This is a genomic window from Kribbella speibonae (assembly GCF_004331375.1).
In the GTDB taxonomy this organism is placed as follows: Bacteria; Actinomycetota; Actinomycetes; order Propionibacteriales; family Kribbellaceae; genus Kribbella; species Kribbella sindirgiensis.
In genome coordinates this window covers 55,728-108,999 of sequence record NZ_SJKC01000001.1, presented here as the reverse complement: position 1 = coordinate 108,999, position 53,272 = coordinate 55,728, and the positions used below count along the sequence as shown (strand labels likewise).

At 68.8% G+C, this 53,272-nt stretch carries 60 protein-coding genes and 2 tRNA genes (1 of these 62 running past the window's edge); 33 read left to right on the top strand and 29 right to left on the bottom strand.

From position 1 onward, the window contains the following. Nucleotides 1–71 precede the first annotated feature (71 nt). Entirely contained in the window at nucleotides 72–575 is a 504-nt protein-coding gene (locus E0H92_RS00580; RefSeq protein WP_131495025.1) for a hypothetical protein, read from the top strand. 7 nt (nucleotides 576–582) lie between these two features. Here the strand turns inward: E0H92_RS00580 and E0H92_RS00575 are convergent, their stop codons facing one another. From E0H92_RS00575 to E0H92_RS00560, 4 genes are all read right to left on the bottom strand, one after another. Then, the gene (locus E0H92_RS00575; RefSeq protein WP_131495024.1) at nucleotides 583–1,542 is read right to left on the bottom strand and encodes an acetylxylan esterase; all 960 of its coding nucleotides are present in this window, start codon (nucleotides 1,540–1,542) and stop codon (nucleotides 583–585) included. A gap of 4 nt (nucleotides 1,543–1,546) precedes the next feature. Further along, entirely contained in the window at nucleotides 1,547–2,005 is a 459-nt protein-coding gene (locus tag E0H92_RS00570; RefSeq protein WP_131468658.1) for a hypothetical protein, read from the bottom strand. Nucleotides 2,006–2,039: 34 nt separating this feature from the next. Further along, nucleotides 2,040–2,990, bottom strand: a complete 951-nt coding sequence (locus E0H92_RS00565; RefSeq protein ID WP_131495023.1) for a hypothetical protein — start codon at nucleotides 2,988–2,990, stop codon at nucleotides 2,040–2,042. 91 nt (nucleotides 2,991–3,081) lie between these two features. Beyond that, nucleotides 3,082–4,674 carry an LCP family protein gene (locus E0H92_RS00560; RefSeq protein ID WP_131495022.1) on the bottom strand — a complete coding sequence of 531 codons (1,593 nt, stop codon included), beginning with the start codon at nucleotides 4,672–4,674 and terminating at the stop codon, nucleotides 3,082–3,084. A gap of 278 nt (nucleotides 4,675–4,952) precedes the next feature. On the opposite strand from E0H92_RS00560, the gene E0H92_RS00555 reads away from it, so the two are divergent. After that, nucleotides 4,953–5,042 (top strand) — tRNA-Ser (locus tag E0H92_RS00555). 145 nt (nucleotides 5,043–5,187) lie between these two features. On the opposite strand, the gene E0H92_RS00550 is transcribed toward E0H92_RS00555, so the two are convergent. Next, the gene (locus E0H92_RS00550; RefSeq protein WP_131495021.1) at nucleotides 5,188–6,087 is read right to left on the bottom strand and encodes an LLM class flavin-dependent oxidoreductase; all 900 of its coding nucleotides are present in this window, start codon (nucleotides 6,085–6,087) and stop codon (nucleotides 5,188–5,190) included. A gap of 29 nt (nucleotides 6,088–6,116) precedes the next feature. Here E0H92_RS00550 and E0H92_RS00545 point away from each other — a divergent pair, with 29 nt between their 5' ends. Next, a complete protein-coding gene (locus E0H92_RS00545) occupies nucleotides 6,117–6,773 on the top strand; it encodes a phosphoribosyltransferase (RefSeq protein WP_238173252.1) in 657 nt (218 codons plus the stop codon). A 58-nt stretch (nucleotides 6,774–6,831) separates the two neighbouring features. Here the strand turns inward: E0H92_RS00545 and E0H92_RS00540 are convergent, their stop codons facing one another. The 4 genes from E0H92_RS00540 to E0H92_RS00525 form a co-directional block, all read right to left on the bottom strand. Next, the gene (locus E0H92_RS00540) at nucleotides 6,832–8,712 is read right to left on the bottom strand and encodes a phosphoenolpyruvate carboxykinase (GTP) (protein WP_131495019.1); all 1,881 of its coding nucleotides are present in this window, start codon (nucleotides 8,710–8,712) and stop codon (nucleotides 6,832–6,834) included. A gap of 322 nt (nucleotides 8,713–9,034) precedes the next feature. Continuing rightward, nucleotides 9,035–10,255, bottom strand: a complete 1,221-nt coding sequence (locus E0H92_RS00535) for a hypothetical protein (protein WP_131495018.1) — start codon at nucleotides 10,253–10,255, stop codon at nucleotides 9,035–9,037. Next, entirely contained in the window at nucleotides 10,255–10,848 is a 594-nt protein-coding gene (locus E0H92_RS00530) for a hypothetical protein (RefSeq protein ID WP_238173251.1), read from the bottom strand. Before E0H92_RS00530 ends, E0H92_RS00535 begins: the two co-directional genes overlap by 1 nt. 217 nt (nucleotides 10,849–11,065) lie before the next feature. Next, nucleotides 11,066–11,620 carry a hypothetical protein gene (locus E0H92_RS00525; RefSeq protein ID WP_131495016.1) on the bottom strand — a complete coding sequence of 185 codons (555 nt, stop codon included), beginning with the start codon at nucleotides 11,618–11,620 and terminating at the stop codon, nucleotides 11,066–11,068. An 80-nt stretch (nucleotides 11,621–11,700) separates the two neighbouring features. On the opposite strand from E0H92_RS00525, the gene E0H92_RS00520 reads away from it, so the two are divergent. After that, nucleotides 11,701–11,776 (top strand) — tRNA-Arg (locus tag E0H92_RS00520). A gap of 71 nt (nucleotides 11,777–11,847) precedes the next feature. Continuing rightward, nucleotides 11,848–12,165 (top strand): hypothetical protein, encoded by a 318-nt coding sequence (locus tag E0H92_RS00515; RefSeq protein ID WP_131495015.1) that lies wholly within the window; start codon nucleotides 11,848–11,850, stop codon nucleotides 12,163–12,165. On the opposite strand, the gene E0H92_RS00510 is transcribed toward E0H92_RS00515, so the two are convergent. From E0H92_RS00510 to E0H92_RS00500, 3 genes are read right to left on the bottom strand one after another with little or no spacing between them, the layout of a single operon-like run. Further along, the gene (locus tag E0H92_RS00510; protein WP_131495014.1) at nucleotides 12,162–12,752 is read right to left on the bottom strand and encodes a DinB family protein; all 591 of its coding nucleotides are present in this window, start codon (nucleotides 12,750–12,752) and stop codon (nucleotides 12,162–12,164) included. The two genes, E0H92_RS00515 and E0H92_RS00510, sit on opposite strands and share 4 nt — an antisense overlap. Before the next feature lie 15 nt (nucleotides 12,753–12,767). Next, entirely contained in the window at nucleotides 12,768–13,655 is an 888-nt protein-coding gene (locus E0H92_RS00505) for an aminoglycoside phosphotransferase family protein (protein ID WP_131495013.1), read from the bottom strand. 29 nt (nucleotides 13,656–13,684) lie between these two features. After that, on the bottom strand, nucleotides 13,685–14,719 hold the full coding sequence (locus E0H92_RS00500; RefSeq protein ID WP_131495012.1) for a hypothetical protein: 1,035 nt from the start codon (nucleotides 14,717–14,719) through the stop codon (nucleotides 13,685–13,687). 134 nt (nucleotides 14,720–14,853) lie between these two features. Here E0H92_RS00500 and E0H92_RS00495 point away from each other — a divergent pair, with 134 nt between their 5' ends. After that, nucleotides 14,854–15,519 (top strand): Type 1 glutamine amidotransferase-like domain-containing protein, encoded by a 666-nt coding sequence (locus E0H92_RS00495; RefSeq protein WP_131495011.1) that lies wholly within the window; start codon nucleotides 14,854–14,856, stop codon nucleotides 15,517–15,519. Between the two features lie 20 nt (nucleotides 15,520–15,539). Next, complete coding sequence (locus tag E0H92_RS00490) at nucleotides 15,540–15,989, top strand: nucleotidyltransferase domain-containing protein (RefSeq protein WP_131495010.1); 450 nt, start codon at nucleotides 15,540–15,542, stop codon at nucleotides 15,987–15,989. A 5-nt stretch (nucleotides 15,990–15,994) separates the two neighbouring features. Here the strand turns inward: E0H92_RS00490 and E0H92_RS00485 are convergent, their stop codons facing one another. Beyond that, nucleotides 15,995–16,429: a VOC family protein gene (locus tag E0H92_RS00485; RefSeq protein ID WP_131495009.1), complete on the bottom strand. Its 435-nt coding sequence runs from the start codon at nucleotides 16,427–16,429 to the stop codon at nucleotides 15,995–15,997. 71 nt (nucleotides 16,430–16,500) lie between these two features. On the opposite strand from E0H92_RS00485, the gene E0H92_RS00480 reads away from it, so the two are divergent. Continuing rightward, nucleotides 16,501–17,250: a phosphotransferase enzyme family protein gene (locus tag E0H92_RS00480; protein WP_202873481.1), complete on the top strand. Its 750-nt coding sequence runs from the start codon at nucleotides 16,501–16,503 to the stop codon at nucleotides 17,248–17,250. Between the two features lie 143 nt (nucleotides 17,251–17,393). Continuing rightward, nucleotides 17,394–17,558 carry a hypothetical protein gene (locus tag E0H92_RS43975; protein WP_165549656.1) on the top strand — a complete coding sequence of 55 codons (165 nt, stop codon included), beginning with the start codon at nucleotides 17,394–17,396 and terminating at the stop codon, nucleotides 17,556–17,558. 37 nt (nucleotides 17,559–17,595) lie between these two features. Here E0H92_RS43975 and E0H92_RS00475 read toward each other — a convergent pair whose 3' ends face one another. Beyond that, entirely contained in the window at nucleotides 17,596–17,994 is a 399-nt protein-coding gene (locus tag E0H92_RS00475; RefSeq protein WP_131495007.1) for a cytidine deaminase family protein, read from the bottom strand. Nucleotides 17,995–18,056: 62 nt separating this feature from the next. On the opposite strand from E0H92_RS00475, the gene E0H92_RS00470 reads away from it, so the two are divergent. Beyond that, nucleotides 18,057–18,899, top strand: a complete 843-nt coding sequence (locus tag E0H92_RS00470; RefSeq protein ID WP_131495006.1) for an alpha/beta fold hydrolase — start codon at nucleotides 18,057–18,059, stop codon at nucleotides 18,897–18,899. Here the strand turns inward: E0H92_RS00470 and E0H92_RS00465 are convergent. Together E0H92_RS00465 and E0H92_RS00460 are read right to left on the bottom strand one after the other, a co-directional pair. After that, nucleotides 18,887–19,462: a histidine phosphatase family protein gene (locus tag E0H92_RS00465; RefSeq protein WP_238173399.1), complete on the bottom strand. Its 576-nt coding sequence runs from the start codon at nucleotides 19,460–19,462 to the stop codon at nucleotides 18,887–18,889. The two genes, E0H92_RS00470 and E0H92_RS00465, sit on opposite strands and share 13 nt — an antisense overlap. A 13-nt stretch (nucleotides 19,463–19,475) precedes the next feature. Further along, nucleotides 19,476–19,820: a ClpX C4-type zinc finger protein gene (locus E0H92_RS00460; protein WP_131468702.1), complete on the bottom strand. Its 345-nt coding sequence runs from the start codon at nucleotides 19,818–19,820 to the stop codon at nucleotides 19,476–19,478. A gap of 85 nt (nucleotides 19,821–19,905) precedes the next feature. Here E0H92_RS00460 and E0H92_RS00455 point away from each other — a divergent pair, with 85 nt between their 5' ends. The 3 genes from E0H92_RS00455 to E0H92_RS00445 are packed head-to-tail and all read left to right on the top strand — an operon-like array spanning nucleotide 19,906 to nucleotide 21,258. After that, complete coding sequence (locus E0H92_RS00455) at nucleotides 19,906–20,325, top strand: hypothetical protein (protein ID WP_202873480.1); 420 nt, start codon at nucleotides 19,906–19,908, stop codon at nucleotides 20,323–20,325. Nucleotides 20,326–20,347: 22 nt separating this feature from the next. Further along, nucleotides 20,348–20,845, top strand: a complete 498-nt coding sequence (locus E0H92_RS00450) for a hypothetical protein (RefSeq protein ID WP_131495004.1) — start codon at nucleotides 20,348–20,350, stop codon at nucleotides 20,843–20,845. 38 nt (nucleotides 20,846–20,883) lie between these two features. Then, nucleotides 20,884–21,258 (top strand): hypothetical protein, encoded by a 375-nt coding sequence (locus tag E0H92_RS00445; protein WP_131295121.1) that lies wholly within the window; start codon nucleotides 20,884–20,886, stop codon nucleotides 21,256–21,258. Between the two features lie 4 nt (nucleotides 21,259–21,262). On the opposite strand, the gene E0H92_RS00440 is transcribed toward E0H92_RS00445, so the two are convergent. Next, nucleotides 21,263–22,201 (bottom strand): phosphotransferase, encoded by a 939-nt coding sequence (locus E0H92_RS00440; RefSeq protein WP_131495003.1) that lies wholly within the window; start codon nucleotides 22,199–22,201, stop codon nucleotides 21,263–21,265. Nucleotides 22,202–22,221: 20 nt separating this feature from the next. Between E0H92_RS00440 and E0H92_RS00435 the strand changes: the two genes are divergently transcribed. Both E0H92_RS00435 and E0H92_RS00430 read left to right on the top strand, forming a co-directional pair. Beyond that, complete coding sequence (locus E0H92_RS00435) at nucleotides 22,222–23,064, top strand: DUF72 domain-containing protein (RefSeq protein WP_131468710.1); 843 nt, start codon at nucleotides 22,222–22,224, stop codon at nucleotides 23,062–23,064. 19 nt (nucleotides 23,065–23,083) lie between these two features. Beyond that, on the top strand, nucleotides 23,084–23,539 hold the full coding sequence (locus tag E0H92_RS00430; protein WP_131468712.1) for a hypothetical protein: 456 nt from the start codon (nucleotides 23,084–23,086) through the stop codon (nucleotides 23,537–23,539). An 11-nt stretch (nucleotides 23,540–23,550) separates the two neighbouring features. On the opposite strand, the gene E0H92_RS45430 is transcribed toward E0H92_RS00430, so the two are convergent. The 3 genes from E0H92_RS45430 to E0H92_RS00415 form a co-directional block, all read right to left on the bottom strand. Continuing rightward, on the bottom strand, nucleotides 23,551–24,054 hold the full coding sequence (locus E0H92_RS45430) for a methylated-DNA--[protein]-cysteine S-methyltransferase (RefSeq protein WP_131468714.1): 504 nt from the start codon (nucleotides 24,052–24,054) through the stop codon (nucleotides 23,551–23,553). Between the two features lie 36 nt (nucleotides 24,055–24,090). Continuing rightward, on the bottom strand, nucleotides 24,091–24,927 hold the full coding sequence (locus E0H92_RS00420) for a carbon-nitrogen hydrolase family protein (protein ID WP_131468716.1): 837 nt from the start codon (nucleotides 24,925–24,927) through the stop codon (nucleotides 24,091–24,093). A gap of 314 nt (nucleotides 24,928–25,241) precedes the next feature. Next, the gene (locus E0H92_RS00415; RefSeq protein WP_202873479.1) at nucleotides 25,242–25,565 is read right to left on the bottom strand and encodes a hypothetical protein; all 324 of its coding nucleotides are present in this window, start codon (nucleotides 25,563–25,565) and stop codon (nucleotides 25,242–25,244) included. 92 nt (nucleotides 25,566–25,657) lie between these two features. Between E0H92_RS00415 and fgd the strand changes: the two genes are divergently transcribed. The 3 genes from fgd to E0H92_RS00400 all read left to right on the top strand — a co-directional run bounded on the left by fgd (nucleotide 25,658) and on the right by E0H92_RS00400 (nucleotide 27,979). Further along, nucleotides 25,658–26,662 carry a glucose-6-phosphate dehydrogenase (coenzyme-F420) gene (gene fgd, locus E0H92_RS00410; RefSeq protein WP_131468720.1) on the top strand — a complete coding sequence of 335 codons (1,005 nt, stop codon included), beginning with the start codon at nucleotides 25,658–25,660 and terminating at the stop codon, nucleotides 26,660–26,662. A gap of 10 nt (nucleotides 26,663–26,672) precedes the next feature. Then, on the top strand, nucleotides 26,673–27,248 hold the full coding sequence (locus tag E0H92_RS00405; protein WP_131495001.1) for a GNAT family N-acetyltransferase: 576 nt from the start codon (nucleotides 26,673–26,675) through the stop codon (nucleotides 27,246–27,248). A 350-nt stretch (nucleotides 27,249–27,598) separates the two neighbouring features. Then, complete coding sequence (locus E0H92_RS00400) at nucleotides 27,599–27,979, top strand: VOC family protein (RefSeq protein WP_131468724.1); 381 nt, start codon at nucleotides 27,599–27,601, stop codon at nucleotides 27,977–27,979. A 96-nt stretch (nucleotides 27,980–28,075) separates the two neighbouring features. Here the strand turns inward: E0H92_RS00400 and E0H92_RS00395 are convergent, their stop codons facing one another. Next, nucleotides 28,076–28,837 carry an IclR family transcriptional regulator gene (locus E0H92_RS00395; protein ID WP_131468726.1) on the bottom strand — a complete coding sequence of 254 codons (762 nt, stop codon included), beginning with the start codon at nucleotides 28,835–28,837 and terminating at the stop codon, nucleotides 28,076–28,078. Nucleotides 28,838–28,950: 113 nt separating this feature from the next. Between E0H92_RS00395 and E0H92_RS00390 the strand changes: the two genes are divergently transcribed. The 8 genes from E0H92_RS00390 to E0H92_RS00355 all read left to right on the top strand — a co-directional run bounded on the left by E0H92_RS00390 (nucleotide 28,951) and on the right by E0H92_RS00355 (nucleotide 34,984). Then, nucleotides 28,951–30,150 (top strand): DUF6986 family protein, encoded by a 1,200-nt coding sequence (locus E0H92_RS00390; protein WP_202873478.1) that lies wholly within the window; start codon nucleotides 28,951–28,953, stop codon nucleotides 30,148–30,150. Nucleotides 30,151–30,159: 9 nt separating this feature from the next. After that, complete coding sequence (locus E0H92_RS00385) at nucleotides 30,160–30,399, top strand: thiamine-binding protein (RefSeq protein WP_131468729.1); 240 nt, start codon at nucleotides 30,160–30,162, stop codon at nucleotides 30,397–30,399. Then, nucleotides 30,392–30,769, top strand: a complete 378-nt coding sequence (locus E0H92_RS00380; protein WP_202873477.1) for a helix-turn-helix domain-containing protein — start codon at nucleotides 30,392–30,394, stop codon at nucleotides 30,767–30,769. Before E0H92_RS00385 ends, E0H92_RS00380 begins: the two co-directional genes overlap by 8 nt. Before the next feature lie 86 nt (nucleotides 30,770–30,855). Continuing rightward, entirely contained in the window at nucleotides 30,856–31,347 is a 492-nt protein-coding gene (uraD, locus tag E0H92_RS00375) for a 2-oxo-4-hydroxy-4-carboxy-5-ureidoimidazoline decarboxylase (protein WP_131494999.1), read from the top strand. After that, nucleotides 31,344–31,661 (top strand): hydroxyisourate hydrolase, encoded by a 318-nt coding sequence (uraH, locus tag E0H92_RS00370; RefSeq protein ID WP_131468733.1) that lies wholly within the window; start codon nucleotides 31,344–31,346, stop codon nucleotides 31,659–31,661. The genes uraD (E0H92_RS00375) and uraH overlap by 4 nt, the downstream gene beginning before the upstream one ends. A gap of 6 nt (nucleotides 31,662–31,667) precedes the next feature. Then, nucleotides 31,668–32,573 (top strand): factor-independent urate hydroxylase, encoded by a 906-nt coding sequence (pucL, locus tag E0H92_RS00365; RefSeq protein ID WP_131494998.1) that lies wholly within the window; start codon nucleotides 31,668–31,670, stop codon nucleotides 32,571–32,573. Nucleotide 32,574: 1 nt separating this feature from the next. Continuing rightward, complete coding sequence (locus E0H92_RS00360; protein WP_131494997.1) at nucleotides 32,575–33,918, top strand: 8-oxoguanine deaminase; 1,344 nt, start codon at nucleotides 32,575–32,577, stop codon at nucleotides 33,916–33,918. A gap of 115 nt (nucleotides 33,919–34,033) precedes the next feature. Beyond that, entirely contained in the window at nucleotides 34,034–34,984 is a 951-nt protein-coding gene (locus E0H92_RS00355; RefSeq protein ID WP_131494996.1) for a type IV toxin-antitoxin system AbiEi family antitoxin domain-containing protein, read from the top strand. A gap of 30 nt (nucleotides 34,985–35,014) precedes the next feature. Here the strand turns inward: E0H92_RS00355 and guaD are convergent, their stop codons facing one another. The 6 genes from guaD to E0H92_RS00325 form a co-directional block, all read right to left on the bottom strand. Beyond that, nucleotides 35,015–36,292 (bottom strand): guanine deaminase, encoded by a 1,278-nt coding sequence (guaD, locus tag E0H92_RS00350; protein ID WP_131494995.1) that lies wholly within the window; start codon nucleotides 36,290–36,292, stop codon nucleotides 35,015–35,017. Then, on the bottom strand, nucleotides 36,289–37,182 hold the full coding sequence (gene xdhC, locus E0H92_RS00345; RefSeq protein ID WP_131496397.1) for a xanthine dehydrogenase accessory protein XdhC: 894 nt from the start codon (nucleotides 37,180–37,182) through the stop codon (nucleotides 36,289–36,291). The genes guaD and xdhC overlap by 4 nt, the downstream gene beginning before the upstream one ends. Before the next feature lies 1 nt (nucleotide 37,183). Beyond that, a complete protein-coding gene (gene xdhB, locus E0H92_RS00340) occupies nucleotides 37,184–39,616 on the bottom strand; it encodes a xanthine dehydrogenase molybdopterin binding subunit (RefSeq protein ID WP_131494994.1) in 2,433 nt (810 codons plus the stop codon). Continuing rightward, nucleotides 39,613–41,052, bottom strand: a complete 1,440-nt coding sequence (locus E0H92_RS00335) for a xanthine dehydrogenase small subunit (protein ID WP_131494993.1) — start codon at nucleotides 41,050–41,052, stop codon at nucleotides 39,613–39,615. Before E0H92_RS00335 ends, xdhB begins: the two co-directional genes overlap by 4 nt. After that, on the bottom strand, nucleotides 41,049–42,974 hold the full coding sequence (uraD, locus tag E0H92_RS00330; RefSeq protein WP_131494992.1) for a 2-oxo-4-hydroxy-4-carboxy-5-ureidoimidazoline decarboxylase: 1,926 nt from the start codon (nucleotides 42,972–42,974) through the stop codon (nucleotides 41,049–41,051). The genes E0H92_RS00335 and uraD (E0H92_RS00330) overlap by 4 nt, the downstream gene beginning before the upstream one ends. Nucleotides 42,975–43,116: 142 nt before the next feature. Beyond that, the gene (locus tag E0H92_RS00325; protein ID WP_131494991.1) at nucleotides 43,117–44,649 is read right to left on the bottom strand and encodes a PucR family transcriptional regulator; all 1,533 of its coding nucleotides are present in this window, start codon (nucleotides 44,647–44,649) and stop codon (nucleotides 43,117–43,119) included. 167 nt (nucleotides 44,650–44,816) lie between these two features. Between E0H92_RS00325 and E0H92_RS00320 the strand changes: the two genes are divergently transcribed. From E0H92_RS00320 to E0H92_RS00295, 6 genes are read left to right on the top strand one after another with little or no spacing between them, the layout of a single operon-like run. Beyond that, a complete protein-coding gene (locus tag E0H92_RS00320) occupies nucleotides 44,817–45,635 on the top strand; it encodes a hydroxypyruvate isomerase family protein (protein WP_131494990.1) in 819 nt (272 codons plus the stop codon). A gap of 1 nt (nucleotide 45,636) precedes the next feature. Beyond that, a complete protein-coding gene (locus E0H92_RS00315) occupies nucleotides 45,637–46,521 on the top strand; it encodes a 2-hydroxy-3-oxopropionate reductase (protein WP_131468753.1) in 885 nt (294 codons plus the stop codon). Beyond that, on the top strand, nucleotides 46,521–48,290 hold the full coding sequence (gene gcl / locus E0H92_RS00310) for a glyoxylate carboligase (protein ID WP_131494989.1): 1,770 nt from the start codon (nucleotides 46,521–46,523) through the stop codon (nucleotides 48,288–48,290). The genes E0H92_RS00315 and gcl overlap by 1 nt, the downstream gene beginning before the upstream one ends. Nucleotides 48,291–48,293: 3 nt before the next feature. Next, nucleotides 48,294–49,481: a glycerate kinase gene (locus E0H92_RS00305; protein ID WP_202873476.1), complete on the top strand. Its 1,188-nt coding sequence runs from the start codon at nucleotides 48,294–48,296 to the stop codon at nucleotides 49,479–49,481. After that, a complete protein-coding gene (gene allB / locus E0H92_RS00300; RefSeq protein ID WP_202873475.1) occupies nucleotides 49,478–50,818 on the top strand; it encodes an allantoinase AllB in 1,341 nt (446 codons plus the stop codon). Before E0H92_RS00305 ends, allB begins: the two co-directional genes overlap by 4 nt. Beyond that, nucleotides 50,815–51,630, top strand: a complete 816-nt coding sequence (locus E0H92_RS00295; protein ID WP_131468759.1) for a bifunctional allantoicase/(S)-ureidoglycine aminohydrolase — start codon at nucleotides 50,815–50,817, stop codon at nucleotides 51,628–51,630. The genes allB and E0H92_RS00295 overlap by 4 nt, the downstream gene beginning before the upstream one ends. Here the strand turns inward: E0H92_RS00295 and E0H92_RS00290 are convergent. After that, nucleotides 51,620–52,159 (bottom strand): GNAT family N-acetyltransferase, encoded by a 540-nt coding sequence (locus tag E0H92_RS00290; protein ID WP_131468761.1) that lies wholly within the window; start codon nucleotides 52,157–52,159, stop codon nucleotides 51,620–51,622. The genes E0H92_RS00295 and E0H92_RS00290 overlap by 11 nt on opposite strands. 80 nt (nucleotides 52,160–52,239) lie before the next feature. Here E0H92_RS00290 and E0H92_RS00285 point away from each other — a divergent pair, with 80 nt between their 5' ends. Further along, nucleotides 52,240–53,007 carry an SDR family NAD(P)-dependent oxidoreductase gene (locus tag E0H92_RS00285; protein WP_131494988.1) on the top strand — a complete coding sequence of 256 codons (768 nt, stop codon included), beginning with the start codon at nucleotides 52,240–52,242 and terminating at the stop codon, nucleotides 53,005–53,007. Between the two features lie 69 nt (nucleotides 53,008–53,076). On the opposite strand, the gene E0H92_RS00280 is transcribed toward E0H92_RS00285, so the two are convergent. Beyond that, a protein-coding gene (locus E0H92_RS00280; protein WP_131468765.1) for an ABC transporter permease crosses the window boundary here: on the bottom strand, nucleotides 53,077–53,272 show its 3' end. The gene runs 599 nt beyond the window's last position; the window shows 196 of its 795 coding nt (coding positions 600–795); its start codon lies beyond the right edge, outside the window; the stop codon is at nucleotides 53,077–53,079.

The window sequence follows — 53,272 nt, the reverse complement described above, 5'->3', positions numbered from 1 at the left end:
TCACCGCTGGCCTCCTACATCCCGCCATCGGACACATAACCCGCTAGCGCGCGACCGACTAGCATCGAGCTGTGAGGTTCGAGGACCCGGTGCCACTCGACGTCACGGGTACGTACGACCTGCAGCAGCAGATCGATGAGATCGGACGGATCGTGGCGGCAAGCCCGGTGCCGGACGGCGGTCTGTCGTGGGATCACGAATCGCGGGTCGTCGTGGTCCGGTTGGTCGGCGCGGTGAATGGAGCGTCAGCCGATGTGGAGCGACTGAAGTACGCCGTGCTGGCGGCGGCCGACGGGTTCGTCGTCAAGTTCGTGTCTGTGCGTTACTCGCGGGCGGAACTGCAGGCACTGGCGGACCGCCTCTTCTCGACCATGGATCGGTGGGGGCCGAGCCGCGAAGGAATCGGCGGTGGTTGGGATTGCGACACGAACCGCGTCGTGATCGTGATTCGACGAGACAGCGACGAGACAGCTCAAGCCTGGATCAACGCGATCGAGGCACTCCACGACCCCCGCATCCGCTTCGAAACCTACATTCCGATTCCCGGCGCCCGACGACGCCGAGGGGGACGCTGAGCGGTGCTCAGAGCTTGGTGCCGATTAGTTGGTAGATGTCGTCTCGGGCGCCTGGTAGGTCGTCGTGGCCGAAGTCGGGGTAGGTGCGGAGGTCTTTGGGGGACTGGATCTTGTTGTAGGCGGCGAACTGGGTGGACGGTGGGCAGATCTGGTCCTCTAGGCCGGTGAAGAGTGTGACCTCGGCCTGGATCCGGGGTGCCAGGTGCTGGATGTCGATGTAGCCGAGGGTCGTGAAGACCTCGTCCTGCCGGAGGTGCCGCGGGTCGCGTTTGCGGAACCAGGTGACGATCTCGTCGTACGGCGACGTTTCCAGGTTCAGGTCCCAGGTCCGCTGGTAGTCGGACAGGAACGGGAACACGCTCGCGACGTACTTGATCGACGGCGTCAGCGCCGCCGCAACCAGCGACAGTCCACCGCCCTGGCTCCATCCGGTCGTCGCGATCCGGGACGCGTCGACCTCCGGCAGCGCGCCGATGAGGTCCGCCAGGCGCCGCGTGTCCAGGAAGACGTGCTTGTAGAGCAGCCCGTCCGGTCCTTCGTCGAGCCCGTGTACCAGGTGGTGATGCAGCGAGAAGCTGTTCGAGGCCTGCGACGACGTACGGAACCCGACCTGCTCCCGTACGTCGAGCGCCGCGACCGTGAACCCGCGGGCGGCGTACGGCAGGAGATCGACCCAGGCCGGCTGCTCGCCGCCGTACCCGTGGAACAGCAGCACGGCCGGCCCGGTCGGCTCGGCGGGACGCAGGATCTTCGCATGCACGCGGTACCCGCCGGTCCCGGTGAAGTAGAGGTGCTGCGCGGTCGCCGTCGTCAGCGGGAAGTCGGCGGCGTCGACGAACTCCGCCTCGGCCGGCAACGAGTCGAGATCTAGTAGCGCCTTGTCCCAGAACGCGTCGAAGTCCGCGGGCCGCGGGTTCGTGCCCTGGTAGGTCAGGAGTTCGTCGTACGACAGCTCGAAGGAAAGCACCGCATCATTCTGCGCTGCCGGTGTCCTCCGGGGCAGTCCCGTCCCAGATCGTGTACCCGTGGGCCGCGTTCAGCTTGTCCCGCAGCGCGGTCTCCAGGCTCTCGGCCTTCCCGGGCGCCAGCCACGAGACCGGCAGCAGGATCGGGTGGTCGGGGTTCTTGGTGCGCAGCACGATCGCCTCGCCGTGCGTGGTCTCGACCCGGCCGACCTCGGTGATGTCGGTCCAGGGCGTGCGCAGGCCGCGGACCTCGAGGTCGCTGTCGCGGAGCCGCGCGACCTTCGGCGGCCGAACCAGGATCCACAGGCCGGCCAGCGCGATCATCCCGCCGAGCGTGACGAACACCGAGACGGCGACACCCGGCAGCCCCAGTGCCCAGAGCACCGCGGCCACCCCGAGAATGATCAGCCCAGCGGCCAGGATCCCGAGGAACCGTCCAGCCCGCATCCGGTACGTCGTACGCATCGCCACAGGATCTCATCCGCCCGGGGCGACCGGATCAGAAGGCTTCCGTCTCGGACTCCTGGGTGTTGCCGGCAATCGACTTCAGCGTCAGCGTCCACGAGAACGACCCGTCCAGGAACCGCTCGAGCTTGGAGTACGAACAGTTCTCGGTGAACCGGTTGTTCCTCGCGTCCCAGTTCGTCCCGGTCTTGTAGTAGACCCAGTAGTCGCCGCGGATCCCGTTCAGCGTCGCGGACTTGTTCGCCCGGACGTAGATCGACGCCTGCGGCTTGCGCGGGTTGCTCGCCGTGACCACGACCACGATGTCCGAGCCGGCGTTGACGATCCGGAGCGAGCCGGAGCCGCGCGAGCCGGACCGCTGGAAGACGTCGCCGTTCTCGCCCCGGCCACCGAACACGGCCGGCTGCGCCAGCTTCGCCGGCACCGACAGCCCACCGAACTTCACACCCTTGCCGATCGACTTCTGCACACCCTGCGCGAGCTGGGCGTAGGCGAGCCGTACGCCGCTCTTCGCCTCGTACAGCCGGACGTCCAGCGCCTTCGGCAGACCGCAGCTGGTCTTCGTTTCCCCAGCCTTGGTCAGCTCGGTGGCCACGTTCCCGGCGTACGCGTCGAAGGCGTCGAGGACCTCGGGATGCGCGGACACCAGGCCGCGCGGCGGCGTGATCTTGACGAGCTCGCGGCGTTCGAGTACGACGGCGCTCGCGAGCTGAGCGCGGGACGCGTCGAACGAGGCGACCGTCTGCGCGTTCATCACGCGCGCGACGTACGGCTTGAGGACCTTCTCGACATTGGTCAGCGCCCGCTGGTACATCGGCACCGAGAGCGCCACGGCCGTCGGTGTCGGCTTGGGGACCGGCTTGGGCGCCGCCGACGAAGGTGGTGGCGGGCTGGTGCTGGTCGTCGTACCCCCTGCCGAGGGCGCGTCCGCACTGTCCGCCTTGCCGCTGCAGCCTGCGCAGAGCAGAGCCGCAACTCCGACCACAACCGCTACCGAACGCCTCACAGTCACCCCCAGGTGTGACCAATCTTCACTTTGGTCCAATACTTCCCTGGGAGAGGTTCACCAATCCGGATCAGTTGTTGCCGGTCTGGCTCGGGTTGTAGGCGCAGGCGTCGTTCAGGTTCTCCGCGGCGCCCGGCGTGGCGGTCGTCTTCGGCGGAGTCGTCGGCCGCTTCGTGCTGCCGGAGGTCGGCGCCGTGGTCGGCTTCTTGGTCGCCGTCGGCGTGGACGCGACCGGGGCGGTCTTCGGGGAGATCGCCTTCTGGATGATCTCCCGCATCGCCTCGTAGTCCGGGTTCTTGCCGCTCGGGAAGTTCTTGTCCTTGTCCAGGTCGATGTTCGCGACCTTCGCGTTCTTCACCTTCAGCCCGAGCTGGATGAACGCCGGCAGGATCTCCTGCGGGATGTCCGTACGCAGCAGCTGCTTCCCGGCCTTCGCGATCTGCTGGTACGACGTCACCAGCGCCTGGGGGCTCGCGCTGTTCACCAGCGCGTGGATCGTGCAGCGCTGCCGCTCCTGCCGGGACGGGTCGCTCAGGCCGTAGCGGCCGCGCGCGAACCACAGCGCGTGGTACCCGTCCAGCTTCTGGTTCGGGCCCTTCTCGATGTACCCGCTCGGCTTCTTCTCGCTGTTCGACCCGGGGCCGGCGCCGTAGTCGCCGCCGATCGGCACCCGGTAGTTGACGTTCACGGTGATGCCGCCGAGCGCGTCGATCATCTGCCGGAAACCGGCCAGGTTGACCTGCATGTAGTAGTCGATGTCCAGGCCGAGCGCGGCGCTCGCGGCCAGCTTGACCACGTCCGCGCCCTCGTTGTCGGTCTGGCCGAGGATCCCCGGGTGCGCCTTCGGGACGTTCTCGTACATCGCGTCCAGGTAGTACTCCGGCTGCTCGACGTTGCCCAGGTTCGGGTCCCAGAAACCGTCCGGGTACACCTTGTGCAGCGGCGAGTCCTCCGGGAACGGCATCCGCATCCAGTTCCGGCTCAGCGAGATCAGCGCGGTGTCACCGGTCTTGGTGTCGATACTCGCCACGATCACGGTGTCCGTACGGGTGCCCTCGCGGCCGACGCCGTCGTCGGCGCCGAGCAGCAGCAGGTTCAGCCGCGGGATCTTCGCCCACGGGTCGCTCGCGTTCGCGACCTTCGGCCGGGTCGCGCTCTTCGAGTTGCCCTCGGACTGGAACACGCTGCCGATCAGGTCACGCTGCGCCATCACGGTCTGCGCCGCGACAGTCGTCGGTACGGCGATCGCGAAACACAGCAGCCCGACGAACATCGAGCCCGCCAGCCGGCCGGTGTAGGTCATGCTGACCGGGCGGAGCAGCTTGTGCGACGCGACCACGGTCCAGATCCAGCCGATCCCGAGCAGGACGACGGCACCGGTCGCGATCAGCAGCTGACGCGGGGAGACGAGCAGGGCGAGGACGGAGTCGCGGTGCGTGAGACCGACGTACGCGGCGATCAGCAGCAGGCCGATGCTGATCGTCAGGACGAACGCGCCGAGCTTCTTCCGGCCGCCCATCAGCAGCCCCGAGCCGGGGACCAGGGCGCTGAGCAGGGTCAGGCTGATCGCCTTCGAGGCCGTCCGGGCACGGTGCGTTCGGGCCCGGGACCGGCTGGCACGAGGCGCTGCCCTCCGACCGGCTGCGCGAGTACTCCGCGACATGGCTCCGTTCCCTGATCGACGACGTCACGACCCTTCCGTCGGCCGCGCCAGGCAGCCCACGGTACTTCAGACGCCCACGACACCCAGTTGGTTGACGCGTTGGTTGACGTGATGCTGGCGACCCCCGTCGATGTTCGCCAGGGTACAGGGGCTGCGGGCTACTACCGCAACGTGCCGTGTCAGCGACCCAGCGTGCCCGGCGACCCGCTTTGCTCCCGGACCGGTCCAGCGGATACTCTTGGCCGTCGTCGTGTCCGCTCCCTGAGTGGACCGTCGGAGGAGGCGTCGCCTAGTCCGGTCGATGGCGCCCGCCTGCTAAGCGGGTTGAGGGTTACCCCCTCTCGCGGGTTCAAATCCCGCCGCCTCCGCTCTGGGAGCTCTTTGCCTGCAGAAAGCGCAGGCAAAGAGCTCCGGCCATTTCACTGGGGGTGCAACCCCCAGACCCCGCCCGGAGGGGCTCCGCCCCCGGACCCCCCCTCGGCAACTGCCCCGTCGGGCGGATGCCCCGCGCCGTTAGCTGGTCAGCTCTCGTTTGGCTTCTGCTATGCGTTCTATGGAGCGGGGGGTCATGGGTTCTGGGGAGATGATCAGGTGGTTGACGCCTAGCTTCTGGTACGCCTCGGCGGTTTCGGCGAGGGCTTGTACCGGGATGGCTTTGGGGCTGGGGTCGGCGGCTTGCTGGTCTGGGTCTCGGACGAGGATGCCTGCGGTGCGGGCTACTGCGTCGGCGGGGCGGTTGGCGGTTTGGAGGGCTTGGCGGAGGGTTTCGAGGCGCTCCTCTACCTGCAGGTCCGGGGCGCCGTACCAGGCTGTGTTCCAGGCGTCGGCCCACTGAGCGATCAGCTGCATCATTCGAGGGCGGTGGCCGGCTACCAGGATCGGGATCTGGTGGGGTGGGGCCGGGTCCAGGTTGGCTTCGCGCACCTTGTAATAGGTGCCTTCGTAGGTGACCGTCTCGCCGCGGACCAGGCGCGCCACGATTTCGAGCCATTCGGCGAAGCGGCCCACTCGGTGGTCTGTAGGGAGGCCGAACGCCTCGTACTCCGGGTCGTGCCAGCCCGCGCCGACGCCCAGCGTCAGGCGGCCGCCGGAGACCTCGTCCAGCGTCGCGGCCATCTTCGCGGTCAGGCCAGGGTCGCGGAACGATGCGCAGAGCACCATGTTGCCGAGCTCGACCCGGGACGTCACCGCGGCGATCGCGCTCAGCAGGGTCCAGCTGTCGTGCATGCCGAAGATCTGCCCCTCCGGATCCCGGTAGAGGAAGTGGTCCGCGAGCCAGACCGAGTCCAGCCCGCCCTCGTCGGCCGCCTCCGCGACCGCCCGCACGTCCTTCCACCCGGGCATCCCGCCGTCGGGCCCGTCCCCGGCTCCGAGCGGAAGCATCACACCGATCTTCATGTCCACGGTTCGCATGCGGTCAACGTACGTGGATCATGGGCGCTATGAGGAGGCCGTACCCGGATCGGGCGGCCGCGGGCCGCGTGCTCGCCGACGAGCTCGGATCGGTCGGCGGTTCCGTACTGGTCCTCGGGCTGGCGCGGGGCGGCGTACCCGTCGCGGCTCCGGTCGCGGACCTCCTGGACGCGGAGCTCGACGTACTGATCGTGCGCAAGCTCGGGCTGCCCGGCCAGCCGGAGCTGGCGATGGGCGCGATCGCCGGCGTCGGCGACGAGCTGCACGTGGTCCGCAACGAGTCGATCGCGGCGGAGGTCGACGCGGAGACGCTGGAGGCCGTACGCCGGCAGGAGGTCCGGGAGCTGCGCCGTCGCGAGCAGGCGTACCGCGGGGACCGGCCGCCGATCGACGTACGGGACCGCGTGGTGATCCTGATCGACGACGGCCTCGCGACCGGTGCGACGATGCGTGCCGCGGTCGAGGCGGTACGACGCCATCAGCCGGCGCGCGTGATCGTCGCCGTACCCGTGGGCGGCATCGAGAGCTGCCGGCGGCTGTCGCGGGTCGCGGATCAGGTGGTGTGTGCGTGGATCCCGCAGTACTTCACCGCGGTCGGGCAGGCGTACCGCGACTTCTCGTCGGTGAGCGACGACGAGGTCCGGCAGGTGCTCGCGGACAACACAGCGCGGCGCCCCGGCGGATGATCCAGGGCGCCGCGCTGTTGGTCCGGCCGCCGGCTTCCGACTCGGCGGCCGGTGCTCGTCAGGCCAGACGGGCCTTCAGGTGGTCGAGCTCGACCTTGAGCTCGGCCGGAACGGTGTCGCCGAGCTTGGCGAACCACTCCTCGATCAGCGGGATCTCGGCCTTCCACTCCTCGACGTCGACGTCGAGCGCGATCTCCAGGTCGTGCGCGGTCATGTCCAGCCCGGCGACGTCGAGCGCGTCCGCGGCCGGCACCCGGCCGATCGGCGTCTCGACGGCCTCCGCCTGGCCCTCGATCCGCTCGATGACCCACTTCAGCACGCGGCTGTTCTCGCCGAAGCCCGGCCAGACGAACTTGCCGGCCTCGTCCTTGCGGAACCAGTTCACGTAGAAGATCTTCGGCAGCTGCGCCGCGTCGTGCTGCTTGCCGACGGTCAGCCAGTGGTCGAAGTACTGGCCCGCGTCGTATCCGAGGAACGGCAGCATCGCCATCGGGTCCCGCCGTACGACGCCCACCTGGCCGACCGCCGCCGCGGTGGTCTCCGAGGACAGCGTCGCACCCATGAACACCCCGTGCGCCCAGTCCCGCGACTCGGTCACGAGCGGGACCGTGGTGGCGCGGCGGCCGCCGAAGATGATCGCGGAGATCGGTACGCCGTTCGGGTCCTCGTACTCGTCGGCGATGATCGGGCACTGCTTGATCGGCGTGCAGAACCGGCTGTTCGGGTGGCTGGACAGCTCACCCGAGTTCGGCGTCCACTCGCGGCCCTTCCAGTCGGTCAGGTGGTCCGGCGGGGTCGGCGAGTAGCCCTCCCACCAGACGTCACCGTCGTCGGTGAGCGCGACGTTGGTGAAGACCGAGTTGCCCTTCTCGATGGTGCGCATCGCGTTCGGGTTGGTCTTCCAGCCGGTGCCCGGGGCAACGCCGAACAGGCCGAACTCCGGGTTCACGGCGTACAGCCGGCCGTCCTTCCCGAAGCGCATCCAGGCGATGTCGTCGCCCAGCGTCTCGACCTCCCACCCCTCCAGAGTCGGGTCGAGCATGGCCAGGTTCGTCTTGCCGCATGCGCTCGGGAAGGCGGCCGCGATGTAGTGGACCTTCTTCTCCGGCGAGATCAGTTTCAGGATCAGCATGTGCTCGGCGAGCCAGCCCTCGTCGCGAGCCATCGCGCTGGCGATCCGCAGCGAGTAGCACTTCTTGCCGAGCAGCGAGTTACCGCCGTACCCGGAGCCGTACGACCAGATCGCCCGCTCCTCGGGGAACTGGACGATGTACTTCTCGTCGTTGCACGGCCACGGCACGTCCTGCTGACCGGGTGCGAGCGGCGCGCCGACCGAGTGCAGGCACGGGACGTACGACGCCGTGTCGCCGAGCTTCTCGAGGACCTCCGCGCCGGTGCGGCACATGATCCGCATCGACGCGACGACGTACGCCGAGTCGGTGATCTCGACGCCGAACATCGGCTTCTCCGCCGTCAACGGACCCATACAGAACGGGACGACGTACATCGTCCGGCCCTTCATGCTGCCGCGGTACAGCTCGGTCATCAGCGCCTTCATCTGCGCCGGGTCCATCCAGTTGTTGGTCGGACCCGCGTCGGCTTCGTTGGTGGAGCAGATGAAGGTGCGCTGCTCGACGCGGGCGACATCACTGGGGTCGGTGCGGACCCAGAACGAGTTCGGCTTCTTCTCGTCGTTCAGCCGGACCATGGTGCCGGCCGCGATCAGTTCGTCGGTGAGCTTCGCGTACTCCGCGTCCGACCCGTCGACCCAGTGGATCCGGTCGGGCTGCGTGAGTTCGGCGACCTCGGCCACCCAGGCCAGCAGGCCGGCGTGGCGGGTCGGTGCGTCGGTCAGGTCGTACGGCGCTGCCGGGAGGGGATCCGTTGCGGCTGCTGAGGTAGCGGTCTCGGTATGGGTCGGGCTGGCGGTGGTCGTCATCGGCGGCTCATTCCCTCTCGGCTGTCGGGTCCGGCGACCGCGCGACCCCTCGACGCTGAGGGGGTACGGCTCCGGCCGCCGGGGTCTCCGGCGGTTCGATTCAGCTGGCTGGCGGTGTGATCTGTCGCAGACCAGTGCGTCCAGTGGACGTATACCAGTGTGCAAGTGGTACTACGGTACGGGATCGATGCGAGTGCTGAGAACCCCTAGAACGTGAACCCGGTCACAAAGTTTTCGCGACAATCGCTTTCCGGTTCGGCTTGTGAAAATGAGAACGGCCCGCGCTGTTCGCGCGGGCCGTTCCAGGAGATTTTCCGGTCTGTCAGGCGGTCTGCCGCCAGATGTCGTTCACGAGCCGCTGGATGTCCGCGGCCTCACCGGGCTGGCCGTAGACCATCGACCCGACCAGCCACCACTGACCGCCGCTCTGGAACGCGCGCGTCATCGTGATCGTGTACGGCGCCTTCGTCGACACCGTCAGCCAGGTCCGCGCGTCCTTCGCGACCGCCGGCGCGGTGGTCTTGTAGATGTTCGTCCACTGCTGGTCGAACGTCGTTCGGTCGGACAGGCACTTGGCCAGGCTCGCGCACGGATGCAGCGCGAGCTGCGCGCGGAACGCGTTCTTCAGACCGCCCTGGTCGTACTCGGTCGAGGTCACGAGCCGCCGCAGGATCAGCTGCGACGACTCACCCAGGAAGTCCACCTGCGGCGGCCGCGGCCAGCCGATCGCGAACGGCAGCTCGGCGTTCGCGACGACCTGGACGTCGGCACCCGCCGGGTACGTCGCGCCGAAGACGCCCGGCGATCCGTCGGGCCGCTTGTACGGCGCGGTCGTCACCCGGTGGATCGGCGGGATCAGGACACTCGAGGCGATCGGCTCCGGATTGACGGCCGGCGGCGGGGCGGCCTCGGCCGGCTCCTCCTTGACGCTGCCGCCGATCGCGGTGCCGATCGAGTACGCGATGCTGAACACGATCAGCACGACGACCGCGACAACACCGTAGATCCAGGCCCCGATCTTGCGGCGGTACTGGCGAGCGATCTCGATCTTCGACTGCGGCTGCTGATCTTCGGTCTGTTCCGGCGACGGCTGCTCAGGGCGGTCGACGTACGACGGGATGCCGCCGCGCTGGGTGTTGTCGCCGGGCACGAGGACCGGCGGCGTCGCGCCGAAGCCGACGAGCTGGTTGCGGACCGCCTCCAGCGACTCGTCGTCGTTTCCGAGGACGCCGTCGAGCGGGTCGACCAGGCGCTCGGCGCCGGTCTCGCCGTGGACGAGCTGCGTGATCGCGTACGGGCGGCCCGAGGTGAAGTTGGCCGCCCAGAGCGGGGTCTCCTGCCGGCCGGGTTCGAGCGCGGCGCCCCGGCTCGCCCGGGTCAGGCGGTCGACCACGGTCGGGTTCCGGGCGCCTTCCTCGCTGAGGACGAGCGCGATCACGTCCGTCCCGGTGAACGTGCGGCCGTGCCACAACTCCGCCAGCGGGTGCAGCAGGATCCGCTGATCGAACTGGTAGCCCGGGATCTCCGGCGTGCTGTTCGTCATCACTGTTTGCTTTCCCAGATCGCCCGGTCCGCGAGGGCCAGCGCCGCCTTCTGCGCCGTGTCCGCGTCCACGGGGTTGGCCTTGTAGTCCACCAGTACGACGATGTCCGCGCGCTGCACGAGCGTGTGCACGGCCCACGACTCACCGGCCAGCCCGCTCGCGGTCCGGCTGACCTTGGTCGGGTACGGGCGGGCCTCCTCGTACTTCGTCATCGTCGACCGGCTGAACGTCCGCTCCGCGACCTGGGTCGGCGAGAACGGCGCGTTCCCCGCGCCGGCGTCCAGACCGCCGTACGCCGTGATCGTGACCTTCAGGCTCGCCGACGTGTACGCCCGGATCTTCTGGCCCGAGGCGGCCGCCGTACAACTGACCGTCGAGGTCCCGCTCTGCGTCATCGTCACCGGACCGGACGATGCCTTGGGCAACAGGTTCGCCACGTCCCCGATCCGCGCACACAGATCCGCCGGCAGCGCCCGCGCCGGCAGGATGTCCTTCGGTGTCACCGGCTCCCCGACCGCGAAACCCACCCCACCCCCCACCAGCGCGGCCACACCACACCCGATCGCCGTACCCCGCACCAGTCGACTACCCATGCCCGCGACCCTAACCACGCGAAGGTCCTCCGGCGCCGCACGCACACCGACTGTGAACAAGAAGTGGTGGCTGCGAACAGCAAATAACCTGTCCACAGCCACCGCGGGGGTGCTCACGCCCCCAAACCCGGCCCGGGTTGGCGTGCGGGTCGGCGTGCGGGTCGGCGTACCGGAGGTCCGGCGTGCGGAGTCCGGCGTACCGGAGTTGCCTGCCGTGTCAGTTGAGGAGGGTCTTCACCGAGCCGCCGGACTCGGTGAGCTTCGTGCCGAGCCCGTTCAGCGCCTCGCCGACCGTGGCGAGGATGCCGGACAGGTCCTGCAGATTCCCCGCCAGCGCCTCGATCTCGGTCGCGACCCCGCCGATCTGCCCGCTCCCGTCGTTCAGCTTCTTCGCCGCGGCGTCGCCGATCCCGGGGATCTTGTCCAGCTCACCCGCGAGCCCGGCCAGCATCCCGGCCGCGTCGTGCAGTTTGTCCTTGGCCGCATTCATCGTCCCGGCACTCCCGGCCAGCGCCTTCCGCGCGCCGCCCTCGCCGTCGTCCCCGACCAGCGCCCCGGCCGCCTTCGCCGCCTGCTCCCCGGCCTCCGCCAGCCCCGACCCGATCGTCTTCAGCAGCTCCGGCAGCTTCCCGATCAGCCCGAGCGCGTCATCCGGCAACCCGCGCACCAGATTCAGCACCTTCTGGAAGTCGTCCGAGTTCTCCATCACGAACCCGACCGCCTTCTTCACATCCCCCAGATCCCGCCCACCGAGCAAGTCCTCAATACCCATGCGCGGATCGTAAACGCCCCTCCCCGGACCCGATTGGCAAACATCCGCCCCCGCCATGTATCGTTACTCGACGTTGTCCAGCGCTCGTAGCTCAACGGATAGAGCATCTGACTACGGATCAGAAGGTTGGGGGTTCGAATCCCTCCGAGCGCGCCACGTCAAAGCCCAGGATCAGCCCGCTGACCTGGGCTTTCGCATATCCGGACCTCGGCTCGTGAAGGGTGCTCATGTCCGACCTGCCGGTCGCTCGGCCGAGGATCGTCTGCCTGTGCGGCTCGCTCCGCTTCGGTACGGAGTTCGCTGCCGAGCGCACGCGCCTGACGCTCGACTTGGCGATCGTCCTGGCACCCGAGGCCACCGAGGCGCCCGGGCTGGCACCTTCGCTCGTACGAGCCCTGGGCGAGCTGCATCTCCGTCGGATCGACCTCGCAGACGAAGTGCGCATCGTGAACCCCGGTGGATACGTCGGGGAGGCCACTCGCCGCGAGATCGCCTACGCCACCACGTTGGGCAAGCCCGTCACGTACGTACACGAACCCAGCTAGCCGGTTCCTCCGACCCGATCCTTGTAGACGTCGGCCGCCGCCTGGACCCGGGCGACGTACGCCTCCCACTTGTCCGGGTCGCCGAAGTCGCCGTAGTCGGAGCCTGCTCGCCCGTCGACCAGCTCCCGGACGACGTCGATGTGTCCGCCGTGGCGGCATTCCTCACCGAGCACGATCACGATCATGTCGCCGAGAGTCGTCGATCTGTGGTTCTCGTCCCAGTGGGGTACTTCGCCGGGTGAGTCGAAATCGAGCATCTCGATGGTCTGATCGGCCTGCGCGCACGCTGCGTGGTACCAGGCCAGGACCGCTTCGCTCGACTCCGTGGACCGTACCCACATGTCGCCGTTGTGCCAGAGTTCTTCGTCCCAGTCGTCCGGTAGCGGCGGTGGTGGAAGGGGTCGGCCGAAGGTCTCGCAGAGGTAGGCGTGTTCGATGCCGCCGAGGTGTCTGAGGATCCCGAGGAGGTTGCTTCCCGTGGGGGTCAGCGGCCGGCGGAGGTCGTACTCGGTCAGTCCTTCGAACTTGCTGAGAGTGGTCTTTCTGGCCCCGCGGAGGGAGTCGTGTAGCCGGGACTTCAGATCCATACCTATCGCCCTGTCTCAGGCCGTGAGGCGGTCGGCTTCGGCGAGAAGCAAACCGCCGAACGGCTGGAAGTTGATGGTGCTGGCGTAGACGCCGCTGAAGACTCGGTGGATGGTGCCCCATTCCCAGATGGCAGTGGCGTCCACGCCTGTGCGTGACGCCAGTTGCTCGGTTCGGGTCCGGAGGTTGTCGCCGAGGTTTGGGTTGGAGCGCACGATGGTGCCGAGGTCGTACGCCGGTTCGGCCCGCAGCCCGTCTGGATCGATGAGCTTGTAGCTGCCGTCACTCGCCTGCAGGGCGTTCATCTCGTGGACATCACCGTGGACGAGGACCGCGGACCGGTCGTCGTGCGCAAGGCGACGGCGATTCATGCACTCCAGCGCATCCGCCACCGTGGCCGGTGAGCACGGTCGGCCCGCTTGCTCCCACAGTTCCGGCAGCCGCTCGGCGTACTGCTCAGCCACCGTCGCGCCGGTTGGAAGGTCGACGTCGGGACCGATCGGACGCCACAGGCGAACTGCCACATCGCACAGCAAGGCAATGCGGGTTGCGGGGTCGGCCACGATCTCGTACATCGGAGACCCGAGCCGCTCCAGCAGAAGGGCTCGCCGAGCCAGGTCCTCGCGCAACAGCTTTGCGCATCCCTCTCCGTCGGCCAGGCGCAACACCATGGCCTCCGGCCCGACGTCCCGGCCTGGTACGCCGACCTTCAGGACCGCCGGAGTTCCGTCATCCAGCGTCACCTCGACGACCAGGGCGACGTGACCGCCCTCCAAGCTGCGCCCGATCTTCAGAGACCACTCCTTGGCCAGCGAGTCGACCATCCCCGGCAGCTCGTCCAGCCAGGATTCGTTGCCGTCGGCGATGACCGTCCTGCGGACCTGCTCCGGTATGTCGAGGCTCACACCGCCACCCTAGAACGACCGAACACGGGCTACCCGGCAATTTCCGCGACGGAGGCCAGGTACTGGTGGGGGATCTCGGCGCGGGCCTGAAGCTCGAGCGGATCGGCGTACGGGACGAGACGAAGCCACGAGACGAGTCTGTGGACGCCGACCAGCGCCTCGGTCGCGACGAGGTCGTGCCGGAGTACGTGCGGGTCCGCGTCCAGGCGATCGCGCCATACGGCCAGGTATGCGTCGTACAACGCCTCGCGGTGCGCGTGCGACAACGGCGCGCCGGTCCACTCGATGACCGAGTCGAGGAATCCGTGCAGAGAGACGAACGGATGCCCCCAGACTGCGTTGCCGAAGTCGAAGAACCGCGGCCGCAGTACGCCGGTTGAACGGTCCGCGAAGATGTTCGCCGGGTACACGTCGTTGATCTCCAGGTCGAGTGGGACGACGTTGCTGAGGGACGCGGTGTGGCGATCGAGTACGTCGGCGGCGCGCGCAGCTCGTCTGAGTAGGCCGGGGTCGGGTCGCAGCGGATGGTTGGGCTGCAGTGCCGCCCACTCTTGGGCGATGGCACGTACGCGGTCGCCGGCCGTGGTGGGCGCCAGCTCGATGATGCCCGGATGCTCGGTCGTGTCGAGGCGGCCGAGGAGCGTGCATTGAAGACGGGCCAGGGCCTGTACGACGGTGCGTCGCGCGGCCTGATCGGCAACGTCCGGATGTGTCAGCGTCGACCCTTGATCATCGGACAGCATCCGGCTGCGTTCGCGGTCCACTGCGAGCGGCACGATCACGTCGTCCGGCGCGCACCGTGCCAACGCCGCGACGAGACCGGCCTCGAAGCGATGGCCCGGATTGTTCTCCTTCAACCAGACCAGGCCTTCGACGGTCGGATAGCAGCGCACGACGGACCAGAAACGGGCTCGGTAGGTGACCGGTACGCCGCTGATCCGGCGACCGTACTCGGCCAGCCGGCAACCCACCCAGTCGTCCGCGGCCTCCGTCCACTCCGGCGACATCCAGCGCTGGACCCACTGGCCTCGGGCATCCGGTCCCAGAGGTCGCGCGGGCAGCATCCGGCGACGCTAACGCCCGGCTCCGACAATTCCGGCGTACCTCCGACTTCTGGCAGGGTGTCGGATCTGGGACGTGGCGTTCGTAGAACAGATGAACGGCGGCCGGCCGAGGGCGCCAAGACAAGGAGCCAGGTATGCGTCTGCTTCTCACCTCCGGAGGAATTACCAACCCGAGCATCAACGACGCGCTCGTCGAACTGCTCGGTAAGCCGATCTCCGAGGCCCATGCGCTCTGCATCCCAACAGCCATGTGGGGGCATTCGATGCTCGGGCCTGTCGCGGTGCGTGGCTCCGTCACGGGCGAACCTCCGTGGCACATGCCCCGCCTGGGTTGGGCGTCCGTCGGCGTACTAGAACTCACCGCGTTGCCCACCATCGGCGAGGAGCGGTGGGTGCCGTGGGTGCGAGAGGCCGACGTACTGCTGGTGGACGGCGGCGACGCGACGTACCTGTGCCACTGGATGCGGGAGTCGGGCCTGTACGACCTCCTGCCGTCGCTCCCCGACACCGTCTGGGTGGGGGTCAGCGCCGGCAGCATGGTGATGACACCGCGCATCGGCGACGACTTCGTCTCGTGGGCGGCCGCACCCGACGACCGCACGCTAGGCGTCGTCGACTTCTCGATCTACCCGCACCTCGACCACGAGAGCATGCCGGACAACACCCTCGCCAACGCCGAGACCTGGGCCGCCGGCATCGACGGCCCCACCTACGCCATCGACGACCAAACCGCGATCCAGGTCACCAACGGCACCCCCAAAATCATCTCCGAAGGCCACTGGAAAGCCTTCCCCGCCTAGTGCGCGGTTACGGTTCGGGGATGGTTGGGCGGAATGATCTGGAGTTTGTGCGGTACGTCGTTGGGTGGCTTGAGGGGGCTGGGGTTCGGGCCTGGGTGTTCGGGGGATGGGCGGCGGAGCTGGTCGGGGTGAGTGCTCCGCGGGCGCATCGGGACGTTGATCTGTTGTATCCGGGTGCTGACTTCGCGGTTGTGGACGAGTTCCTTGGGCGTGACGACGTACAGGAGATCGCGGCGAAGCGGTTCCCGCACAAGCGGGCGTTCGAGGTCGGCGGGGTCATGGTCGAGCTGTTCCTTGTGCAGACCGACGAGGTCGGCTCGTTCACCGACTTCTGGGGCGCCGCGCGGCACGACTGGCCCGCAGACGCCTTCGAGACCGAAGTCGACGGCCTTCGGGTGGCCAGTGCGATGGCTGTGAATGGGTATCGGGCAGGTTGGGACGAGCTACAGGCGAAGCTGCAGCGCGGTTAGTCGGGTCAGTCGAGGCAGAATTCGTTGCCTTCGACGTCCTGCATGTTGAGGCAGGACTCGTTGAACTCGTCGGCGAGGAGTAGTTGGCCGCGGACTGCGCCGAGGGGGAGGAGGCGGGCGCATTCGGCTTCGAGTGCTGCCAGGCGTTCTTCGCCTCGGAGGCCTGTGCCGACGCGTACGTCGAGGTGGACGCGGTTCTTGACGACCTTGCCTTCGGGGACGCGCTGGAAGAACAGTCGCGGGCCGACACCCGTGGGGTCGACGCAAGCGAACGCGGACCCCTGACCGTCGGCCGGTTGTGCGCGGTCGAACTCGTCCCAGCTCGCGAACCCGGGCGGTGGCGGCGGTACGACGTACCCCAGCACCTCGCACCAGAAACGAGCGACGCGCTCCGGATCCGCGCAGTCGAAAGTGACCTGAAACTGCCTGACCGTTGCCATGCGACCACCGTAAAGGTGCGGCGGGCAAATGTCTGTCGAGATAACACGACCGGGCGGGCATGATGGCGGGCGTGGAAGCCGAAGAGGTGCTGACCGGAGGGAACGTCTCGGATCGGGTCGTGCGGGTCGGCGCGACAGTGCGGAAACCCGCGCTCGCTCAGACGGCCGGGGTCGAGGCGGTGCTCACCCATCTCGCCGACTTCGACGGAGCGCCTCGCACGCTGGGGCGGGACGAGGAAGGGCGTCATGTTCTCGAGTACATCCCCGGCGAGCTGGTCGATGTCCCGCCTTCGTTCTCGCTGGACGAGTTGGCGCGGGTCGGTCGGATGGTTCGGGAGTTGCATGACGCGATGGAGAGCTTTCGACCGCCGCCCGGCACGGTGTGGGACGTCGCGGTCCCGGACCCGAGCGGCGGCGACCTGATCTGCCACAACGATCTCGCTCCGTGGAATCTGGTGCGCGACGGTGAACGCTGGGTGTTCATCGATTGGGACAACGCGGGGCCGGCTACGCGGCTGTGGGACCTCGGGTACGTCGCTCACGGGTTCGTACCGTTCACGGCGAGGGGCAGTGTCGAGATGGATGGGCCGCGGTTGCGTGCGCTCGTGGATGCGTACGGGCTCGACCTGGAGCAGCGGCGGGCGTTCCCGGCGCAGATCGCGGCTCATACGCGGGGTATGTACGACCTGCTGGTACACGGTCATCGGACGGGTGAGCAGCCCTGGGCCCGGTTGTACGACGAGGGGCACGCTGAGCACTGGGGCCCGACGGCCGAGTACATCGAGGCCCACCACGACGAGTGGGTCAAGGCACTGCTGTAGGCGGACCTCCACCACTCACCAACCCCGCTCCCGACCCACCGGCCCCGCGTGCACCTGCACCTCAGGCCACGGTTGGTGAGTGGTGCGCGTCCGCCGTAACGCTCCGTGGGCGTTTGCCGATCTACCCGGTAGGGGGTGGGGGAATGACTGTGTTGCGGATGTTGCTCGCTACGTTCTTCGTTCTCGCCGGGCTTGGGAGCACCGTCTCGGCCGTTCGCCGGGGCAACCTGTACGACCTCGTCGCGGCCGTGGCGCTCTTCGCGATCGCCATCGCGCTGTGGCCGCGGAGGGACCGGAGCAGCGCTTAACATCACCCCCGGGATCGGCGGGCATCCATGGTTGCGTTCAGTCGAGGGGTGACGGCCAGTCGGTTTCGGGCAGGAGGGTGCGGAGGGGCGTCGTACGGTGCCTGCCCAGGATCACTTCGGTGTCGAGGTTCGACGGGTCGATCTGGCGGATGAACTCCCGGCAGCGGCCGCACGGCGCCAGCACGTGCAGCGGTCCGTCGCCGCGCCAGACGGCGACGATCTTCGCGATCTTGTACTCGCGCGCCGTCACCATCGCGGCGATCGCGGCGTGTTCGGCGCAGAATCCCGTACCGGATGCAGTGTCGATGCACACCCCGACGTACACGTTGCCCGCCTCGGTGAGCAGTGCCGACGCCACGTCGCCGAAGAGCCGATCGTCGACGTGATACGGATGCAGCACGGCCGCGGCCGCATCGATGAGTTCGTCGTTGATCATCCCGGGAACCTAGCAACGCTCGCCCTGGTGAAACCACCGGATTTGCGTGTGAGACTGCGGTGATGATGGTGCTCAACGGGGTGCGGCACTGGGTGCGTGTGGTCGGCGATGCACAGGCGGGTACGCCGATCGTCGTCGTGCACGGCGGACCGGGCGGATTCATCTACGACTTCGAGCGGTTGACAGGGCCGTCGCTCGAGAAGCTCGGACCAGTTGTGTACTACGAACAACGCGGATCCGGCCGCAGCGATCCCGCCGAGAGGTACGCCGTACCGCTGCTGGTCGACGATCTGGAACAGCTGCGGCGGCATCTCGACCTACCGCGGATCACGCTGCTCGGCATCTCCTTCGGCGGGGACCTCGCGGCCGAGTACACCGTCGCGTACCCGGACCGGGTCGACCGGCTGATCCTCCAGGGCACCGCGCTGGCCGGCCCGCTCACCCCGTCGCCGTGGGGATCCGGGTTCGAGGCGGTCGCCGCGAGCGACGAGATGCGGGTCGCGATTCGTACTGCGGTTGCGAACGAGGGCCCGGGCGCCGTCTGGGACGTCGTCGATCGGCCGACTGTCGATCGCTTCCTGTTCCACCAGCCCGCGGCTGCCAGGCGCGTCCGCGCACTGTGGGCGGAGAGCGGCCTGATCAACACCGGCGAGATGGCGGCCGCGCTGGCGAAGGAGCCTCCGCGGTCGGTGCCGCTCGCCGACGAACTCGCCGCGCTCGACGTACCGGTCCTGGTGCTGATCGGTTTCTGGGATCGCAACGCTGGCGTCGACGCGTGCCGCGATCTGGCCACCCGGCTCCCGCGGGCGCGGCTTCGCGTCTTCGACGAGAGCGCCCACTTCCCGAACGTCGAGGAGCCCGAGCGGTACGTCGCCGAGATCGCGGCGTTCCTTCACACGGACTGACGCGGCAGGAACGGTTCAGCAGGGCCGGGCGGTACGGCGTCCTGGAGGTCGAGCTCGTGGACGCCGCAGAACTCGACGCGGCGGGCGTCCGTCAGCGCCTCGATCACCATGCTGTGGCACACGGCAACGAACGGTTCGGCGTCGACGGCGGCCTGGCGACGGAGCGCTCCGAGTGCGCGTCGGCGTACCGAGGACTTCGGCTCCCATGTCCGCGTTTCGCCGGGCGGCCATTCGCCGTTGTGGCGGTGGAAATCCTCGGTCGCCGCGATCGCCTCTGCCGAACGCCACGTGAGCGTGGCGTCCGGAAGCCACTCGCGAAGATCGAACTCGACCGCCGTCAACGGGAGCCGGGTCTCCGCCGCGATCAGGCTCGCGGTCTGCATTGCCCTCGTCATCGGCGACGCAACGATGCGCCGCGCCCCGCAGTCGCGCAGCCGGCGCCCGGCCGCCTTCGCCTGCTCTACGCCTCGCGCTGACAACGGCGAGAGATCGCGCGCCGGCCCCCACCAGCCCTCCGCGTTCAGCTGACTGCCGTCGACCTCGCCGTGCCGAACGAGCAACACCCGCGTCAACCGCCTACTCCTCGCCCGAGAAGCGTTCCCAGGCGGACTGCCGGCTGATGCCGAGGGCCTCGCCGATGCGGGCCCAGGTGACCGAGCGCGAGCGCAGGCGCAGTACCCGATCCTGTACGGCGGCCTCGACCTGCCCCCGCGACTTGTCGAGCCGCACCACGTCCGCCAGCAGTTCCTCGTCGCTCTTCCCGTCCAGCGGCGGGAACGACGGAATCGGCTGCTCGTTGATGACCCGCACCGACAGGTCCACGCACTCGTTACAGATGAACACCCCCGGCCCCGCGATCAGCTGCTGGATCTCGTCCTTGGTCTTCCCACAGAACGAACACCGCAACACGTTGTCCGGCATCTCGATCCTCCTGTCCGTCAGGGTTTCCCTGACACATTTGTCAGGCTAAACCTGACAACCTCACGGGTCAAGGAGAATCTGCGGGGTGGATGTGTTCGTGCGGTATCAGAGTCCGGTGCCGGATCGGCGGGGGCGGCGGATCGGGATCTTCGGGTTGGTGAACATGCTCGGGAACCGGGGGTATCTGAGTGCGGAGGAGGAACGGTTCCGGCGTACGGCGAACGACTGGTACGACGCGACGTACACGAACCCGGCGACCGTCGACCCGACCGTCTACGCGGACAATCCGCTGGCTGCCGCGTGGTTCAAGGCATCGGCCACACACCTGACGGACCCGATTCCCGGCTACCTGACGATCCTCGCCACCCACAACGTCCCGTGCGAACGCTGCGAGTCGCCCACACCCGGGCGAGTGCTCTACGAGGACGAACACCAGGTGGTCGTCATACCACCCGAGGACCTCGCCTTCAGCTCCATGCTGTGGCTCCGGCCAAAGCAGCCCTGACGTTGGTCTATCTTGTCGGGGCATGACGGATGACTGGGAGCAGTCGGGCTTGCCGCGGCGGATCGTGGGGCTGTTGGTGGAGCCGCAGTCGTTGGCGGCGCTGGCTGACGAGCTCGGCGTGACGGATGCTCGCGTGCTCTGGTATCTCGGGAAGCTGCGGACCTCCGGGCGCGTGGTGGAGGACGCCGGCGTCTGGCGGCGTACAGAGGCCGGCGCAGCGCTGGCCGAGAGCCCGGCGCCGGAGTCGGGTGCGCGGACGGAACTGGTGGGCGGGAGCGACCAGGACTACGTGCAGGCGTACGCCGACGCGGCGGCCGGCATGTTCGGGGCCGTGTTTGTGCAGGACAGCGGTGAGCACGCCGGACGTGTGCCGGGGGATCGCGTGGCGGAGTTTCACGAGCGGTTGCTGAGTCTCGTCGGGGAGTACTTCGCTCCCGACAAGGTCGATCGCGCCGCAACCCCGAAGTACGGCTTCCGGTGGGTTCTCACGCCTGTCGACCTGCATCCTCTGGACGGTTGACCAGGCGGTGGGCTGGTGGATCACTTACCGTGATCCTCATGGCGTTTGGTGCGAAGGGGAGCAAGGGAGAGTCGTTCCTTGCGGTGGTCGTGGGTGGCGGGGCGGCGTTCGGGTTGGTGGTCCTCACGTCGCGGGCGTGGAAGGCCTGTCAGGTGGACGTCACCGGCAGCGTGCCGAACGGGCTGACGCTGCTCTTCCTCGGCGTACCGATCGCGCTGATAGTCAACCTGGTGCTGTTCAACGTCGTCTTCCGGTACGCCGGGAAGGCGTTCCTGTTCTCGCTGATCGCCGCCGCTGTCGCGATCACGATCGCCGACCTCGCGCTGTTTTCCTGGCAAGGCACCCCGGCCACCGCACCCGGCACCTGCCCCGGCAACGTCCCGCCGTGGTGGCCGACCTGGATCCCGACCTGACCCGTCAGAGCAACCGGAGCAAAGCGGCAGCGCGTTCGGGGTCACCGATCTGCGCAGCCGTCGGGAACAGCCGTGCCCACGAGCCGGCGCGGGTCAGCTGACTGAGTCGGCGGGCGAGCTCGGCCGCGCGGCGAAGCTCGGCCACCGTGTGACCCGTCCACCCTTCGAGGTACGCGTCCTCCAGCCGAGCGACCACCTCCCGACCGTGCTCCTCCGCGACCCGCTCGAGCGCAACCAGCAGACTGCAGAACGGATGCCCGACGTTGGCGTCCCCCCAATCGAAGAAGGTGTACCGCCCGCTCCCCGCCACCAGAATCTGACCATCGTGCAGATCGGCGTGATCCAGCGAATCCGGTACGCCGATCGCGGCCAGCTCCTCGCACCACGCGACCAACCGCGGCCGGAACAGCCGCAGCCGTTCACGATCCGCCGCATCCAGCGTCTCGTTCCCCTCGGCGGCCTCGTCGAAGATCGCCGGCAGTCCTCCGACCCGAGCATCCGGTACGCCGAGATTCAGCAGCTCCTCGGCCCGCGGTACGAGCGCCCGCTGCAGGTCGGCGTACTGCGTCAACGCGTCCTCCCACTCACGCGGGCCCGCCCCCAGGCCGCGGAGCACCGGCCCGCCGGACGGCAGCAGCGACCACCCGCGCAGGGCGTCGACGGCGTACGGCGTGAGGACGTGCTCGGGAGTCCACCGGGACAACGCCTCGCCCAGTCCGGCCTCGAATGCGCTTCCGGGCGAAGCCGCCTTGAACCACACCGGGTCGACCGCCTCGACCCGGACCAGCACCGACCACGGCCGGACCCGAATCTGCCGCGGTCCGGTCTCGCGGACGCCGAGCGCGTCGAGCCGCGCATCCAGCCAGCCGAGCGCCGCCGTACGCCACGACGCATCCTCCCAGGGCGTCAACGCGTCCGGATACGCGCCGCGGTTGATGTCCATGCCGGGACCATAATCGAGGGATGACGCGCTGGCCGGACTCCCCGTACCGAGTAGGGATCTCGGGCTGGCGCTACCCGCCGTGGCGGAAGGTCTACTACCCCGACGGGCTGCCGCAGCGCGCCGAACTCGAGTACGCCTCGTCCCGGTTGAACTCGATTGAACTCAACGGCTCGTTCTACGCCCTCCAACGCCCGGAGTCGTACCAGCGCTGGTACGCCGAGACGCCCGACGGGTTCGTCTTCTCGGTCAAGGGGCCGCGGTTCGTCACGCACCTCAAGCGGCTGGCCGACGTGGACGCGCCGCTGGCGAACTTCTTCGCCTCCGGAGTGCTTGCGCTAGGCAACAAGCTCGGTCCGGTGCTCTGGCAGTTGCCGCCGAACTTCCGCTACGACGCGGAGCGGTGCGCGGACTTCTTCGCCCAGTTGCCGCGGACCACCACGGACGCGGCCGAACACGCCAAGCGTCACGACGAACGGATGGAGGGGCGCGCGCTGCTCGAGGCCGCTTTTGACGGGCCGCTCCGGTACGCGATCGAAGTACGGCATGAGAGCTTCAAGACTGACGGGTTCGTCGAGCTCTGCCGGGAGCACGACATCGCAGTGGTCTGCGCGGACACCGCTGGCAAATGGCCGATGTTCGACGACGTCACGGCCGGCTTCGCGTACGTCCGGCTGCACGGCGCCGAGGAGTTGTACGTGAGCGGGTACGACGACAAGTCACTCGACCGCTGGGCGCGGAAGATCCGCTCCTGGAAGCGCGACACGTTCGTGTACTTCGACAACGACGCGAAGGTGCACGCGCCGTACGACGCCGAGCGGCTGTCCGAACGTCTCGGGATCACTTCGGCCGCCGACGAAGTATGACGGCCTTAGCGTCGGCCGTATGACACAGAACCCCGGAGAACTCGTCGAGCAGGGCGTCGAGCGTTGTCTCAAGCTGGTCGTGACCTGGCCCGCCTGGGACGGCGTACCGCGGACGTCCGACGACGACCGCATCTTCACACCGCACAAAGCGGTTCGCCGGATCGCGGACCACCTGATCGATCACCTGGCCGAGGTCGAGGCGCTGTTGGCCGGCGTACCGACGCAGCCCGACGAGTGGCAGGCGAGTGCGCTCACTTCCGCGGCGGACCTCGCGCCGTTCACCGAAGCGGACGTCCGCGAGGCCGAGCAGCGACTGCACCGCCTCGGACGGACCTTCGCGCTGCGGTACGCCGCCCTCGACCCGGCCGAATGGGACAAGGACCGCGCCCCCAACTGGACCCTCCGCCAGATCGCCGAACACCTCACCGAACTCGACTGGTACGCGGCGCAGGTGGGCGAGTTACAAGCGAACTAGTTGCAATGTAACTAGAATAGTCGAGCGCCGACCGGCTCCTCCAGGTCGAGCAGGAACTGTTTCCGCTTCAGCCCGCCCGCGTACCCGGTCAGCGACCCGTTCTTGCCAATCACCCGGTGGCATGGGACGACGATCGACAACGGGTTCTGCCCGACCGCCTTCCCCACCGCCTGCGCCGCGTGGACCGGTTCGCCGAGCCGCGCCGCGATCTCGCCGTACGTCGTCGTCTCGCCGTACGGGATCTCCTCGAGCACCGACCAGACCCGGCGCTGGAAGGTGTCGCCCTCCAGCCGCGTCGGCAGGTCGAACGAGACCCGCGAGCCGTCGAAGTACTCCTCCAACTGCTCGACGACGACCGCGATGAGCGGGTCGGACGCCTCGACCCGCTCACCCAGCGTCTCCGCCGTCGGCTTCACCCAGTGGTGCGGGAAGTAGACGCCGACCAGTACGTCCCCCTCCGACACCACCACCGCAAGCTCCCCGATCCGGGTGCTGACCACCGCATGCCTGTTCATACAGACAGAACGCGTCAACACCCGAACCTGTGAGGCCTAGGAGGAGATCCGCTCCCGCGTGCGCCGCCGGAACGTCCGTCCCACATCGGTCCAGTCGTCCAGGCGCAGCTCGGCGACCGCGATGGCCGGTCGACCGTCCTCCGGCGCCTGCGCCACCCACTCGCCGCGCGGGTTCGTCACCCCGGCCACCAGACCCGTCTGCGAGTTCGCGGTGACCGCCAGGCTGATCCAGCAGGTGTTGTTCGCGGCAGTGCCGCACGCCTGCACCCCGATGTGCCTGTTCGGCCCGTGGGTGCTGGCGTAGGAGACGAGCACGGCGTCGACGCCGAGCCGGTCGTACTCGGTGAAGAACTCCGGGAACAGCATGTCGAGCCCGATCGCGAGCCCGAAGCGGTAGCCGTCCAGCTCGAACGTCACCGGCGCGGTGCCGGGCGTGTACATCCAGGTCACCTTGGTGGTCGAGAGCGCCCGGTCGTCGTACCGGGCCACCACCTGACCCTTGTCGGAGACGACGTACGCGCTGTTGTGCGGGCGCGCGTCGGGCAGTTGGTGGACCGACGGGATCACGGTCCAGATCCCGAGCTGCCCGGCGAGCCGGGTGATCTGGTCGAGCTCGTCCTGGAGCACGGCCCAGTCGGCCTTGGTCCAGTCCGACGGACCGATCTCGTCAGGCCCGAGCGACGACATCACCCGCTTGCTCGGGAAGCAGATCGCTCCCTCGGTGAAGTGCACCAGGCGGGCGCCCGCCGTGGCAGCCTGCCGCATGAGACCCCGGACCTCGTCACCGCTCTCGCGGAGCAGGGTGGCGTTGGTCGGGTCTTCGTGCACCGTCGACTGGGCGACGGCGAATCGTAGTGTGGTTTCTTCCGGCATGTCTGGGTCTCCTTGTGGAGTCGGACGGAAGTGCCGGAGGGCAGTCGTGTAGGACTCGCCGGTTTTCGCGGCGCGGGCGCGTACCCGTTGCTTGAAGTTCCTGTGCGCTGTCATCTGGCCTTCCACGCACTCGCACGCGATCCCCCAGCGATCCCGTCGAGGCGAATGACCAGGACGAGCGGCCCGAGACAGGAAGTCCCTTTGCCTTCTCGGATGTGACCGCGCTGGGGCCGGTCGACGAAGGTGAGGCGCGGGCCGCGCCGGACCCACATCCTCTCCGAGCCCCGCGGCCGGAGTCAATCAGGCTCTCCGGATCAGCGCAGATGGACGTCGTCGGCCGCGTCCATCGCGACGCCGACCAGTTCGGGGCTGAGGTCGACGACGGTGTTCCCGTCGGCGTCCACCTGCCCGCGTTCGCTGATCGTGAGCCCGATCAGTGCGAGCGCCCCGGCGCGCTGGCGACGTACCCGGTCCTCGGGGCGTTCCAGCTCCGGTACGGCGTCCTCGGCGTCCCGCTGCCACGCGGCGACAGCCCGTTCGGCGAGCGCGGCCGGCACCGTGACGCGGATCGCCGGCAGCTGCGCCGCGCGGAACGTCGTACCGATCAGACCGAGCACCCGTGCTTCGCTTGCGTTCACGATTCTGGATGTTAGCGACCTCGGGCGGCATAAAGTCGGACCTGGGCGCGGTTGTCCTTCGGAGTACGCGCAGACGACGTTGGGAGCAGAGGGTGAGCATTCGGGTCGGGTACAAGGCTTCGGCGGAGCAGTTCGGGCCGCGGGATCTGGTGGAGTACTCCGTTCGGGCCGAGGAGCTCGGGCTCGACAGTGTGACCGTGTCGGACCATTTCCTGCCGTGGCGGCACGAGGGCGGCCACGCGCCGTTCGCGCTCGCCTGGCTGGCGGCGGTCGGCGAGCGGACCAACCGGGTGCTGCTCGGTACGTCGGTGCTGACGCCGACGTTCCGGTACAACCCGGCGGTGATCGCGCAGGCGTTCGCGACGCTCGGCGAGCTGTACCCCGGGCGCGTCATGCTCGGTGTCGGCACCGGCGAGGCGCTGAACGAGATCGCGGTGTCGGGGCGCGAGTGGCCCGAGTTCAAGGAGCGGTTCGCGCGGCTGCGGGAGGCCGTGCAGCTGATCCGCGACCTGTGGACGAAGGACGGCGTCAGCTCCGAGGGGCCGTACTACAAGACCGTGGACGCGTTCATCTACGACCGTCCGGAGACGCCGCTGAAGGTGTACGTCGCCGCGGGCGGTCCGCTCGTCGCGAAGTACGCCGGGCGCGTCGGTGACGGGTTCATCGCGACGTCGGGGAAGGGGATGGAGCTCTACACGGACAAGCTGATCCCCGCGGTGAAGGAGGGCGCCGAGAAGGCCGGGAAGAAGTTCGAGGACATCGACCGGATGCTCGAGGTCAAGGTGTCGTACGACCGCGATCCGGCCGCGGCGCTGGAGAACACCCGGTTCTGGGCGCCGCTGTCGCTCACCCCGGAGCAGAAGCACAGCGTCACCAGCGCGACCGAGATGGAACGGCTCGCCGACGAGCTGCCGATCGAGCAGGTCGCGAAACGGTGGATCGTGGCGTCGGACCCCGACGAGGTCGTGAAGCAGTTCCAGCCGTACCTCGACGCCGGGTTCAACCACTTCGTCGTCCACGGTCCGGGAAACGACCAGGAGCGCTTCCTCACCCAGTTCACCGAGGATGTCCTTCCGCTGCTGCGCAAACTGGGCTGACAATCACCCCGTGGCCGAATACGAGATCGTTCAGGAAGGCGACCCGCGGTGCGCCGAGCTGGAAGCAGCCGGGTACCGCGTGGTCGCCGAGTCCTGGGCGGTGCGGCTGTTCAACCCCGACCGTGAACTGCTGGAGTCCGCCGTACGCCGGGTGACCGCCGGCGGACTCACGCTCCGCGAACTCGGCGCCGAGTCGGCCAAGGACCTGTACGCGCTGGAGAAGGCGAACGAGGCCGACTACCCGTACACCCCCGCGACGCACCGCGTCGTCGGGGAACTCGCCGACGTCGCCCGGCTGTGGCCGGAGAACCGGGTCTTCGGCGCGTTCGACGGCAACCGCCTGGTCGGCGCAACGGTCATGCGCGAACGCGACGGCTTCGGCGACACCGCCTTCACCTCCGTCCTCGCCACCCACCGCCGCCGCGGCGTCGCCCAGGCCGTCAAGGCAGCCTCCATCCTCGCCTTCCTCGACATCGGCATCACCCGCTTCAGCACCGGCGGAGCCGCCGCAAACCAAGCCAGCCTGCAGGCCAACCAGTCTCTTGGGTACGAGCTGACTGAGCAGTGGCGCACATACGCCCCCTGAACCCCCGCGTGCTCCGCAACCACCACTCGTCGCTCCGCTCCTCACCGCGGTCGCTACGCGCGCTCCCGCCCACCCCCGGCTTGGCGCCGTACATCTGTTTCCGGCTGGCGCCGGCTGTTCGGGCTAGCGCCCGGGTGTTTCCGGCTGGCGCCGGTCGTTCGGGCTGGCGCCCCGCGTTTCCGGCTGGCGCCGGGGTGTTGCGGGCTGGCCACCGCGGGCTGCTCGCTGCGCTCGCGGGTGGTTGATAGGCGAGCACGTGGTGGCTGGCCAGGCTGTGGTTAGACGGGCGGGCTACTGACCGGCAGCCGACAGCTCAAGGTGTGTCGGTTCGTCGTCGTACTGTCTGGGGGATGCGGACGCCTCAGCAGTACCTGCGTGGTGAGTTGGTTGTTGTGGTCGATGTGGCTGAGCTGGAGCGTGCGGCGGTGTTTTGGGGTGAGGCGCTCGGCTACGTTCGTGAAGGGCAGTCGGAGACGTACCTCAGCCTGGTGCCCGCTGACGGGGCTGGAGTGGAGGTTCTGTTGCAGCGAGTCACCGATCGGAAGCTCGGGAAGAACCGCCTCCACCTGGACCTGCGTACTGCAGACCTGGACGTCGAGGTTGCTCGAGTCGAGGCGCTGGGTGCTCGCCGGTTGACCGGGGAGCCGGTGGTTGAGGCGGGGTGGGTTTGGCACGTGCTGGCTGATCCGGACGGGAACGAGTTCTGCGTCCTGCAGCCGCCGTCCCGCTAGCACGCACCTGACCGGCGCCGGTCAGGGGTTGACCGTCGAGTTAGAGGGTTGCCCACTGAGAATCTCAGGGGGCAACCCTCCAGCTCAGGAGGCGAGCTAGTGGAGGTCGTCGGAGAGGGACTTGGCGGCGTGGGTCAGGAGGGGGATGGCTTGTTCTACGAGGGATTCGGTCATGCGGCCGGCGGGGCCGGAGATGGAGATGGCTAGGGGGGTGGGGGCGTCGGGGACGGCTACTGCGACGCAGCGGACGCCGACTTCCTGTTCGCCTTCGTCGGTGGCGTAGCCGGCGTCGGAGGCTTGGTGGAGTTGGGTGGTGAAGGCGTCGGGGGTGACGATCGTGTTGTCGGTGTGTTTCGGCATGCCGGTGCGGTGCAGGAGGTCGCGGACCTCGGACTCGGGGAACTGGGCGAGGATCGCCTTGCCGACGGCGGTGCAGTGCGGGAGGACGCGGCGGCCGACCTCGGTGAACATGCGCATCGAGTGCCGCGACTGGACCTGCGCGAGGTACACGATCTGGTCGCCGTCGAGCATCGCCATGTTCGCGGACTCGCCCAGTTCGTCGACGAGCCGGGCGAGGTGCGGCCGGGCGAACACACTCAGCATGTGCGACGAACTCTCCCCGAGCCGGATCAGTTTCGGTCCGAGCACGTACTGCCGCGACGGCTCTTGACGCAGGTAGCCGAGGTCGACCAGGGTGCGAACCAGCCGGTGGATCGTCGGCAGCGGCAGGCCGGAGGCGGCGGCCAGCTGGGACAGGCCCATCATCCCGCCCGCGTCGGCCATCGTCTCGAGCAGCCCGAAGGCCCGCTCGATGGACTGCACGCTGCCGGTGCGTCCTTTGCCGTTCGTCTCCGTCATGACAACCACCTTTCCGGATCACGGAAGTTTAGCGCCAGATCTCGGAAGCTCGAATGCTTGTGTCTTCCGCAAGGTAGATATTAGTCTCCACAATACGGAAAAGGAGGCCTGCAGTGAGCCTGGATGACCTGGTGACCGAGCTGGACCGGCGGCTGGCGGCCGCGGACGCGGCGCTGACCGCGGACTATCGCGGCGATCGCGGAGTCCGGCAACCGGTCCACACCGTGTACGTTCCGGCCGATCGGTACGACGTACGCACGGTGGCGGACTGGGGTGCGCAGGCGCGCGCGGCCCTCGACGAGTACGCCGGATCGGCCGCGGATCTCGCGAAGATCCTGAACGTCGAGGTCGCGGACGACGTGTACGACCGGGTCCGGGCCAAGCTCGAGCGGGAGCCGATCGAGGATCTCCGCGTCGACTTCGAGGACGGCTACGGCAACCGGCCGGACGACGAAGAGGATGCCGCGGCGATCGCTGTCGCCCAGGCCTTCGCGGCCGGCGTGCCGACGCCGTACCAAGGGTTGCGGATCAAGTCGCTCGAAGCGCCGACGCGACATCGTGCGGTGCGGACGCTCGACCTCTTCCTCGAGCATCTGGGGGCGATCGGCGACGGCTTCGTCATCACGCTCCCCAAGGTGACGTCGGTCGAGCAGGTCGAGGCGATGGTGTTCGTCCTCGAGACGCTCGAGCGCAAGCACGGCAAACCGCCGCTGAAGTTCGAGATCCAGGTCGAGACCCCGCAGGCGATCCTCGGCGCGGACGGCAGCGCGCTGATCGCCCGGATGATCAAGGCCGGCGGCACGCGCGTCACCGGACTGCACTACGGCACCTACGACTACTCCGCCTCGCTCGGCGTCGCGGCGGCGTACCAGAGCATGGAGCATCCGGTCGCCGACCACGCCAAGGACGTCATGCAGCTGGCCGCGGCCGGCACCGGCGTGTTCGTATCCGATGGTTCGACCAACGTTCTCCCGGTCGGCGACGCGGTTCACGACGCCTGGCGCCTGCATTTCCGGCTGGTACGTCGTTCGCTCGCCCGCGGCATCTACCAGGGCTGGGACATGCACCCGGCCCAGCTCCCGACCCGCTTCGCGGCGACGTACCTGTTCTACCGGGAAGGCTTCGACCAGGCCGCCCAACGCCTCCGCGCGTACCTGGGTGACGGCGAGTCCGGCTACCTCGACGAGCCCGCGACGGCCGCCGCGCTCGCCGGTTTCGTACTGCGCGGCATCGAGTGCGGCGCGATCGAGACGTCGGAGTTCGACGACAACGACCTCGCCAGGCTGGCGCGCAGAGCAGCCCCGGAGAGTTAGCCTCGCGGCATGCGACTGGTTGCGGAGTTCACCACCGAGCCCTTCGACGTGGAAGGTCCACCGCCCGCGCACGCCACCGAGGCGTTGCGCGCGGCGGAGGCGGCCGGGCTCGACTGCGAGTTCGGCCCCCTCGGTACGCAGGTCAGCGGTGAGCAGCACCTCCTGCTGCCCGCCTTGCCGAAGGTGCTCGAAGCCGCGTTCGCCGGCGGCGCGAGCCAGGTGACCCTACAGGTACGACGCGATGCCTGACGTGCACCCGTTGGTCGAGGCGATCACCCCGCTGGTGGAGCGGCTGAACGCCCAGCTCGTCGATCCCGGCGATGCGCACGACGACGACGTGACGCTGGCCTGGGAGGGTCAGCCGTTGGTCGCCGTACGCCTGCCCTCCACCAAGGCTGTGACGCCCGAGAAGGAGGGTGGCGTGCAGAGTCTGCTGGCCGGAGTCGCTGACGAGCTGGGTGGTTCGTTGCGCGACCTGTCGCGGCACGACAAGCAGCAGGCCGTGCTGCTGCTGGAAGCGCGCGGCGCCTTCGAGTACCGCAAGTCGGCCGAGATCGTCGCCGAGGCCCTCGGCGTCACGCGCTTCACCGTCTACAACTACTTGAACCGCGCTCGCTAATTTCAACAAACTGTTGACGACAAGCCGCCCACCTGCCACTCTCGTCATACGGAAAGTCGATTTCGGGATTCGAGAAGGTGTGATCCGTGGACCTGGAGGAGTTCAACTCCGCTCCGACCGACCGGCTCCGGCCGGCGCTGGCGGCCTGCTGTGACGTGCCCCGCTGGGCCGACGCGATTGTGGCCAAGCGGCCGTACGGCGATCTCGCGGCACTGACCGCGTACGCCGACCAGATGCTCCGGGAGCTCGACGACAGCGAGGTCGATCGTGCACTGCAGGCGCACCCGCGGATCGGTGACCGGCCGCAGGGCGCGAGTACCGAGGCCGCCTGGTCGCGCAACGAGCAGTCGGGGGTCGGCGACGACGCCCGGGTTCGGCAGGAGATTGCCGAGGGCAACCGTCAGTACGAGAACCGGTTCGGCCGGGTGTTCCTGATCTGCGCCACGGGACTGTCCGCCGCGCAGATGCTCGACAACCTGCGAACCCGTCTCACCCACGACGATGCAACCGAGGCAACCGTCGTACACGAGGAGCTGCGCAAGATCGCGCTGCTCCGCCTGGGGAAGGTGGTCGCATGAGCTCGCTCAGCACGCACGTTCTCGACACCGCGCTGGGACGCCCGGCGCAGAACGTCCAGGTCCGGCTCTACCGGGGTGACGTTGTCGAAGCCACCGGTACGACGGACGCCGACGGCCGCATCGCCGAGCTCGCACCCAAGCTCGAGCACGGCACCTACCGACTCTGGTTCGACGTCGCGTCGTACGCCGCCGAAACCGGTCAGGACATCTTCTTTCCCGAGGTCTCCGTGACCTTCACGGTCGCCGACGAGCGGCACTACCACGTCCCGTTGCTGCTCAGCCCGTTCGCGTTTTCCACCTACCGAGGGAGCTGATCTCAGATGGCCATCCACCTGGGAGCCAACCAGTACGGCAAAGCCGAGAACCGCGTGGTGCGCATCTACCGCGACACGCCCCGCCACCAGATCCGCGACCTGAACGTGTCGACCGCGCTCCGCGGCGACTTCGAGGACGCGCACACGACCGGCGACCAGTCCGACGTGCTGCCGACCGACACGCAGAAGAACACCGCGTTCGCCTTCGCCAAGGAGAAGGGGATCGGGGCGATCGAGGACTACGCGCTGACGCTCGGCGCGCATTTCCTGGACGCGTCGCCGGCCGCGCAGGGTGCCCGGGTCGAGGTCGAGGAGTACGCCTGGGACCGGATCCAGGTCGACGGCCAGGGGCACCACCACTCGTTCGTCCGGACCGGCGGCGGCGTACGGAACACCGTCGTCAACGTGGAGGGCCGGGGTACCGACCGGAAGACGTACGTCGTGTCGGGCATCAGCGATCTCGTCGTCCTGAAGTCGACCGGGTCAGAGTTCCACGGGTTCCTGAAGGACGAGTACACGACGCTGCCGGAGACGAACGACCGGATCCTGGCGACGTCACTGGTCGCGCGATGGCGCTACGACCACGGAGAGGTCGACTGGGACAAGTCGTACGACGAGATCAAGGGACTGCTGCTCTCGCGCTTCGCCACGATCCACAGTCTCGCGTTGCAGCAGACGTTGTACGGGATGGGGTCGGCGGTGCTGGAGCAGCACCCGGAGGTCGCCGAGATCAGGTTCTCGGCGCCGAACAAGCACCACTTCCTCGTCGACCTGTCGCCGTTCGGCACCGAGAACCCGGGTGAGGTGTTCATCGCCGCCGATCGCCCGTACGGTCTGATCGAGGCGACCGTCACGCGGGACGACGCGAGCGACGCCGGCAGCGCCTGGCACGCCGTCCCCGGTTTCTGCTGACATGTCCAGGATCGTGATCGAGGGCGCCTACGTGGCGAGCCTCGATCCGGACCGGCGCGAGTTCGTCGGGCATGTGGTTGCCGAGGGCAATCGCCTGACAGCGGTCGGGCCCGGACCCGCTCCGGCGTACGACGATGCTCGGGTCGTGGACGGAAGCGGCTGCCTCGTCACGCCGGGGTTCGTGAACACGCACCAGCACCTGTACCAGTGGGTCACGCGCGGTCTCGCCGCGGACGCGACCCTCTTCGAGTGGCTGACGACGCTCTACCCGGTGTGGGCCCGGATCTCCGAGGAGACCGTGTACGTCGCGGCGCGGGCGGCGCTCGCCCAGCTCGCGCGGACCGGATGCACGACGGTCGCCGATCACCACTACGTGTTCCCCCGCGACGGTGGCGACCTGCTCGCGGCGGAGATCGCCGCGGCGGGTGAGATCGGACTGCGGTTCCATCCGGCCCGCGGGTCGATGGATCGCGGTCAGAAGGACGGCGGGTTGCCGCCGGACTCTGTGGTCGAGAACCGGGACGAGATCCTCGCCGCGACCGAGGCCGCGATCGACCGCTGGCACGATCCGGCGCCGGATTCGATGCTGCAGATCGTGGTCGCGCCGTGTTCGCCGTTCAGCGTGAGCGGCGAGCTGATGCGCGAGTCGGCGGAGCTCGCGCGGCGTCGCGGCGTACGGATGCACACGCATCTCGCCGAGACCACGGACGAGACGGACTGGTGCCGGGAGACGTTCAACTGCACGCCGCTCGAGTATGCGGACCGGCTCGGCTGGACGGGTCCGGACGTGTGGTTCGCGCACGGGATCCACTTCGACGACGCGGAGATCAAGCACCTGGGCAGCACCGGCACCGGCGTCGCGCACTGCCCCAGCTCGAACGCCCGCCTCGGCGCCGGCATCGCCCGTACGGCGGATCTCCGCGCCGCCGGCTCGCCGGTCGGACTGGGTGTGGATGGTGCCGCGAGCAACGAATCCGGGAGCCTGGTGGAGGAGCTCCGGCACGCCCTCCTCTTCGCCCGCGCCCGCGGCGGCCCGCAAGCGCTGACCGTCCGCGCCGCGCTGGAGATGGCGACCCTGGACGGCGCCCGCATCCTTGGCCGCTCCAACGACATCGGCTCGCTCGAACCCGGCAAACAAGCCGACCTGGCCGTGTGGAACCTGACCACCCTCCCGCACGCCGGCATCCCCGACCCGATCGCGGCCCTCACCCTCTCCACACCCCCACCCCTGACCCTCCTCCTCGCCAACGGCCGCCCCGTCGTCGAACACGACGTACTCCAAACCGCCGACGAGCGCGCCCTGGCGGACGCGGTCGCCCGCACCCAAACCGCGCTCCTGGGCTGACGACAACCCCCGGGCTCTGTGAATAAGCAATGGCCTGTTCGCAGAGCCCGGGGGTTGTCCACAGATGCTGGATTGGTGCGTCCTAGGGCGGTGCGAGGCGTGCATCTTCTTGGGTATGAACAGGAGATTGGAAGTGATCGCGGCCGAGCGGGGCGGGTGGTTCACGCGCCCCGACGCGATCGCGGCAGGGTACAGCGAAGGTGAGCTGCGACAGCGAGTGCGCAGCGGGCAGTGGCTCAAACTGAGCTTCAACTCGTACGTCGACCCGCGGGGCTGGCCGACCGACGAGCCGCCGTGGGAGCGCGCGGTCCGGCTGCACCTGCTGAACGTGCGGATGGCGAGCGCACGACTCGGTGATGTCGTCGTCAGCCATCAGTCCGCGGCCATGCTCCACGGCCTACCGATGTGGGGCAGCGACTTGACCAAAGCCCACTTCACGCGCGTCGCTTCGGGGCGAGCCCGCAGCGGGCGCGCCGTGCGGGTGCATCGTGGCGCGATGACCGGTGATGATGTCGTCGAGCTGGGTGGATTGCAGGTCATGAAGGTCGGCCGGGCGATCGTGGAGACCGCCTGTACGACGTCGTACGAAGTCGGGGTCGTCCTCGCCGATGCGGCCCTGCGCATGGAGCTGACGGAGCGCGAACAGCTGGCCGCGGTGGTACGACGGCATCGGCGTTGGCGCGGTGCCTCGGCCGCGGACGCCGCCGTACAGTTCGCGAACGGCCTCAGCGAATCGGTCGGCGAGTCGCGGTTCCGCGTACTGATGGCGAACCACGGTCTGCCCACACCCGAACTGCAGGTCGAGATCCGGGATGCCTCGGGCCGGTTGATCGGGCGCGTCGACTTCCTGCTCGCGGGGGTGCTCGTGATCGAGTTCGACGGCGCGATGAAGTACGGCGACAACGCCGACGCCGTACTCGCGGAGAAGTGGCGCGAGGACCGCCTGCGCGAACGCGGGTACGGCGTACTCCGCGCCGGCTGGGCCGATCTGAGTCGCCCGCGTGACACGGCCGGCCGGATCTGGCAGGCGTTGCGGAGACATGCCGCGGGCTCTGGGAACAGGTAATGGCCTGTTCCCAGAGCCCGGCGGGTGTTTTCAGTGCAGGAGTTCGCCGTTGATCCAGACGGCCTGGACGTCGGCGGGGGTGCCCAGGGTGAAGATTCGGGCTAGGGCTTCCTCGGTGTCTTCGGCGTGGGTGATGCCTACGGCCAACGGGGAGCCTTCGGAGGGGCGGAGGAGCTGGGCGTCGAAGTGGTGGCCCACCGAGAGGTGGCCGACCTGGGGCAGGTCCAGGGCCTCGGCGCCGGCCGTCGTGGCGAGGTAGAGCAGGTGGGCTGCCGACAGCGGGCGGCCCTGGTCGCCTTGGAGTTGCTGGCAGAAGTATGCCTGGAGCCCCTCCTTCAGGAGCGAGAAGCCCGTGCCCGCGCCGACATCCGATCCGAGTGCCACGCGGACGCCGTACTGCAGGTGTCGTGTCAGCGGGAACAGTCCGCTGCCGAGCGCCGCGTTGCTCGTGGGGCAGTGCGCGACCGTCGCGCCGCTCGTCGCCAAGGTCTTCAGCTCGACGTCCGTCGGGTGGACGTTGTGCGCGAGCACCGTACGCCGGTCCACCAGGCCGTGCCGGTCGTACGTCGTCACGTAGTCGCTGCCGTTGAACAGATCGGCGACCGACGCGATCTCGGCCTCGTTCTCGTTCACGTGCGAGGTGAACAGCGCGCCGGGGATCGCGTCCATCAGTTCGCGGCACGTCGCGAGCAGTTCGTCCGTGCAGGAGAGCGAGAAGCGCGGCGTGACGGCGTACCGGTTGCGGCCGACGCCGTGCCAGCGGTTCGCGAGGGCGAGCGATTCGGCGTACGCGCGCACCGGGGTGGTGAGTAGCTCCGGCCGGAGCAGGCGGTCGCTCAGCACCAGCCCGGAGGTGATCCGGAGACCGACCTTGGACGCGGCGTCGAAGAGCGTGTCGACCGCGTCGGCGTAGTGCGCGCCGAAGACGAGCGCGGACGTCGTACCGGCCGCAGCCAGCCCGCGGACGAACTCGTTGGCCACGCCGGACGCGTAGTCGACGTCGGCCATCCGCGCCTCCTCGGGGAGGGCGTACCGGTCGAGCCACTCGAGCAACGGCAGCCCGAGACCGCCGACCGCGCGGATCTGCGGGAAGTGCACGTGGGTGTCGACGAATCCGGGCAGTACGACGCCGTCGCGCAGATCCACGACCTGCTCGGCCGGGTGCGCCTCGCGGATCTCCGTGAACGGGCCGCGGGCAACGATCATCCCGTCCTCGACCAGCAGTCCCGCGTCGCTGTCGACCCGCAGGCTGCCGCCGTCGAACGGGTTCTCCGGCGTGTCGATGAACGTGCCACGATAAAGAGTCATGCCTTTGCCTCACGCTGAGCCGAGGCGGGGCGACCTTCGGCGGAATGTGCCGACACGGGATGCCGCTCGGCGGTCTGGGGCCGAGCGGATTGCTCGGCGGTGAACTGCTGCAGGAGCCGGGCGGCGACCGAGACCGCGATCACTGCCGGCTCCTTGCCGGGAAGATCGGACAGCCCGATCGGGGTGGTGATGCGAGCGATCGCCTCGGCGGAGTTGCCGTCCTCGGCGAGCTTGCGCTGGAACCGGGTCCACTTCGCGCTGGAGCCGATCAACCCGATGGTCGCCAGCTCCTCGTTACGGATCGCGGCGTCGCAGAGCGCCGCGTCCTCGGCGTGGTCGTGCGTCATGATCAGAACGTGCGTACCGGGCGGCAGTTCGCCGACCACGAGTTCGGGGAGCACCGGCACGTTGTGGACATGGACGTTCGCGATCGCGTCGTCCAGGACTGCCAGCCGATCGGTCGTCAGCTGGTCGGCGCGCGAGTCGATCAGATGCAGCTCGAGATCGTGCCGCGCGAGAACCCGCGCCAACTCCAGGCCCACATGCCCGACCCCGAAGATCGCCACCGACGGGACTACAGGGAGCGGTTCGAGCAACAACTTCACCTCACCACCACAACACTGAACCCCGTGCTGGTACGGCGCTTTGTCGGACAACGCCGCGGTCAGCTCCTCAGGAGTCGTCACGCCGTCGGCGATCATCGCTCGCGAACGCTCAACCGCCAACGCCTCCAGGTTGCCGCCGCCGACAGTCGACCAGACGTTGTCAGCAGCAACAACCATCTTCGCGCCGGCCTCCCGAGGCGCATGTCCACGAACAGACATGACGGTCACCAGCACGCCGGCCTGACGGCCGGCTCGCAACTGCTGAACAGCCTTCACCCACTCCATCTCACTCACGCTCCCGCTCTAGGGGAGGAGGAGAAACATCGCCGCCAAGCGACGGTGGGGCGGTGTCGCGTCCAGGGGTAGGCGGCGTGGTTTCCGTCTGCCAGTCGGTGGTGCCGGTGCGTGCTTTCTCGACTGCCCAGTACACCGCTTCGGGTGTGGCGGGGGACGGGAGGTCGACGCTGGTGCCTGCTGGGCCGAAGGCTGCTGCTGCGTGGCGTATTGCTTCTCGGACGGAGAAGGCGAGCATGAGTGGGGGTTCGCCGACGGCCTTGGAGCCGTAGACGGCGCCTTCCTCGTGGGCCTTCTCGAGGAGGGTGACGTTGAAGGTCTCGGGCATCTCGGAGAAGCTCGGGAGCTTGTACGTGCTCGCCGCCTGCGTGGACAGCCGACCGCGACGGTCGCCGGTGCTCTCGTCCCAGCGGAGGTCTTCGAGTGTCAGCCACCCGGCGCCCTGCACGAAGCCGCCTTCGATCTGGCCGATGTCGATCAACGGGCTGAGGCTGTCGCCGACGTCGTGCACGATGTCGACCCGGCGCAGCGTGTACGACCCGGTGAACCCGTCGACCTCCACCTCGGACGCCGCAACGCCGTACGCGAAGTACTTGAACGGCTCGCCCCGCATCGCGTTGGCGTCCCAGTGCAGGCCCTCGGTCCGGTAGAACCCGGCCGCCCAGAGCTGCACCCGCTGGTGGTACGCGAGATTGACCAGCTCGTTCCAGTCGACCCCGTCCCCGGACAGCCCGCGGGCGACGCCGTCCACGAAGCGCACGTCCGACGGGCTGATCCCGAGCCGCCCGCCGGCGACCTGTGCCAGCCGCTCCCGGATCTGCTCGCACGCGTTCTTGATCGCCGCGCCGTTCAGGTCAGCACCCGACGATGCCGCGGTCGCCGACGTGTTCGGCACTTTGTCGGTCCGCGTCGGCGCCAGCCGTACCCGCGCCAACGGCAGCCCGAGCGTGGTCGCCGCCACCTGCAGCATCTTCGTGTGCAGGCCCTGTCCCATCTCGGTACCGCCGTGGTTGATCAGCACCGAGCCGTCCTTGTAGACGTGCACGAGCGCCCCGGCCTGGTTGAACGCGGTCAGGTTGAACGAGATCCCGAACTTCACCGGCGTCATCGCCAGCCCGCGCTTCACATGCTCGTGCGTTGCGTTGAACGCCTCAATAGCCTCCAGCCGCGCAGCCACCTCGCCACCCGACAGCACCTGACTCCAGCACGACTCCAGCCGGTCCGCGTGCCGCACCGGTTGCCCGTACGGCGTGGAATCGCCCGCCTGGTAGAAGTTCCGCCGACGGAGCTCCAACGCGTCGTACCCGAGGAGCGGGGCGCACCGTCCGAGGATGTCCTCGATCACGAGCATCCCCTGCGGGCCGCCGAACCCGCGGAACGCGGTCTGCGACGTCTTGTTGGTCTGCGCGATCCGCCCGTCCACCCGGACATGCGGAATCTCGTACGCGTTGTCGATATGGCACATCGCGCGCGCCAGCACCGGCTCCGACAGGTCGAGACTCCACCCGCCGTCGGCCGTCAATGTCGCGTCCAGCGCGACAAGCTTGCCGTCGGCCCCGAACCCGACGGTCCACGAGCTGTGGAACCCGTGCCGCTTGCCCGACATCGTCATGTCCTGCGTCCGGTTCAGCCGCAACCGCACCGGCCGCCCGGTCAACGTCGCACCCAGCGCGGCGATCGCGGCGAACCCGTGCGGCTGCATCTCCTTGCCGCCGAAGCCCCCGCCCATCCGCAGGCACTGGACCGTCACCGAGTGACTGGCCAGCCCGAGCACATGTGCGACGATTTCCTGCGTTTCCGACGGGTGCTGCGTACTCGACTGCACGAAGATCTGCCCGTACTCGTCCACCAGCGCCAATGCCGCGTGCGTCTCGAGGTAGAAGTGCTCCTGCCCGGCGAACTCGAACTCGCCACGGAACACGTGTTCCGCGCCCGCCAGCGCCGCCTCGACGTCGCCACGCTCCAGATGCCGCCCGATGCCCTGGAAGCTTCCCGCGTCGATCGCCTCGCGCACGGTCACCAGCGACGGCAGCGGTTCGTACTCGACCTCGACCGCCAGCGACCCGAGCCGCGCGGCCTCCAACGTCTCCCCGAGCACCCAGCACACCGCATGCCCGTTGAACATCACCTCACCCGGGAACAACGGCTCGTCGTGCTTCACGCCGGCGTCGTTCACCCCCGGTACGTCGTCCGCCGTCAGCACGCGCACCACACCCGGAACGTCGTACGCCGGCTTCACCCGGAGCGCGGTCACGCGCGCGTGGGCGTGCGGCGACTGCACCGGCCAAGCGTGCAGTACGTCGCGGGTACGCATCACCAGATCGTCCGTGTACAAGGCGGCTCCGGTCACGTGCAGCGCGGCGCTCTCATGCGGCATCGGTACGCCGACAACCGCGGCAGCAGGCCGTTCCGACAGCGAGCTCATGCGCCGACCTCCTGGTAGTAGAAGCGCAGTAGCGACTGGCCGAGCATCGCGGAGCGGTACGACGAGCTAGCGCGGTGATCGTCCATCGGCGTACCCTCCGCGGCCATCACCCCGGCCGCGATCCGCACGGTCTCCTCGGTCCACGGGCGACCGACCAACGCGGCCTCGGTCTCCCGGGCGCGCAACGGGGTCGCCGCGACACCGCCGAGCCCGATCCGCGCCGTGCGCACCACACCGTCCGTCACGTCGACGGCGTACCCGATCGCGACGCTCGAGATGTCGTCGAAGCGCCGCTTGGCGATCTTGTGGAACGCGGTCATCGGTGCCAACGGCAACGGAAAGACAATCGTCTTGATCAGCTCGTCGGGTGCCTTCAACGTCTCCCGGTACCCAGTGAAGTACTCCGCGAGCGTCACGGTCCGCTCCCCGCGGCTGGAGGCCAGCACCAACGAAGCATCCAGTGCCAGCAGGGCCGGTGGCGTGTCTCCGATCGGTGATCCGGTGCCCAGGTTCCCGCCGATGGTCGCGCCGTTCCGGATCAGCCGCGAGGCGAACTGCGGGAACATCTGGGCGAGCAGCGGAACCCGGCCGGCCAGCCTCCGCTCGATCTCGGTCAGCGTCAGCGCAGCACCCAACCGAACCTCGTCGGCACCGAAACTGAACTCCCGGAGCTCTTCCAGGCGGTCGATCGCGATGGTCAGCGCTGGGCGGGAACCGAAGATGTTCACCTGGACACCCAGGTCGGTCGACCCGGCAACCACCACCGCGTCGTTCCGCTCGCCCAGGACGGTGAGGACTTCGGCGAGCGCTGCGGGCCGGATGAACTCCCCTTCGGGCGAGACCATCCCGGTCGCCGCGGGGGCGGGCGGGGCCGCGTCCCGGCGTACGGCGAACGCGTCGTTCTCGGCCGGAGTGTCCAACGCGTACGCGGCGTCCCGGATCGGCCGGTAGCCCGTGCACCGGCACAGGTTCCCGCTCAACGCGTGCAGATCGAACCCGTTCGGTCCGTGCTCGTGATCACCCTCTCCACCACAGGCACGTCCCGGCCGGTAGTACTCGGCGGCCATGCTGCAGATGAAGCCAGGTGTGCAGTACCCGCACTGGGAGCCGCCGCGGACTGCCATCTCCTGCTGGACCGGGTGCAGCTCAGCCGGAGAGCCCAGGCCCTCCGACGTGACCAGTTCCTGGCCGTCCAGCGACGCTACCGGCAGCAAGCAGGCGTTCACAGCGGTCCACTCGGTCTCGGAGTCGGTGCCGGGGCGGGCGACCATCACCGAGCAGGCACCACACTCGCCCTCCGCACAGCCCTCCTTGGCGCCGGTCAGGCCGCGATCCCGCAGCCAGTCCAGCACGGTGGTGTGGACAGAGATGTCGCCGAGCGCGGTGAGTTCACCGTTCACGGTCAGCGCAGGTGCGCGGAGGGCTTGCGTAGTCATCGGTTCGTGCTCCATCGGGTGCGTGCACTGTGGATCGGGTTGGCGTCGGACACGAAGTCGTCGAACCGGTAGCCGGCGATCTTCGCGATCTCGAGCAGCGCGGCGGCGTGCTCCTGGTTCTCGCAGTTGCCGAGCCGCTCACGACCCTGCTCGACGATCCGTTCGTACGACTCAGCGTCGCGCACCGAGATCACCAAGGGGAAGCCGAAGCGGTCCTCGTACGCCGAGGTGATCGCGGTCAGCTCGTCCCGCTCGGGGTCGCCGAGGAACGTCAGCCCCTTGTCCGACTGGTCCCGCAACGAAGCCTCGCCGCTGCGGCCCTCGGCCACGAACTGCGATCCGAGCTGCGGGTACGCCTGGATCAGGTCCCGCTGCTCCTCCCGGGACCCGGAGAACAACGCCTCCTGGAACGAGCGCCGGAGCGCGTGCGTGTCGGCGTACGGGCGCATCTCCCAGGCGCGCTCGACGGCCCACCGCGGACCCTGGAACAGGCTGCCGAAGGTCTCGACGAACTCCTCGCGGGTCATCTGGTTCACCTGGTCCAGCCGGACGCTGTCACCCGGCTGACCGGCCACCGCCGGGCCGAAGTTCTTGCCGACGTGGTGGAACAGGATGTTCAGGAAGATCGCGGTCAGGCTGCCGAGCGTGATGCCGCTGCCGAAGATGATCTCGGCCCAGTCCGGTACGGCCTGGGAGACCTGCGGCTGCGCGGTCACGTACATCGCCAGGCCGACGCTGGTCGCCACGATCACGACGTTCCGGTGGTCGTGGAAGTCGACCTTCGCGAGCGTCTGGAACCCGACCACCGCCACCGTCGCGAACATCGCCAGCGCCGCGCCGCCGAGCACCGGGTGCGGTACGCCGGCCACGACCGCACCGGCCTTCGGCACCAGCCCGATCAGGATCATGATCGCGCCCGCCGTCGCGACCACCCATCGGCTGCGGATCCGGGTCAGCCGGACCAGACCGACGTTCTCGGCGAAGCAGGTGTACGGGAACGAGTTGAAGACGCCGCCGATCGTGGTCGCCAGGCCGTCGGCCCGCAGCGCCCGGGCGATGTCGTCGCGGCCGATCCGCTTCTCGACGATCTCACCGGTCGCGAACACGTCACCGGTGGTCTCCACCGCGGTGATCAGCATGACCACGATCATCGAGATGATCGCGGCGATCGAGAACTTCGGCCAGCCGAAGTAGAACGGCGTCGTCACACCCGCCCAGGCCGCGTCGCCGACCGCGCCGAAGTGCGCGTCGCCGAGTGCCCAGGCCACCAACGTCCCGACCACCAGACCGACCAGGACCGCGATCGTCGCCATGAAGCCCTTGAAGACGCGCTGGATCAGGACGATCAGCGCCAGCGTGCCGAGTGCGTACGCCATGTTCTTACCGCTGGTCGGCGCGGCGGTCGGGCCGGCGCCGCCGACCGCGTCCCCGGCCGCGACGGGCAGCAGCGCCAGACCGATGATCGTGATCACCGAACCGGTCACCACCGGCGGGAAGAACCGGATCAGCTTGCTGAAGAACGGTGCGATGAAGAACGTCGCCAGACCGGCGACCAGAACGGCGCCGTAGATCACCAGCAGACCGTTGGTCCCGCCACCGGCCGCGAGACCGATCGCGATCATCGGCGACACCGCGGTGAACGTCACGCCCTGCAGGAGCGGCAGCCGGACGCCGACCTTCCAGAAGCCGACCGACTGGATGATCGACGCGATGCCGCAGGTGAAGAGGTCGGCGTTGATCAGGTGGATGAGCTGCTCGGTGGTGAGCCCGATCGCACTGGCGAGCAGGATCGGTACGATCACCGCCCCGGCGTAGAACGCCAGTACGTGCTGAGCGCCGTACACCGCGAGCTTCCCAGGTGGCAGCACCTGGTCGACAGGATGGCGGTTGGTATGGCGGCTCGGTCGCAGGACTGCCTTCATCGGGGACACGCTCCTCGGCTGCGTGGGGCGGTGCGGGGATTTGACCTGCACCCGAGCATCGGCTCACCGAGCGGTGGATTGCACCCGGTGAACCTCCGAAGATGAACGTCCGGAGAACGCCTGGTTTTGTGTGATCACACAACTACAGCGATTTACAGGCGAGGAACACGTCCACCCGGTCCTCGAGGGTCGACAGATCGCGTCCGGTCAGTTGCTCAACGCGTTCGATCCGGTAGCGAACGGTGTTGACATGCAGATGCAGCGACTCCGCTGTACGGGTCCAGGAGCACGAGCAGGCGAGGAAGGCCTGCAGCGTCATGAGCAGGTCGGCATGGGTACGGCGGTCGTGGTCGAGAACCGCACCGAGGACGCGGTTGCTGTACGTACGCCGTACGTCGTCCGGGAGCGTGCCGAGGAGGAGGACGTGTGAGGCGACCTCGTCGGAGGTCACCACCGAGACCGGCGCCCGTGCCGCCCTCGCCGCCCGCTGCGCGAACCGGGCCTCCTCGAGCGCACCGGCGAGCGCGTCGATCGACGTCTCCCCGCTGATCCCGACCGTCAGGCGGGCCCGGTTGAGGCCTGGCCCGAGGCGGCCGAAAGCCCGGCGCAGGTGCTCGGGAAGCTCGGGCGTGAAGGGTAGGAAACCGACCAGCAGATCGTCGCGGCCCGGCGCGACCACGGCCGGTCCGACCGTGAGGGCGACATCCTCGAGCAGGCTCAGTGCGACCTCGCCGGGGCCGTCGTCGCGCAGTTCGGCGACCGCGACGACCATCGGCCGCTCCGCGTGCGCTCCCGCCTGCCGGAGCCGCGCGGCGACCTCGGCCTGCGGGGCACCGGACTCGACCAGCGCGAGGGCGTCGGCCACCAACGGGCGCAGTGCGCGACGGCCCTCGTCGCGGCGGGCGCGGTCCAGCGCGGCGATCGCGCTCAGTTCGTGTACTGCCTCAACGTGATCGCGGGACCAGGTCGTGTGGTCGCCGTCGATGACCAGCACCCACGCGGTCAGCCGGTTCCCGAACCCCGACCCGACCGGGAACAGGCTGTACGAATGGCCCGGAGCGGTCGCTACCGCAGGCATTCGGTCCGCGGTCAGGAAGCGTCGCGTCACCGCGTCGACCGTCTCGGCGTCGAGCTCGCTCGGCCCTGGTACGACGTGGCGCCCGGTGGGGGTCAGCACGCGGCAGTCGTGCCCGATCTCGGCGGAGATCCGCGCCGCGAGCTCGTCCAGACTGCGCCCGGCAGCGATCGACGACAGCAGTTGCCGCTGGCGCACCAGGCTGGCCGACAATCGTGCGCCGGTCTCGGCCGATCCCGCCGCCGCGACGTACTCCGTCACGTCCGCGAACGCGACCTCGATCGGTACCTCGACCAACGTCACGTCGTGCCGCCGGCACGCCTCCAGGAGATCCGCCGGCACGTCACCGAGCTGCGCCTTGCCCGCCAGGATCGTGGTCGCGCCGCGGCCGGCCATCGACGCCACGAACACCTCGCTGTCGGCCGCCTGCCGCCGCCAGACCAGCCCGGTCAGCACCACTTCGCCGCCGCTCAGATACCGCCCCGGCTCCAGCAGGTCGGTCGTCACCAGTCGCCCGATCGGCCGGTCCAGCGTCCCGCCCGTCGAGTGCATCAACCGCAACCCGAGCTCGGGCGCATCCAGCAGCTCGGCCAGCAACACGACGTACCTCCGATCCCTTTAGAGGAACGTACAACGCGCGCGCCCGCGTAAGACAGTCCTTGGTCTGCCCGGGCCAGGCGCCGGCGTCTTGACGCTCCGATGCTGTGAGCTTATGGTCATTTCACAGAGCAGAAATCAAGTTCCACAATGCGGAAATTGGAGTCGGGATGAGTCACCAGCTGAAGTACACGGTGAACTGTTCTTTGCTCTTCACCGAGTTGCCTCTGCTCGAGCGGCCGGCCGCCGCTCGGCGGGCGGGGTTCAGCGCGGTGGAGTTCTGGTGGCCGTTCGTCGAGGCCGTCCCGCCGCAGCGGCAGGTCGACGCGTTCGTGACCGCGGTCACCGACGCCGGCGTGCAGCTCACCGGCCTGAACTTCTTCGCCGGTGACATGCCGGGCGGCGACCGCGGCCTGGTGTCCTGGCCGAAGCGGTCGAGCGAGTTCCGCGACAACGTCGACGTCACCGTCGGCATCGGCGAGCGGCTCGGCACCCAGGGCTTCAACGCCCTGTACGGCAACCGCGTGGACGGCAGCAGCGAGCAGGAGCAGGACGACGTCGCCGTCGAGAACCTCGCCCTCGCCGCCCAGGCCGCCGCGCGGATCGGCGCCACGGTCCTCGTCGAGCCGGTCAGCGGCGCGGAACGGTACCCGCTGAAGGTCGCGTCCGACGCGCTGAGCGTGATCGATCGCGTCCAGGCGGCGTACGACGTACCGAACATCGGACTGCTCGCGGACCTGTACCACCTCGCGGTCAACGGCGACGACGTCGACCGGGTGATCGCCGAGCACACCGACCGGGTCGCCCACGTGCAGGTCGCCGACAACCCGGGCCGCAACGAGCCCGGCACCGGCACCCTCCCGCTCGACCACCAGCTCACCGCCCTGGAGGGATGCGGCTACGCCGGCTGGGTCGGGCTCGAGTACAAGCCGTCCACCACCTCAGAAGCAAGCTTCGCCTGGATCCCCACGCCTTTCCAGGAGAACTGACATGACGAACATCGCCTTCATCGGCCTCGGCATCATGGGCAACCCGATGGCCGTCCACCTCGCCAACGCCGGCCACACCGTCGCCGGTCTGGACCGTTCGCCGGAGCGCGCGGAGGCCCTGATCGCCGCCGGCGGCCGGGCCGCGACCTCGATCGGCGACGCGGTCAAGGGCGCCGACGTGATCTGCGTGATGGTGCCGGACTCGCCCGACGTCCAGGACGTCCTCGAAGGTGAGAGCGGCGTCTTCCAGAACGCGGAGACCGGTGCGCTGATCATCGACTTCTCCAGCATCCGGCCGGATGTCACGCAGCAGCTCGCCGAGCAGGCCCGCGCCATCGGATTCCGGCTGCTCGACGCCCCGGTCTCCGGTGGTGAGGCGGGCGCCAAGAACGCCGCGCTGTCGATCATGGTCGGCGGCTCGGCGGACGACTTCGCCGAGGCCAAGCCGCTGTTCGACGTGGTCGGCAAGACCGTCGTCCACGTCGGTCCGAGCGGATCCGGCCAGACGGTCAAGGCCGCCAACCAGCTGATCGTCGCCGCGAACATCCAGGCCGTCTCCGAGGCGGTCGTCTTCCTGGAGGCGTACGGCGTCGACACCAAGGCGGCCCTCGACGTGCTCGGCGGCGGTCTGGCCGGTTCCACCGTGCTGAACCAGAAGAAGCAGAACATGCTGTCGCACACCTTCGAGCCCGGGTTCCGGATCGACCTGCACCACAAGGACATGGGTATCGTCACCGCGGCCGCGCGCGAGGCGGGCGTCGTCGTACCGCTGGGTGCCCTGGTGGCACAGCTGGTCGCGTCGGCCCGGGCGAACGGCGACGGCGGCCTCGACCACTCCGCGCTGCTCCGTGGCGTCGAGCGACTGTCCGGCAAGGAGGTCAGCTGATGACCCGCATGCGCGCGGTCGACGCCGCCGTACTGATCCTGGAGAAGGAAGGGTCGACGCAGGCGTTCGGGCTGCCCGGCGCCGCGATCAACCCGTTCTACAGCGCGATCCGTGCCCACGGCGGGATCAAGCACGTGCTCGCCCGGCACGTCGAGGCCGCGTCGCACATGGCCGAGGGGTACACCCGGGCCCGCGCGGGCAACATCGGCGTCTGCATCGGTACGTCGGGACCGGCCGGCACCGACATGATCACCGGGCTGTACTCCGCGTCCGCGGACTCGATCCCGATCCTGTGCATCACCGGCCAGGCACCGGTCGCGAAGCTGCACAAGGAGGACTTCCAGGCCGTCGACATCTCCGCGATCGCCAAGCCGGTCGCCAAGTGGGCGGTCACGGTGATGGAGGCCGCGCAGGTCCCGGGCACCTTCCAGAAGGCGTTCCAGGTGATGCGTGAAGGGCGTCCCGGTCCGGTGCTCATCGACCTGCCGATCGACGTCCAGCTGGCCGAGATCGACTTCGACATCGACACCTACGAGCCGCTTCCGGTCTCGCGTCCCGCGGCCACCCGTGCGCAGGCCGAGAAGGTCCTGTCGATGCTCAAGGCCTCTGAGCACCCGCTGATCGTGGCAGGTGGCGGCATCATCAACGCCGACGCCGCGGACCTGCTCGTCGAGTTCGCGGAGCTCACCGGGATTCCCGTCGTACCGACCCTGATGGGCTGGGGTGCGATCGGGGACGACCACCCGTTGAGTGCGGGCATGGTCGGGCTGCAGACGTCGCACCGGTACGGGAACGCGACGATGCTCGCGTCCGACCTGGTCCTCGGGATCGGCAACCGGTGGGCGAATCGGCACACCGGCGGGCTGGATGTCTATCGCGGCGAGCGCAAGTTCATTCACGTGGATATCGAGCCGACGCAGATCGGGCGGGTGTTCGCACCGGACTACGGTGTCGTCTCGGACGCTCGGGCCGCGCTGGAGGTCTTCGTCGAGGTCGCACGTGAGCAGGCCGGTTCGTTGCCGGACCGTACGGCGTGGGCCACGGAGTGCCGTGAGCGGAAGACCACGCTGCAGCGCAAGACGCACTTCGACGCGGTGCCGATCAAACCGCAGCGGGTGTACGAGGAGATGAACCGGGCGTTCGGGCCGGACGTCCGCTACGTCAGCACGATCGGGCTGTCGCAGATCCAGGCGGCGCAGATGCTGCACGTGTACCGTCCGCGGCACTGGATCAACGCCGGCCAGGCCGGGCCGCTCGGCTGGACCGTCCCGGCGACGCTCGGGGTCGCGGTCGCGGATCCGGACAGCACGGTGGTGGCGCTGTCGGGCGACTACGACTTCCAATTCCTGATCGAGGAACTGGCGGTCGGGGCGCAGTTCAACATCCCGTACATCCACGTGGTGGTGAACAACTCGTACCTCGGCCTGATCCGCCAGGCACAGCGGAACTTCGACATGGACTACTGCGTGCAGCTGTCCTTCGAGAACATCAACAGCCCCGAGGTCAACGGGTACGGCGTCGACCACGTGAAGGTCGTGGAAGGCCTGGGCTGCAAGGCGTTGCGGGTCTCCGAGCCGGACGGGATCCTGCCGGCCCTGGAGCAGGCCAAGAAGCTGATGGTCGAGCACCAGGTCCCGGTCGTCGTCGAGATCATCCTCGAGCGGGTCACGAACGTCTCGATGGGGGTCGAGATCGACAACGTCATCGAGTTCGAGGACCTGGCCATCTCGCCGGAGGACGCGCCCACCGCCCTCGCGTTGCTGGACTGAACGGTGGTGCGGTTGGTAGTTGCCTCGGACAAGTTCAAGGGCACCTTGACGAGCGCCGAGGTCGCGGACGCGGTCCGCGTCGGGGCACAACGAGTCTGCCCCGACGCGACCGTGGTCTCCGTACCGGTGGCCGACGGCGGCGACGGCACCCTCAGCGCCGCCGTCGCCGCCGGCTACACCCACGTCCCGGTCGTTGCCTCCGGCCCCACCGGCGAGCCGGTCTCGAGCGGGTACGCCAGGTCGGGCGACACCGCGGTGGTCGAGTTGGCCGACGTCTCCGGCCTGGTCCGCCTCCCCAACGGCATCCCGGCTCCCCTCACCGCCACGTCGTACGGCACCGGCGAACTGATCGCCGCAGCCATCGACGCCGGCTGCACCCGCATCATCCTCGCCATCGGCGGCAGCGCCTCAACCGACGGCGGTCAGGGTCTCATCCGGGCCTTGACCGAAGCCGGCGGACTGCCCGCCGCGCCCACTTCCCCGAGCACCGCCCCCGGCGGGCCGGCCTCCGCCTCCACCGCCTACAACCTAGCTTCGGGCGGGGCGGGATCGGGCGGAACGCTTGATCTGAAGACGCTCCGGCGGCGAATGCGGGGTGTGCAGGTGGTGGTGGCTTGTGATGTGGACAATCCGTTGACCGGGCCTCGGGGTGCGGCTGCGGTGTACGGCCCGCAGAAGGGGGCTGACCCGCAGCAGGTGCTCGAGCTCGACGCGGCGCTCGGCGAGTGGGCCGACCTGGTCGCCCGCGAAACCGGCCGCGACCTGCGCGACACCCCAGGTGCCGGAGCAGCCGGCGGCGTCGGATTCGCCGCGCTAGCACTGCTAGACGCCGAACTCCGCCCCGGAATCGACCTGGTGCTGGAAATGGTCCGCTTCCGCGAACAACTCACCGGCGCCGACCTGATCGTCACCGGCGAAGGCGCCCTCGACGAACAAACCCTCCACGGCAAAGCAGTCGCCGGAGTAGCCGCGGCAGCCAACGGCATCCCAACCGTCGCCGTCTGTGGCGTCAACCACCTCGAAGCACAGCAACTCCAGAACCTCGGCGTCTCCGCGGCCTACGCGCTCACCGACCTGGAGCCCGACGTACGGCGATGTATCGCCGAGCCACGCCCGCTACTCGAGCAGCTCGGCGAACGGATCGCGGTCGATCACCTTACGATGGCACGAACGGCGAAAGGGACCCCATGAGTCTTCTGGATCTTGTGATTCGGGCCCGCCGGGTGGTGCGGGCGGGCGGGGAGCAGCCGGCCGCGGTCGGGGTGCGGGACGGGCGGATCGTCGCGATCTCGCCGTACGACGCCGAGCTCGACGCCGCGACCGAACTCCGGCTCGGCGACGACGAAGTACTGCTGCCCGGCCTCGTCGACTCGCATGTGCACGTGAACGATCCCGGTCGCACCGACTGGGAGGGGTTCACCTCCGCGACCAAGGCCGCCGCGGCGGGCGGCGTCACCACGATCGTCGACATGCCGCTGAACAGCATCCCGCCGACCTGCGACGTGCCGGCGCTCACGCTCAAACGCAAGACCGCCGAGACCCAGTCGTACGTCGACGTCGGCTTCTGGGGCGGCGCGATCCCGGGTAACGTCCCCGACCTTCGCCCGCTGCACGACGCCGGCGTGTTCGGCTACAAATGCTTCCTCCTGCACTCCGGTGTCGACGAGTTCCCACCCCTCGACGCGGACCAATTGGCGGCCGCGATGCGCGAGCTCAGCACGTTCGACGGCCTGCTGATCGTGCACGCCGAGGACGCCCACCGCATCGACGAGGCAACCGAACCGAACGGCGCGAGCTACGAGGCCTTCCTCAACTCCCGCCCCCGCGTGGCCGAGAACGAGGCGGTCGCCCAGGTCATCGAGCTCGCCCGGGAGACCGGCTGTCGCGTGCACATCCTGCACGTGTCGAGCGCCGACATCCTCCCGCTGCTCACCCAGGCCCGCAACGACGGCGTACGGATCACGGCGGAGACCTGCCCGCACTACCTGAGCTTCACCGCCGAAGACATCCCCGACGGCGCCACGCAGTACAAGTGCTGTCCGCCGATCCGAGAGGCCGCGAACCGCGAACTGCTCTGGGAGGGGCTGCGCGACGGCACGATCGACCAGGTCGTGTCCGACCACTCGCCGTCCACCATCGACCTGAAGCACCTCGACACCGGCGACTTCGGCACCGCCTGGGGCGGGATCGCGTCGCTCCAGCTCGGCCTGCCCGCCGTCTGGACCGAGGCGCGCCGCCGTGGCTTCACCCTGGCTGATGTCGTCCGTTGGATGGCCGCCGCCCCGGCCGCGCAGACCGGTCTGACCATGAAGGGCGGGATCGAGGTCGGGTACGACGCCGACTTCTGCGTTCTCGCCCCGGACGAGACCTTCACCGTCGACGCGCACCAGCTCCAGCACAAGAACGCGATCACGCCGTACGACGGACGCACGCTGACCGGCGTCGTCCGGAGCACCTGGCTCCGCGGCGCACCCGTCGACATCGCCGTCGACCCGCGCGGCCGCCTGCTGACCCGAGGAGAACGATGAGCTACTACGCGCCGAAGGGCGGCCTGCCCCCGCAGACCGACCTCACCACCGACCGCGCGGTCTTCACCGAGGCGTACGCCGTCCTGCCGCGCGGCACCATGCGCGACATCGTCACCAGCCGGCTGCCGTTCTGGGACGAGACCCGGTTGTGGGTGATCGCGCGGCCACTGTCCGGGTTCGCCGAGACGTTCTCGCAGTACATCGTCGAGGTCGGCCCGGGTGGCGGGAGTGACAAGCCGGAGACGGATCCGGCCGCCGAGGCCGTGCTGTTCGTTGTCTCCGGCAACCTTGTGCTGACGGTCGCGGGGGAGAAGCACACGCTGGTCGAGGGCGGGTACGCGTACCTGCCGCCGGGCGGGGACTGGACGGTGCGGAACACGAGTGACGCGGCCGTGACGTTCCACCTGGTGCGGAAGGCGTACGAGCGGATCGACGGGATCGACGTACCGCCCGCGCTCGTCACCAACGAGGTGGATGTCGAGGGTCGGGAGATGCCCGGCACCGAGGGCCGCTGGAAGACGCAACGGTTTGTGGACCCGGACGACGTACGGCACGACATGCACGTCAACATCGTGTCGTTCGAGCCGGGCGGGGTGATCCCGTTCCCGGAGACGCACGTGATGGAGCACGGGTTGTATGTGCTCGAAGGCAAGGCCGTCTACCTGTTGAACAAAGACTGGGTAGAGGTCCAGGAAGGCGACTTCATGTGGCTCCGAGCCTTCTGCCCACAGGCCTGCTACGCGGGTGGTCCCGGTCGGTTCCGGTATCTGCTGTACAAGGACGTGAACCGGCACCCCAAGCTCACGCTCTGACGCTGACCGGGCGTTGGGGTGAGGGGAGGGGGTCGGTGATCAGGCGGGCGTGGCGTTCTACGTCGTAGCGGGTGCCGTCGTAGGTGAGGCGTTGGCGTTCGACGCCTTCGGAGAGGAAGCCGGCGCCGGCGGCGACCGCGCAGGAGGCCGGGTTGTTCAGGCGGTGGCCTAGTTCGAGGCGGTAGAGGCCGGCGTCGTGGTGGGCCCAGTCCGCGAGGGCGCGCAGCGAGTCCCGCGCGACGCCCTGACCGCGGACGTCCGCGAGCGTCCAGTACCAGGTCCAGCCGACCCGGTGCCGGTCGATGTTCGTCACCCCCACGCACCCGATCGGATGGTCGTCGGCGTCCGCGACGGCGTACACGTGCCCGTTGTCCAGGTCCGCGACCCGCCCGATCCAGTCGACGGCGGACGCGCGGTCCACGATCCCGCCCTGATTCACCATCTCCGGATCGTCATGGGCGACCACCAGCCGCAGCGCGTCACCAGTCCGCCACCGCCGGAGCCCCAGCTCCCCGAGCGCGTATCCCATCCCTCGAAAATACCCCCGCACGGCTCCCGCCATCCGGCCGTCCGGCGCGTTCAGGCCGGCGGCGGGAGAGGATAGGCGGCATGGGATATCTGGATTTCAGGGATCAGGTCGTGGTGGTGACCGGGGCCAGCAGCGGGATCGGCGCCGCGGCGGCGGTGGGGTTCGCCGAGACCGGAGCGGCGGTGGCACTGCATTACTACCGCAACGAGGAGGGCGCGAAGCACACCGTGGGCGCGGTGCAGACGGCCGGCGGTACGGCGTCCTTGCACCAGGCGGACCTCGCCGACCCGAAGGCCGCGGACGCGTTCGTCGACGAGGTGCTCGCGCAGCACGGACGGATCGACGTACTGGTGAACAACGCCGGCGACCTGGTCAACCGGTCCGCGATCGCCGACGTACCGGACGAGGAGTTCCACCGGATCCTGGACGTCAACCTGACCTCGGTGTTCGCGCTCTCCCGGCGGATCGTGCCGGTGTTCCGGGCGCAGGGCGGCGGCTCGATCGTCAACGTCACGTCGATCGCCGGGCGGACCGGCGGGGCCGGCGGTTCGGTGGTCTACGCGACGTCGAAGGGCGCGGTCAGCACCTTCACCCGCGGCCTGGCCAAGGAGCTGGCGCCCGAAGGCATCCGGGTGAACGCGATCGCTCCCGGCGTGATCAAGACCCCGTTCCACGACCGCCACACCGCCGACGCCCAGATGCAGGCCATGCTCACCACGATCCCAATGGGCCGCACCGGCACGCCCCACGAGTGCGTCGGCACCATCCTGTTCCTCGCCTCCGAGCGGATGTCCTCCTACATCACCGGCCAGATCATCGAGATCAACGGCGGCCAGCTGACCCCATAACCCACTTTGTGCACCGTTCGACCAAAAATCGGCCGCGAAAATGATCGAACGGTGCACAAAGTCGCCTTGCTAGCGGGACAGCGTGCGGTAGCGGTGGGCTGAGAGGGGTAGGAAGACGGCGATCAGGACCGCGGGCGCGATCAGCGCGGCGAGGCCGGCGTGGGTGCCGATCCAGGTTGCGGTGGCCGATGGGTCGGGGTTGCCGAACAGGGCGCGGGCCGCCGTGGCGGTGGCTGACAGTGGGTTCCACTGGGCGATCGTGCCC

Bases quoted from the DNA above. Each gene is read 5' to 3' on its own strand.
- E0H92_RS45430 (WP_131468714.1), bottom strand. From the start codon at position 24,054: ATGAACAGGCATGCGGTGGTCAGCACCCGGATCGGGGAGCTTGCGGTG.
- E0H92_RS00460 (WP_131468702.1), bottom strand. From the start codon at position 19,820: ATGCCGGACAACGTGTTGCGGTGTTCGTTCTGTGGGAAGACCAAGGAC.
- gcl (WP_131494989.1), top strand. From the start codon at position 46,521: ATGACCCGCATGCGCGCGGTCGACGCCGCCGTACTGATCCTGGAGAAG.
- E0H92_RS00450 (WP_131495004.1), top strand. From the start codon at position 20,348: ATGACGGATGACTGGGAGCAGTCGGGCTTGCCGCGGCGGATCGTGGGG.
- E0H92_RS00295 (WP_131468759.1), top strand. From the start codon at position 50,815: ATGAGCTACTACGCGCCGAAGGGCGGCCTGCCCCCGCAGACCGACCTC.
- E0H92_RS00550 (WP_131495021.1), bottom strand. From the start codon at position 6,087: ATGCGAACCGTGGACATGAAGATCGGTGTGATGCTTCCGCTCGGAGCC.
- E0H92_RS00495 (WP_131495011.1), top strand. From the start codon at position 14,854: ATGCGTCTGCTTCTCACCTCCGGAGGAATTACCAACCCGAGCATCAAC.
- E0H92_RS00285 (WP_131494988.1), top strand. From the start codon at position 52,240: ATGGGATATCTGGATTTCAGGGATCAGGTCGTGGTGGTGACCGGGGCC.
- uraH (WP_131468733.1), top strand. From the start codon at position 31,344: ATGAGCTCGCTCAGCACGCACGTTCTCGACACCGCGCTGGGACGCCCG.
- E0H92_RS00525 (WP_131495016.1), bottom strand. From the start codon at position 11,620: ATGGGTATTGAGGACTTGCTCGGTGGGCGGGATCTGGGGGATGTGAAG.
- guaD (WP_131494995.1), bottom strand. From the start codon at position 36,292: ATGACTCTTTATCGTGGCACGTTCATCGACACGCCGGAGAACCCGTTC.
- allB (WP_202873475.1), top strand. From the start codon at position 49,478: ATGAGTCTTCTGGATCTTGTGATTCGGGCCCGCCGGGTGGTGCGGGCG.
- E0H92_RS43975 (WP_165549656.1), top strand. From the start codon at position 17,394: ATGACTGTGTTGCGGATGTTGCTCGCTACGTTCTTCGTTCTCGCCGGG.
- E0H92_RS00510 (WP_131495014.1), bottom strand. From the start codon at position 12,752: ATGGATCTGAAGTCCCGGCTACACGACTCCCTCCGCGGGGCCAGAAAG.
- E0H92_RS00355 (WP_131494996.1), top strand. From the start codon at position 34,034: ATGAACAGGAGATTGGAAGTGATCGCGGCCGAGCGGGGCGGGTGGTTC.
- pucL (WP_131494998.1), top strand. From the start codon at position 31,668: ATGGCCATCCACCTGGGAGCCAACCAGTACGGCAAAGCCGAGAACCGC.
- E0H92_RS00570 (WP_131468658.1), bottom strand. From the start codon at position 2,005: ATGCGTACGACGTACCGGATGCGGGCTGGACGGTTCCTCGGGATCCTG.
- E0H92_RS00320 (WP_131494990.1), top strand. From the start codon at position 44,817: ATGAGTCACCAGCTGAAGTACACGGTGAACTGTTCTTTGCTCTTCACC.
- E0H92_RS00380 (WP_202873477.1), top strand. From the start codon at position 30,392: ATGCCTGACGTGCACCCGTTGGTCGAGGCGATCACCCCGCTGGTGGAG.
- xdhB (WP_131494994.1), bottom strand. From the start codon at position 39,616: ATGAGCTCGCTGTCGGAACGGCCTGCTGCCGCGGTTGTCGGCGTACCG.
- E0H92_RS00490 (WP_131495010.1), top strand. From the start codon at position 15,540: ATGGTTGGGCGGAATGATCTGGAGTTTGTGCGGTACGTCGTTGGGTGG.
- E0H92_RS00545 (WP_238173252.1), top strand. From the start codon at position 6,117: ATGAGGAGGCCGTACCCGGATCGGGCGGCCGCGGGCCGCGTGCTCGCC.
- E0H92_RS00560 (WP_131495022.1), bottom strand. From the start codon at position 4,674: ATGTCGCGGAGTACTCGCGCAGCCGGTCGGAGGGCAGCGCCTCGTGCC.
- E0H92_RS00515 (WP_131495015.1), top strand. From the start codon at position 11,848: ATGTCCGACCTGCCGGTCGCTCGGCCGAGGATCGTCTGCCTGTGCGGC.
- uraD (WP_131494992.1), bottom strand. From the start codon at position 42,974: ATGAAGGCAGTCCTGCGACCGAGCCGCCATACCAACCGCCATCCTGTC.
- E0H92_RS00445 (WP_131295121.1), top strand. From the start codon at position 20,884: ATGGCGTTTGGTGCGAAGGGGAGCAAGGGAGAGTCGTTCCTTGCGGTG.
- E0H92_RS00485 (WP_131495009.1), bottom strand. From the start codon at position 16,429: ATGGCAACGGTCAGGCAGTTTCAGGTCACTTTCGACTGCGCGGATCCG.
- E0H92_RS00470 (WP_131495006.1), top strand. From the start codon at position 18,057: ATGATGGTGCTCAACGGGGTGCGGCACTGGGTGCGTGTGGTCGGCGAT.
- E0H92_RS00385 (WP_131468729.1), top strand. From the start codon at position 30,160: ATGCGACTGGTTGCGGAGTTCACCACCGAGCCCTTCGACGTGGAAGGT.
- E0H92_RS00420 (WP_131468716.1), bottom strand. From the start codon at position 24,927: ATGCCGGAAGAAACCACACTACGATTCGCCGTCGCCCAGTCGACGGTG.
- E0H92_RS00535 (WP_131495018.1), bottom strand. From the start codon at position 10,255: ATGACGAACAGCACGCCGGAGATCCCGGGCTACCAGTTCGATCAGCGG.
- E0H92_RS00435 (WP_131468710.1), top strand. From the start codon at position 22,222: ATGACGCGCTGGCCGGACTCCCCGTACCGAGTAGGGATCTCGGGCTGG.
- E0H92_RS00500 (WP_131495012.1), bottom strand. From the start codon at position 14,719: ATGCTGCCCGCGCGACCTCTGGGACCGGATGCCCGAGGCCAGTGGGTC.
- E0H92_RS00475 (WP_131495007.1), bottom strand. From the start codon at position 17,994: ATGATCAACGACGAACTCATCGATGCGGCCGCGGCCGTGCTGCATCCG.
- E0H92_RS00290 (WP_131468761.1), bottom strand. From the start codon at position 52,159: ATGGGATACGCGCTCGGGGAGCTGGGGCTCCGGCGGTGGCGGACTGGT.
- E0H92_RS00335 (WP_131494993.1), bottom strand. From the start codon at position 41,052: ATGACTACGCAAGCCCTCCGCGCACCTGCGCTGACCGTGAACGGTGAA.
- E0H92_RS00400 (WP_131468724.1), top strand. From the start codon at position 27,599: ATGCGGACGCCTCAGCAGTACCTGCGTGGTGAGTTGGTTGTTGTGGTC.
- E0H92_RS00440 (WP_131495003.1), bottom strand. From the start codon at position 22,201: ATGGACATCAACCGCGGCGCGTATCCGGACGCGTTGACGCCCTGGGAG.
- E0H92_RS00315 (WP_131468753.1), top strand. From the start codon at position 45,637: ATGACGAACATCGCCTTCATCGGCCTCGGCATCATGGGCAACCCGATG.
- E0H92_RS00360 (WP_131494997.1), top strand. From the start codon at position 32,575: ATGTCCAGGATCGTGATCGAGGGCGCCTACGTGGCGAGCCTCGATCCG.
- E0H92_RS00395 (WP_131468726.1), bottom strand. From the start codon at position 28,837: ATGACGGAGACGAACGGCAAAGGACGCACCGGCAGCGTGCAGTCCATC.
- E0H92_RS00430 (WP_131468712.1), top strand. From the start codon at position 23,084: ATGACACAGAACCCCGGAGAACTCGTCGAGCAGGGCGTCGAGCGTTGT.
- E0H92_RS00530 (WP_238173251.1), bottom strand. From the start codon at position 10,848: ATGGGTAGTCGACTGGTGCGGGGTACGGCGATCGGGTGTGGTGTGGCC.
- xdhC (WP_131496397.1), bottom strand. From the start codon at position 37,182: ATGGAGTGGGTGAAGGCTGTTCAGCAGTTGCGAGCCGGCCGTCAGGCC.
- E0H92_RS00540 (WP_131495019.1), bottom strand. From the start codon at position 8,712: ATGACGACCACCGCCAGCCCGACCCATACCGAGACCGCTACCTCAGCA.